This is a genomic window from Frigoribacterium sp. ME-P-080, assembly GCF_030209595.1.
Taxonomy (GTDB): Bacteria; Actinomycetota; Actinomycetes; order Actinomycetales; family Microbacteriaceae; genus Frigoribacterium.
In genome coordinates this window covers 170,260-217,623 of record NZ_JARVRR010000010.1, presented here as the reverse complement: position 1 = coordinate 217,623, position 47,364 = coordinate 170,260, and the positions used below count along the sequence as shown (strand labels likewise).

The 47,364-nt window shown below is 70.8% G+C and carries 45 protein-coding genes and 4 tRNA genes; 27 read left to right on the top strand and 22 right to left on the bottom strand.

What is annotated here, in order from left to right; genetic code table 11:
- Positions 1-169 precede the first annotated feature (169 nt).
- From QRN23_RS15195 to QRN23_RS15180, 4 genes are all read right to left on the bottom strand, one after another.
- A tRNA-His gene (locus QRN23_RS15195) sits at positions 170-242 on the bottom strand.
- Between the two features lie 59 nt (positions 243-301).
- Positions 302-922 carry an oligoribonuclease gene (gene orn, locus QRN23_RS15190; RefSeq protein WP_123571875.1) on the bottom strand — a complete coding sequence of 207 codons (621 nt, stop codon included), beginning with the start codon at positions 920-922 and terminating at the stop codon, positions 302-304.
- Between the two features lie 78 nt (positions 923-1,000).
- On the bottom strand, positions 1,001-2,269 hold the full coding sequence (locus tag QRN23_RS15185; RefSeq protein WP_123571874.1) for an MFS transporter: 1,269 nt from the start codon (positions 2,267-2,269) through the stop codon (positions 1,001-1,003).
- Complete coding sequence (locus tag QRN23_RS15180) at positions 2,266-2,739, bottom strand: MarR family winged helix-turn-helix transcriptional regulator (RefSeq protein ID WP_123571873.1); 474 nt, start codon at positions 2,737-2,739, stop codon at positions 2,266-2,268. The genes QRN23_RS15185 and QRN23_RS15180 overlap by 4 nt, the downstream gene beginning before the upstream one ends.
- 95 nt (positions 2,740-2,834) lie before the next feature.
- On the opposite strand from QRN23_RS15180, the gene QRN23_RS15175 reads away from it, so the two are divergent.
- From QRN23_RS15175 to QRN23_RS15155, 5 genes are all read left to right on the top strand, one after another.
- Positions 2,835-3,119, top strand: a complete 285-nt coding sequence (locus QRN23_RS15175) for an oligoribonuclease (RefSeq protein ID WP_148053715.1) — start codon at positions 2,835-2,837, stop codon at positions 3,117-3,119.
- An 84-nt stretch (positions 3,120-3,203) separates the two neighbouring features.
- Positions 3,204-3,464, top strand: a complete 261-nt coding sequence (locus tag QRN23_RS15170; RefSeq protein WP_123571871.1) for a thioredoxin family protein — start codon at positions 3,204-3,206, stop codon at positions 3,462-3,464.
- A 97-nt stretch (positions 3,465-3,561) separates the two neighbouring features.
- Entirely contained in the window at positions 3,562-4,860 is a 1,299-nt protein-coding gene (locus QRN23_RS15165; protein WP_285063991.1) for a bifunctional glycosyltransferase family 2/GtrA family protein, read from the top strand.
- Entirely contained in the window at positions 4,857-6,968 is a 2,112-nt protein-coding gene (locus QRN23_RS15160; RefSeq protein WP_285063990.1) for an ArnT family glycosyltransferase, read from the top strand. Before QRN23_RS15165 ends, QRN23_RS15160 begins: the two co-directional genes overlap by 4 nt.
- A gap of 176 nt (positions 6,969-7,144) precedes the next feature.
- Positions 7,145-7,220, top strand: a tRNA-Arg gene (locus tag QRN23_RS15155).
- Positions 7,221-7,360: 140 nt separating this feature from the next.
- On the opposite strand, the gene QRN23_RS15150 is transcribed toward QRN23_RS15155, so the two are convergent.
- From QRN23_RS15150 to QRN23_RS15140, 3 genes are all read right to left on the bottom strand, one after another.
- A complete protein-coding gene (locus QRN23_RS15150; protein ID WP_285063989.1) occupies positions 7,361-8,227 on the bottom strand; it encodes a hypothetical protein in 867 nt (288 codons plus the stop codon).
- A 101-nt stretch (positions 8,228-8,328) separates the two neighbouring features.
- Complete coding sequence (locus QRN23_RS15145; protein ID WP_285063987.1) at positions 8,329-8,625, bottom strand: hypothetical protein; 297 nt, start codon at positions 8,623-8,625, stop codon at positions 8,329-8,331.
- Positions 8,626-8,783: 158 nt separating this feature from the next.
- Complete coding sequence (locus QRN23_RS15140; protein WP_173152568.1) at positions 8,784-9,803, bottom strand: aldo/keto reductase; 1,020 nt, start codon at positions 9,801-9,803, stop codon at positions 8,784-8,786.
- Between the two features lie 47 nt (positions 9,804-9,850).
- Here QRN23_RS15140 and msrA point away from each other — a divergent pair, with 47 nt between their 5' ends.
- From msrA to QRN23_RS15110, 6 genes are all read left to right on the top strand, one after another.
- Positions 9,851-10,378, top strand: coding sequence for a peptide-methionine (S)-S-oxide reductase MsrA (gene msrA / locus QRN23_RS15135; RefSeq protein WP_056048428.1), 528 nt, complete (start codon positions 9,851-9,853; stop codon positions 10,376-10,378).
- A gap of 55 nt (positions 10,379-10,433) precedes the next feature.
- Positions 10,434-10,649 carry a hypothetical protein gene (locus QRN23_RS15130; protein WP_056048425.1) on the top strand — a complete coding sequence of 72 codons (216 nt, stop codon included), beginning with the start codon at positions 10,434-10,436 and terminating at the stop codon, positions 10,647-10,649.
- A gap of 132 nt (positions 10,650-10,781) precedes the next feature.
- Positions 10,782-11,384, top strand: a complete 603-nt coding sequence (locus QRN23_RS15125; RefSeq protein WP_123571869.1) for a single-stranded DNA-binding protein — start codon at positions 10,782-10,784, stop codon at positions 11,382-11,384.
- Between the two features lie 100 nt (positions 11,385-11,484).
- On the top strand, positions 11,485-11,946 hold the full coding sequence (locus QRN23_RS15120; protein WP_123571868.1) for a DUF6993 domain-containing protein: 462 nt from the start codon (positions 11,485-11,487) through the stop codon (positions 11,944-11,946).
- A 37-nt stretch (positions 11,947-11,983) separates the two neighbouring features.
- Positions 11,984-13,669: an energy-dependent translational throttle protein EttA gene (ettA, locus tag QRN23_RS15115; protein WP_056048420.1), complete on the top strand. Its 1,686-nt coding sequence runs from the start codon at positions 11,984-11,986 to the stop codon at positions 13,667-13,669.
- A gap of 16 nt (positions 13,670-13,685) precedes the next feature.
- On the top strand, positions 13,686-14,159 hold the full coding sequence (locus QRN23_RS15110) for an acyl-CoA thioesterase (protein WP_056048417.1): 474 nt from the start codon (positions 13,686-13,688) through the stop codon (positions 14,157-14,159).
- Between the two features lie 16 nt (positions 14,160-14,175).
- Here QRN23_RS15110 and QRN23_RS15105 read toward each other — a convergent pair whose 3' ends face one another.
- Complete coding sequence (locus tag QRN23_RS15105; RefSeq protein WP_236557022.1) at positions 14,176-15,045, bottom strand: acyl-CoA thioesterase; 870 nt, start codon at positions 15,043-15,045, stop codon at positions 14,176-14,178.
- A 21-nt stretch (positions 15,046-15,066) separates the two neighbouring features.
- Between QRN23_RS15105 and QRN23_RS15100 the strand changes: the two genes are divergently transcribed.
- Complete coding sequence (locus QRN23_RS15100; protein ID WP_056048412.1) at positions 15,067-15,738, top strand: DUF8185 domain-containing protein; 672 nt, start codon at positions 15,067-15,069, stop codon at positions 15,736-15,738.
- A gap of 51 nt (positions 15,739-15,789) precedes the next feature.
- Here the strand turns inward: QRN23_RS15100 and QRN23_RS15095 are convergent, their stop codons facing one another.
- From QRN23_RS15095 to pepN, 3 genes are all read right to left on the bottom strand, one after another.
- Positions 15,790-16,275, bottom strand: coding sequence for a globin (locus QRN23_RS15095; RefSeq protein WP_123571867.1), 486 nt, complete (start codon positions 16,273-16,275; stop codon positions 15,790-15,792).
- The gene (locus QRN23_RS15090; protein ID WP_056048409.1) at positions 16,272-17,273 is read right to left on the bottom strand and encodes a mechanosensitive ion channel family protein; all 1,002 of its coding nucleotides are present in this window, start codon (positions 17,271-17,273) and stop codon (positions 16,272-16,274) included. The genes QRN23_RS15095 and QRN23_RS15090 overlap by 4 nt, the downstream gene beginning before the upstream one ends.
- Positions 17,274-17,401: 128 nt before the next feature.
- A complete protein-coding gene (pepN, locus tag QRN23_RS15085) occupies positions 17,402-19,942 on the bottom strand; it encodes an aminopeptidase N (RefSeq protein ID WP_285063986.1) in 2,541 nt (846 codons plus the stop codon).
- A gap of 91 nt (positions 19,943-20,033) precedes the next feature.
- Here pepN and QRN23_RS15080 point away from each other — a divergent pair, with 91 nt between their 5' ends.
- The 5 genes from QRN23_RS15080 (at position 20,034) to QRN23_RS15060 (ending at position 24,381) form a co-directional block, all read left to right on the top strand.
- Entirely contained in the window at positions 20,034-20,660 is a 627-nt protein-coding gene (locus QRN23_RS15080; RefSeq protein WP_200412965.1) for a DsbA family protein, read from the top strand.
- 21 nt (positions 20,661-20,681) lie between these two features.
- Positions 20,682-21,167 (top strand): ribose-5-phosphate isomerase, encoded by a 486-nt coding sequence (locus QRN23_RS15075; RefSeq protein ID WP_043597130.1) that lies wholly within the window; start codon positions 20,682-20,684, stop codon positions 21,165-21,167.
- 106 nt (positions 21,168-21,273) lie between these two features.
- The gene (locus QRN23_RS15070) at positions 21,274-22,248 is read left to right on the top strand and encodes an Fpg/Nei family DNA glycosylase (RefSeq protein WP_173152533.1); all 975 of its coding nucleotides are present in this window, start codon (positions 21,274-21,276) and stop codon (positions 22,246-22,248) included.
- A gap of 4 nt (positions 22,249-22,252) precedes the next feature.
- Positions 22,253-22,876 (top strand): FMN-binding negative transcriptional regulator, encoded by a 624-nt coding sequence (locus QRN23_RS15065; protein ID WP_277959958.1) that lies wholly within the window; start codon positions 22,253-22,255, stop codon positions 22,874-22,876.
- Positions 22,873-24,381: an amidohydrolase gene (locus QRN23_RS15060; protein WP_285063984.1), complete on the top strand. Its 1,509-nt coding sequence runs from the start codon at positions 22,873-22,875 to the stop codon at positions 24,379-24,381. Before QRN23_RS15065 ends, QRN23_RS15060 begins: the two co-directional genes overlap by 4 nt.
- 77 nt (positions 24,382-24,458) lie before the next feature.
- Here QRN23_RS15060 and QRN23_RS15055 read toward each other — a convergent pair whose 3' ends face one another.
- Positions 24,459-24,947: a Dps family protein gene (locus QRN23_RS15055; protein WP_043597026.1), complete on the bottom strand. Its 489-nt coding sequence runs from the start codon at positions 24,945-24,947 to the stop codon at positions 24,459-24,461.
- A gap of 186 nt (positions 24,948-25,133) precedes the next feature.
- Between QRN23_RS15055 and QRN23_RS15050 the strand changes: the two genes are divergently transcribed.
- Positions 25,134-26,642: a sensor histidine kinase gene (locus QRN23_RS15050; RefSeq protein ID WP_285063983.1), complete on the top strand. Its 1,509-nt coding sequence runs from the start codon at positions 25,134-25,136 to the stop codon at positions 26,640-26,642.
- Positions 26,643-26,671: 29 nt separating this feature from the next.
- Positions 26,672-27,340, top strand: coding sequence for a response regulator transcription factor (locus QRN23_RS15045; protein WP_123571861.1), 669 nt, complete (start codon positions 26,672-26,674; stop codon positions 27,338-27,340).
- Between the two features lie 66 nt (positions 27,341-27,406).
- On the opposite strand, the gene QRN23_RS15040 is transcribed toward QRN23_RS15045, so the two are convergent.
- The gene (locus tag QRN23_RS15040) at positions 27,407-28,183 is read right to left on the bottom strand and encodes an SGNH/GDSL hydrolase family protein (RefSeq protein WP_158612933.1); all 777 of its coding nucleotides are present in this window, start codon (positions 28,181-28,183) and stop codon (positions 27,407-27,409) included.
- Between the two features lie 182 nt (positions 28,184-28,365).
- Positions 28,366-28,436: transfer RNA gene (locus QRN23_RS15035), tRNA-Gly, on the bottom strand.
- Positions 28,437-28,588: 152 nt separating this feature from the next.
- Here QRN23_RS15035 and QRN23_RS15030 point away from each other — a divergent pair.
- From QRN23_RS15030 to clpX, 5 genes are all read left to right on the top strand, one after another.
- Positions 28,589-28,661, top strand: a tRNA-Pro gene (locus tag QRN23_RS15030).
- Between the two features lie 62 nt (positions 28,662-28,723).
- Positions 28,724-30,049 carry a trigger factor gene (gene tig, locus QRN23_RS15025; RefSeq protein WP_056048379.1) on the top strand — a complete coding sequence of 442 codons (1,326 nt, stop codon included), beginning with the start codon at positions 28,724-28,726 and terminating at the stop codon, positions 30,047-30,049.
- A gap of 252 nt (positions 30,050-30,301) precedes the next feature.
- On the top strand, positions 30,302-30,889 hold the full coding sequence (locus QRN23_RS15020; RefSeq protein ID WP_043597035.1) for an ATP-dependent Clp protease proteolytic subunit: 588 nt from the start codon (positions 30,302-30,304) through the stop codon (positions 30,887-30,889).
- A 40-nt stretch (positions 30,890-30,929) separates the two neighbouring features.
- On the top strand, positions 30,930-31,595 hold the full coding sequence (locus QRN23_RS15015; RefSeq protein WP_056048376.1) for an ATP-dependent Clp protease proteolytic subunit: 666 nt from the start codon (positions 30,930-30,932) through the stop codon (positions 31,593-31,595).
- 208 nt (positions 31,596-31,803) lie between these two features.
- Complete coding sequence (gene clpX, locus QRN23_RS15010) at positions 31,804-33,084, top strand: ATP-dependent Clp protease ATP-binding subunit ClpX (protein WP_285063979.1); 1,281 nt, start codon at positions 31,804-31,806, stop codon at positions 33,082-33,084.
- Between the two features lie 47 nt (positions 33,085-33,131).
- On the opposite strand, the gene QRN23_RS15005 is transcribed toward clpX, so the two are convergent.
- Positions 33,132-35,159, bottom strand: a complete 2,028-nt coding sequence (locus QRN23_RS15005; RefSeq protein WP_285063978.1) for a M3 family metallopeptidase — start codon at positions 35,157-35,159, stop codon at positions 33,132-33,134.
- Positions 35,160-35,193: 34 nt separating this feature from the next.
- Here QRN23_RS15005 and QRN23_RS15000 point away from each other — a divergent pair, with 34 nt between their 5' ends.
- Positions 35,194-36,012 (top strand): methyltransferase domain-containing protein, encoded by an 819-nt coding sequence (locus tag QRN23_RS15000; protein ID WP_159826923.1) that lies wholly within the window; start codon positions 35,194-35,196, stop codon positions 36,010-36,012.
- Positions 36,013-36,096: 84 nt separating this feature from the next.
- Here QRN23_RS15000 and QRN23_RS14995 read toward each other — a convergent pair whose 3' ends face one another.
- Together QRN23_RS14995 and valS are read right to left on the bottom strand one after the other, a co-directional pair.
- Complete coding sequence (locus QRN23_RS14995; protein WP_285063977.1) at positions 36,097-36,354, bottom strand: hypothetical protein; 258 nt, start codon at positions 36,352-36,354, stop codon at positions 36,097-36,099.
- Entirely contained in the window at positions 36,354-38,972 is a 2,619-nt protein-coding gene (gene valS, locus QRN23_RS14990) for a valine--tRNA ligase (RefSeq protein WP_285063976.1), read from the bottom strand. The genes QRN23_RS14995 and valS overlap by 1 nt, the downstream gene beginning before the upstream one ends.
- A gap of 258 nt (positions 38,973-39,230) precedes the next feature.
- Here valS and proP point away from each other — a divergent pair, with 258 nt between their 5' ends.
- Positions 39,231-40,766 (top strand): glycine betaine/L-proline transporter ProP, encoded by a 1,536-nt coding sequence (proP, locus tag QRN23_RS14985; protein WP_285063974.1) that lies wholly within the window; start codon positions 39,231-39,233, stop codon positions 40,764-40,766.
- A 71-nt stretch (positions 40,767-40,837) separates the two neighbouring features.
- Here proP and QRN23_RS14980 read toward each other — a convergent pair whose 3' ends face one another.
- From QRN23_RS14980 to QRN23_RS14965, 4 genes are read right to left on the bottom strand one after another with little or no spacing between them, the layout of a single operon-like run.
- Entirely contained in the window at positions 40,838-42,568 is a 1,731-nt protein-coding gene (locus QRN23_RS14980) for a dipeptide ABC transporter ATP-binding protein (RefSeq protein ID WP_285063973.1), read from the bottom strand.
- On the bottom strand, positions 42,565-43,461 hold the full coding sequence (locus QRN23_RS14975) for an ABC transporter permease (RefSeq protein ID WP_502874823.1): 897 nt from the start codon (positions 43,459-43,461) through the stop codon (positions 42,565-42,567). The genes QRN23_RS14980 and QRN23_RS14975 overlap by 4 nt, the downstream gene beginning before the upstream one ends.
- A complete protein-coding gene (locus QRN23_RS14970; RefSeq protein WP_285063972.1) occupies positions 43,458-44,408 on the bottom strand; it encodes an ABC transporter permease in 951 nt (316 codons plus the stop codon). The genes QRN23_RS14975 and QRN23_RS14970 overlap by 4 nt, the downstream gene beginning before the upstream one ends.
- Before the next feature lie 4 nt (positions 44,409-44,412).
- Entirely contained in the window at positions 44,413-46,050 is a 1,638-nt protein-coding gene (locus QRN23_RS14965) for an ABC transporter substrate-binding protein (RefSeq protein WP_285063971.1), read from the bottom strand.
- A 116-nt stretch (positions 46,051-46,166) separates the two neighbouring features.
- Here QRN23_RS14965 and QRN23_RS14960 point away from each other — a divergent pair, with 116 nt between their 5' ends.
- Positions 46,167-46,799, top strand: a complete 633-nt coding sequence (locus QRN23_RS14960; RefSeq protein WP_285063970.1) for a TetR/AcrR family transcriptional regulator — start codon at positions 46,167-46,169, stop codon at positions 46,797-46,799.
- Here the strand turns inward: QRN23_RS14960 and QRN23_RS14955 are convergent.
- Entirely contained in the window at positions 46,796-47,305 is a 510-nt protein-coding gene (locus tag QRN23_RS14955; RefSeq protein ID WP_056048350.1) for a GtrA family protein, read from the bottom strand. The two genes, QRN23_RS14960 and QRN23_RS14955, sit on opposite strands and share 4 nt — an antisense overlap.
- Positions 47,306-47,364: the final 59 nt, after the last annotated feature.

Below are 47,364 nucleotides of genomic sequence, written 5' to 3'. Positions count from 1 at the left end.
GCGCTCGCGCATCCGAGACCAAAAGGCCCCAGAACCCAAAAAATCCCCTGCCCATCGGAGGGCAGGGGATTTCATTTGGGACGTCTCGGATGCGCTCGCGCATCCGAGACCAAAAGGCCCCAGAACCCAAAAAATCCCCTGCCCATAGGAGGGCAGGGGATTTCATTTGGGTGAGTAACGGGGCTTGAACCCGCGGCCTCCTAGACCACAACCAGGCGCTCTACCAGCTGAGCTATACCCACCATGTGTCGTTTCCGACGATGCTGTCGACTGCCGAGGCGATCGCAACGAGAAGACTCTACTACAGCCGGGGGGCCCATTCGTCCACGACGGCCTTCGAGATCGCCTGGACGTCCTCGGTGGTGGGACCCGGGTCGGCGACGAATCCGGCACGGCGGTAGTACTCGAGTTCGCGGATGGATTCGAGGATGTCGGCGAGGGCCCGGTGTCCGCCGTGTTTCTGCGGAGCGTTGAAGTACACGCGGGGGAACCAGCGGCGGGCCAGCTCCTTGATCGAGGACACGTCGACGCTGCGGTAGTGCAGGTGGCCGTCGACGCGCGGCATGTACTTGGCGAGGAACGCGCGGTCCGTGCCGATGGTGTTGCCGGCGAGGGGTGCGTGCTGCTCGGTGGGCACGTACTTCAGGATGTACTCGAGCACCTCGAACTCGGCCTCGGCGAGGCTGACGCCGTCCGGGATCTCGTCGATGAGGCCGGACGAGCGGTGCATCTCTGTGACGAAGTCGCCCATGTTGTCGAGGGCGGACTGGTCCGGCTTGATGACGATGGCGAAGCCGGGGTGTACGGGCTTCAGGTCGAAGTCGGTCACGACCACGGCCACCTCGACCAGTTCGTCGACCGAGAGGTCGAGCCCGGTCATCTCGCAGTCGATCCAGACCAGTCGGTCGTTGCTCGTAGCCATTCCGCGAGTCTAGTCCGGTGCCCTTCCGGCACCGCGCCTCCTGGACGGGGCCAGGGCAGGAGGCGCGGTGCGGTCCGGTCAGATCGCCTCGCCGGCTCCGATGGCCTCGGCTTCGACGCGAGCCGGTTCGGGGCCGTCGTCCACGCGGCGCAGGGCCCCGCGGGCGGCGACCACGACGACGAACGCCACGGCGACGCTCGCGGCGGCGAACACGTAGGCGGCACTCGGGTCGATGGTGTCGGCGAGCAGGGTCGCGACGGGCGGGGCCACGGCGCCGCCGAGGAAGCGCACGCCCGAGTAGGCGCTGGACGCGACCGAGCGGGGCAGGTCGGTCGCCTCCATGACGGACTCGGTCAGCACCGTGTTGAGCACGCCGAGCACCAGGCCGCCGACCACCACGCAGACCACGAGGGCGGCCGGCGTCCCGACGACGACCGCGGCGGCGACGAGGTCGAGCGCGAGCAGGGGGAGTGCGATGCGCAGCACGGTCGTCCGACGCAGGCGTGCGGTCAGCAGCGGGGCGACCCAGACCGAGGTGATCGCGAGGCCGACGCCCCAGCCGAAGAAGGTGAACCCGATGCCGAGAGCCCCGAAGCCCAACGGGTACGGCGTGTACGCGAGCAGGACGAAGAATCCGATGTTGTAGAACAGGGCGGTCGCCGCGAGGGCGCCGAGGGCCGGGCGGCCCAGGGCGCGGAACGGGGCCGACAGCGTCGTGGGCGTGGGTTTCTCCATGGCGCCGCCCTTGAGGAACAGCACGATCGCGATGAAGGCGATCGCCATCAGGGTGGTGACGCCGAAGAACGGGCCGCGCCAGCTGACCGAGCCGAGGAGGCCGCCGATCAGGGGGCCGATGGCGATGCCGAGTCCGAGGGCCGCCTCGTAGAGGATGATCGCCGAGGCCGTGCCGCCGGATGCCGCGCCCACGATCGTCGCGAGGGCGGTCGAGATGAACAGGGCGTTGCCGAGCCCCCAGCCGGCACGGAAGCCGATGATCGACCAGACGTCGCCACTGGTGGCGGCGAGCAGGGCGAAGAGCACGATCAGGGCGAGCCCGATCAGCAGGGTGCGCTTGGGGCCGAGTCGACTCGACACCCAGCTGGTGAAGAACATCGCCACGCCCGTGACGGCGAGGTAGCTCGTGAAGAGCAGTTCGGTCTGGGTCGGGCTGGCCTTCAGCGACTCGGCGATGGCGGGGAGGATCGGGTCGACGAGCCCGATGCCCATGAAGGCGACGACGCAGGCGAAGGCGATGGCCCACACGGCGGTCGGCTGCTTCAGGATGCTCGGCCCGGATTCGTGCGCGGTGCCGGAAGGCGAAGGGGAGCTCGAAGCGGAGGCGCTCACGCGAACACCGCCTCGGCGTCGGAGTGGACGTCGGCGCGGCCGGCGGCGCGGTGGCTGACCCGCGACGCCAGGAGGCGGGTGGCGTGCTCGAGCACGGCCCACTCGTCGTCGTCCAGGTCGGCGAAGAGGCCGCCGAGCGAGTCGGCGAGTTGCCCCCGCCACTCGACGAGCGCCGCCGTGCCCTTGTCGGTGATGGCGATGAGCCACGCCCGGGAGTCGTCGGTGTCGGCGATGCGCTTGACGAGCTCGTCCTCGGCGAGGCCCCGGAGGAGCTTGGTCATGGTGGGCTGCGACACGCGGCTGGCCCGGGCGAGGTCCCCGACGCGGAGCTCGCCGTCGGTCGTCAGGATCGAGAGCGTGCGCCACACGGCGGGTGAGGTGGTGCGGCCGGTCTCCTGCGCGGCGATGCGCGTCAGGCGATGGGTCGACGTCAGGAGGGATTCCAAGATGTCTGTCGGCTGGGGAGTCATCCCTTAAGTGTATAGCCAAGCTATATAGCTTGGCTATGCGGTGTCGCGGACCGAAGCTGGGCGCCGACTCCGTGCCTCCTGGTAGACCTGTGGACATGACAGACAGCAAGCCCACCGTGGCCGAGGGTTCCGAGTACGTCGTCTTCTTCGACGGCGGTCCGAGCGACGGCTCCACCGACACCCGCATCAGCACCGACGGCTCGTACGACGAGCAGATCACCGACTTCGTGTTGATCGACGGCATGGAGACCGGCATCGTCTACACCGCCACCGAGGCCAAGATGGTCGGCGAACAACTCCAGGTCCACTACTCGCTCGACGCGAAGGACAGCGACCCCGTCGTCGACCCGGAAGACCGAAACGACGACCGCGACAACTGACGTCGGCGGCCCCGGCCGCACCGACTCACCAGACCGCAGGAGGCGCGGGGGAAGTTTCCCCCGCGCTTCCTCGTTGTCCCCGGCATGATGCTCGAGCTCTACACGTCGGCCTTCTGCGGTCCCTGCCACGCGGCCAGGGCGGTCGTCGCCGAGGCGAATGGCCTCGTGCCCTCGCTCGTCGTCGACGAGGCCGACGTCGCCGCCCGGCCCGCCGACGCCGAACGGCGCGACGTCCGCAGCACGCCCACCATCGTGGTCACGCGGGACGACGGCGAGGTGGTCTTCCGCTCACCGGGCGTGCCGACGTTGGACCGCCTGCTCGGGGCCCTGGCCCTCGCGATCTGATCGCCGGACCCCCGTCATGGAAGGCCCATAGGATCTCCGCGGCGTCGCCATCGACTGATGCGAGGCCGCTGATGGCGTGGCGACCGATCGTGGTCCCATGCCTGACACCGACATCCTGCGTCTCGACATCGTGGTGCCCGTCTTCGACGAGGCCGCCACCCTCGAGACCAGCATCACGAGCCTCCATGACCATCTGACCCGCCACGTCACCGAGACCTGGCGCATCACCGTGGCCGACAACGCCAGCACCGACGGCACGCCGGCCCTCGCCGACGACCTCGCCCGACGCCTGCGGTGCGTGACCGCCGTCCACCTCGCCGAGAAGGGCCGAGGCCGTGCCCTCAAGCAGGTCTGGGCGGCCTCGCCCGCCGACGTGCTGGTCTACCTCGACGAAGACCTCTCCACCGACCTCTCTGCGCTCGGCCCGCTCGTCGCACCGTTGCTCTCCGGCCACTCCGACCTCGCGATCGGCACCCGGTTGAGCCGGTCGTCGCGGGTCGTGCGCGGCGGCACGCGGGAATTCGTCTCGCGCAGCTACAACTTCCTGCTGCGTCGCACGATGGGGGTCGGGTTCAGCGACGCCCAGTGCGGCTTCAAGGCGATCCGGCGCGAGGCCGCCGAGCGACTGCTGCCCCTCGTCGAGGACACCGGGTGGTTCTTCGACACCGAACTGCTGATCCTCGCCGAGCGCTCGGGCCTGCGCATCCACGAGGTGCCGGTCGACTGGGTCGACGACCCCGACAGCTCGGTCGACATCGTCTCCACGGCCGCCGCCGACCTCAAGGGGATGCTGCGCGTGGGCACGGGCATCGCCCGGGGCGCGATCCCGGTCCAGGCGGTGTACGACGCGATCGGGAGGCGTCCGTTCGAGCCGCCCGCGCCTCCGACGTTCTTCTCGCAGGTCGTGCGGTTCGGCGTCGTCGGGGTCGCCTCGACCGCCGCGTACGCGCTGCTCTACCTCGGCGCGCAGCAGGTGATGCCGGCCCAGGCGGCGAATTTCGTGTCGTTGCTCGTCACGGCCGTGGTCAACACGGCCGCCAACCGGCGGTTCACGTTCGGGGTACGGGGGGCGTCGGGCGTGGCGCGACACCAACTGCAAGGGCTGATGGTCTTCGTCCTCGCCTGGGCGCTGACCTCGGGGTCGCTCGTCGTGCTGCACGCCGCGGCTCCCGCGGCCGACGCGCAGGCCGAGCTGCTGGTCTTGACGGCCGCGAACCTCGTCGCGACCGTCCTGCGCTTCGTGCTCCTGCGCGTCTGGGTGTTCCGGTCGGAGGCGACGCACGTGACGCCGGGACCGGCCGACGAACGGGTCGGTGTCGCCGACCCCGTGTCCGACCTCGCCACCCGCGTCGCCGCCGGGGCCGGCGACGACGACGTCACGGTGGTCGGTCGATGAGCGCCGGGACGACGCCGGTGCCGCTGACCGATCGACGCTCGCCGTCCGGGTCGGCCGGCCCGCGCCTCCGTCCGCTCGCTCGTCGCCTGGTGCGCGGGCGTGAGGACGCGGCACGGTGGGAGCGACCGGCGTTCCTCGCGCTGCTGGTCGCCACGGGGGCTCTCTACCTGGTGAACCTGTCGGCGAACGGCTGGGCGAATTCGTTCTACTCGGCCGCGGTGCAGGCCGGTTCGCAGAACTGGGAGGCGTTCCTCTACGGCTCGTCCGACGCCGCGAACTCGATCACGGTCGACAAGCCGCCCGCGAGCCTGTGGGTCATGGCGTTGTCGGTCCGGGTGTTCGGACTGTCGTCGTTCAGCATCCTGCTGCCCGAGGCACTGATGGGCGTCGCGACCGTCGGACTCGTCTGGGCCACGGTGCGGCGGCACTTCTCGGGCGTCGCCGCGTTCGTCGCCGGTGGAGTCCTCGCGCTGACCCCGGTCGCCGCGTTGATGTTCCGCTTCAACAACCCCGACGCGCTGCTCGTGCTGCTGCTGACCCTCGCCACGTACCTGACGCTGCGCGGCGTCGAGACGGGCCGCGTCCGTTGGGTCGTCTGGGCGGGCGTGGCGATCGGCTTCGGCTTCCTGACCAAACAACTGCAGGCGTTCGTCATCCTGCCCGTACTGGCCGGGGTGTACCTCGTCGCGGCGCCCGTCCTGCTGCGCAAGCGGCTGCTGCACCTGCTGGCCGCGCTCGGTGCGGTCGTGGTGTCGGCCGGCTGGTGGGTCGCCCTCGTCGAGCTGGTGCCCGCGGGCATGCGGCCGTACGTCGGCGGCTCGCAGACCAACTCGTTCCTCGAGTTGACCTTCGGCTACAACGGCCTCGGACGGCTCACGGGTGACGAGACCGGCAGCGTGACGGGCGGGGGCGGCGGCACCGGTGCCGCCACGACAGGCATGTGGGGCGAGACCGGCATCACCCGGCTCTTCACGGGCGAGTTCGGGGGCCAGATCACCTGGTTGCTTCCCGCCGCCCTCGTGATCGGCGTCTCGGCACTCGTGCTGCTCGGCTGGCGACACCGGACCTCGGCCCGTCGGGCGACCCTGCTGCTGTTCGGGGGCTGGACGGTGCTGACCGCCCTCGTCTTCAGCTTCATGTCGGGCATCTTCCACGCGTACTACACGGTGGCGCTCGCCCCGGCCATCGCGGTCACCCTCGGGGCTGCGGCCGACGTGTTGTGGCGACGACGGGCCCGGTCGTGGGTGCGGATCGTGCTGGCGGCGTCGGCTCTGCTCACGGGCGTCTGGGCCTGGGTGCTGCTCGGACGGGCGGAGTCCTGGCAGCCGTGGCTCCGGTACGTCGTCGTCGCGCTCGCCGTCGTGGGCGCCGTGCTCGTGCTGCTGCCGCGACGGGGCCGGGCGCTCACGGCGGCGACCCTCGCCGTGCTGCTCACGGGCGGCCTGCTGGCTCCGGCGGCCTACTCGGTCGAGACCGTGTCGACGGCCCACACCGGTTCGATCGTCACGGCCGGGCCGACCGTGTCGGGTGGCACGGGCGGGTTCGGCGGTGGTGGCGCGGGCGGCGCCGGCGGCTTCGGCGGTCGCGGCGGGGCCGTTGGTGGCGGGCCCGGTGGCGCGGCTGGCGGAACGCCCCCGCAGCTGCCGGGCGGCACCGGCGGGGGAGCGGGTACCGGCACCGGCACCGGCGCGGGAACCGCAGGAGGCGCGGGTACGGCCACGCGCGGACACCCCGGTGGCGGGGGCGGAGCCGGCTCGCTGCTCGGCTCGGGCTCGGTCAGCGACGAGCTCGCTGCCGTGGTCGGCGCGGACGCGGACCGGTACACCTGGGTCGCCGCGGCCGTCGGGTCGAACAGCGCGGCGGGCTACCAGCTCGCGACCGACGACCCGGTCATGGCGGTCGGCGGGTTCAACGGCAGCGACCCGTCACCGACCCTGGCGCAGTTCGAGCAGTACGTCGCCGACGGGCAGATCCACTGGTTCGTCGGAGGGACCGTCGGGCAGTCGAACGGCGGCAGCTCGTCCTCGAGCGAGATCGCGGCCTGGGTCGAGGCGAACTTCTCCTCGACCGAGGTCGACGGGGTCACGCTGTACGACCTGAGCAGCTGACCGACCGGACGTCGCCACCGGTCCGCCCGGCCGCCCCGCACCTCCGGGGCGCGCGAGACACCGCGTTTCGTGCACCGCACCGCGACTAGTCGGGGCGCGGTGCACGAAACGCGGTGCGGAGCCTGGCTGGACCGCTACCGGGACGGAGGAGCGGGCACGGTATCGTGGTCGGGTTCGCCCCCGTAGCTCAGCGGATAGAGCAGGAGCCTTCTAATCTCTTGGTCGCAGGTTCGATTCCTGCCGGGGGCACCACGCAGCCGAGACCCTCGCGGTGCTTCTCATCTCTTGGTCGCAGGTTCGATTCCTGCCGGGGGCACCACGCGACACCACCCCCCCGCACGACGACGCGCCCCCGACCGAGGTCGGGGGCGCGTGGTCGTTCGTTCGCCGGGTCAGTCGTCCGCGCGTTCGGGTGTCGTCCGGCGTCGGACCTGGCTCGCACTGACCGGCTGCTCGAAACGCTCGTCGTCCATCGCATCGTCGCGGGTGTCGTCGTGGCTCGCGTCAGCCGGCGTGACCGCCGGTGCCTCGGGCGCGGACACCGGCGACGGTCCGGCCAGCGGGGCGTGAGCCATCGGTGCCCGGTAGGCCTCGTCGCCACCGCGAACCAGGGCATCGTCGAGGGCCGCCGGGCGGAGCGCTGCCGAGGGTGCGGCACCCGAGGGCGCGGAGGCCTCGGTGCGTCGCTGCTCGGTCGCCGCCGCAGCCCGCTGCTCGGCTTCCCAGGCCTTCTGCTTCGCGGCCGTGTCTCGGTCGACGTCGGCTTCTTCGTACTTCCAGCGGGCGAGATCGTCGCGGAACAGCTTCTTGGCCCGCCCGGGGCGGTTCTGCCACTCGACGAGGCGGTCGCGGAGTTCACCCAGCGTCTGCTCGGACTGGAAGCTGAAGGACGCCGAGTTGCGCTTGATCTCGGCCAGTTCGTGAGCCGCCCAGTCGGCGGCGAGGGTGCTGCCGGTCGCAGGCGACAGCCGCAGTCGGACGTCGGCCTCGTGGCCGAGGTGATCGGCGTAGGCGCGCTCCTCGACTCCGAGCGAGCTGTAGACGGCACCCTTGCGAGCTGCCGAGACGAGGGCCGCGACCGCCGCCGCTTTCGTCTCGTCCTCGTGCAACGACACGACCCGCCGCGTGCTCGCCCGGCCGATGAGGGCTGCGACGATGCCTGCCACGACGATGGCGACGAAGGGGATCACCGCATCGGTGACGACACGCCACCCGTTGTCCGAAGAGAGCCATTCGACGAGATCGTTCCACCACTGCATGGGGCGAACACTACAGCCGAGGTCGAAGGTTGCATGGCTGCGACATGCTGTCGAGCCCTCCGCCGGGATACCGTCACGGTGCTCCGGCGGAGGCGTCGGGATCAGGCGAACCGGAAGCAGTCGGTGGCGTCGTCGCGATTCCAGAACTCGCCGATCTCGACGAACCGACGCTGACGGGGCAGAAACCGCTTGGCGCGGTAGCGATCACCCTGCGGGTCGTCGAAGCGCTCGACGTAGCCCACGATCTCGCCACCGGGACGGGTCACCCGGGCGAGGTCGTCGTGCACCTGGACGAGCTGCAGGCCGCCGCGGGTCGAGCGCAGGGAGGGAAGGGGAACGCGCGCGTGAGCGTGCGGCGCAGGCGGGACGATCGCGTGGTCGAGGGTGCTGCTGGTCATGAGGTGCTCCTGAGGTCATCCGGCCGATGCTGTCGAGAACACCCCTGACGCTAGGGGTGACCACCGACATCGACGTCGGACACCTGGGACACCTCGGACACGTCGGACGCGTCGGGCGCCTGGAGGGCGCGGTGCCCCGTCGGCACCGCGCCGTCCGGTCAGCGGCCGGTGCCGTCGACCGCCAGCGGCTCGATCGCCGCGAGCTCGTCCTCGGTCAGCTCGGCACCGTCGAGCGCGTCGAGGCTGTCGTCCAGCTGGGCCACCGACGAGGCGCCGATGAGGGCGCTGGTCACGGCGGGTTGGCGCAGCACCCAGGTGAGCGAGAGCTGCGCGAGCGACTGGCCCCGCGCCTCCGCGATCTCGTTCAGGCCGCGGACGCGGGAGAGGTAGGTCTCGTCGAGGGCGTCCTCGGAGAACCACCGGCCCTCGGCAGCGCGCGAACCCGCGGGAGCACTGCCCGAGAGGTAGCGGTTCGTCAGGAGGCCCCCGGCCAGGGGCGAGAACACGATCGAACCGACGCCGCGGGTCAGGAGGGTGTCGAAGAGCCCTCGCTCGGGCCGGCGGTCGAACATGTTGTACCGCGGCTGGTGGATCAGCAGGGGCACGCCCTCGGCGGCCAGGGCGTCGATCGCGGCCTCGGTCTGCGCCGGGTCGTAGTTGGAGATGCCGGCGTAGAGCGCCTTGCCCTGCCGGACGGCCGTCGCGAGCGCCCCCATCGTCTCGTCGATCGGGGTCTCGGGGTCGGGGCGGTGCGAGTAGAAGATGTCGACGTGGTCCATGCCGAGCCGCCCGAGGCTGGCCTCGAGCGAGTTGAGCAGGTACTTGCGCGACCCCCCGTCGCCGTACGGCCCGGGGGTCATGTCGTAGCCCGCCTTCGACGAGACCACGATCTCGTCGCGGTAGGGGCGCAGGTTCGCCGCGGCGATGCGACCGAACTGCTCTTCGGCCGAGCCGTAGGGCGGGCCGTAGTTGTTCGCCAGGTCGAAGTGGGTGACCCCCCGGTCGAACGCGCGCAGCACGATGTCGCGCTGCGTCTCGAGGCCCCGGTCCGAGCCGAAGTTGTTCCAGAAGCCGAGGGAGATGCGGGGCAGCCGGAGTCCGCTGCGGCCGGTACGGACGTAGTCCAGTCGTGAGTACCGTGCGTCGTCGGCGACGTAGGGCGTGAAAGGTGATCTCATGCGGTCAGCCTAGGGCGGGCCCTCGGCTCGGGAGTAGGTTCACGGGCATGACGACGTTCGTTCTGGCCGGTGGGTGCTTCTGGTGCCTCGACGCGGTCTACCGCACCCTCGACGGCGTCACCGAGGTGGTCTCGGGTTACACCGGCGGAGACACCGAGCGGCCGAGCTACGACGACGTGTGCACGGGCCGCACGGGTCACGCCGAGGCCGTCGCGGTCGGCTTCGACCCCGAGAAGCTCCCCGCCGACGTCGTCCTCGACGTCTTCTTCACCCTGCACGACCCGCGGCAGCTGAACCGGCAGGGCGCCGACGTCGGCACCCAGTACCGCTCGGCGATGTTCGCCGCCGACCACGACCAGGAGGCGGTCTTCCAGGCGGCCCGTGACCGCGCCTCCGAGGCCTGGGGCGGCGGTGTCGTCACGACGATCGAGCCGCTGTCCACCTGGTACGACGCCGAGGAGCACCACCAGGACTTCTTCGCCAAGAACCCCGGCCAGGGCTACTGCACCGCCGTCGCGCTGCCGAAGGTCACCAAGATCCGCAAGTCGTACGCGAAGTACGTGCTCGCCTCGTAGACGGGTCACGCCGCCCGGTGTGACCGACCGAGAAAGAGGAAAGGGGCGCTCGACGATGAGTGACCAGAACACCTTGCACCGACAGACCTGGGTGGCCGTGGGCCCGGCAGGCGCGGTCGGGACCATCCTGCGGACCGACGGCGGCTTCACGGTGCGCCTGTCCGCGAAGGGAGCCGACGGCGGCGTCTACCCGAGCCTGGCCGTCGCCAAGAGCGCCCTGTTCGCGGCGTTGGGGCCCGGCGCCGACTACCCGGAGTTCCACGAACACTGAGGCCCGATCGTCCCCGGTCGTCCCCGGACGACCTGTCGTCGTGTCGTCCCCCGGGCGGCCCCCGCGCCTCCTTCTCCACAAGGAGGCGCGGGTGCCGTCCCGGGGGTCCCTCGCCCCCGCGAGACTCCCGTCATGACAGACACCATCACCCTCACAGGGATCATCGCGACCGACCCCCGGGCCCTCGTCACGCAGACCGGCCTCTCCATCACGAGTTTCCGACTCGCCTCGACGCAGCGACGGTACGACCGCGTCAAGGGCGAGTGGATCGACGGCGAGACCAACTGGTACACCGTGACGTGCTTCCGTCAGCTCGCCGACAACGTGCTGGCCAGCCTCCGCAAGGGGCAGCGGGTCGTGGTCACGGGGCGCGTCCGCATCCGCGCGTGGGAGTCGGGCGAGCGCAGCGGCATGACGGTGGAGGTGGACGCGGACGCGGTCGGTCACGACCTCGTCTGGGGCAGGTCGACCTTCGAACGGCGGGTGGCGTCCGCTTCGTCCGCCACGGCGGGCTCCTCCCCGGCCGCGGGCGGGGGCGATCCCACCGTCGCCTCCGACGAGAGCGGCTCGGCACCCGAGACGGAGGCGGACCACGGAACCGGTCACGGAGGCCCCCCGGACGGTGCAGCGACGGATGCGTCGTCGGACCCCGACCGGGTGGCGATCCCCGACGACGGCGCGGACTGGGGTGCTCCCACGGCCGTCGGCGCGGACGAGGTGGCGGCCCCGTTCTGACCACCCCGGTGACGCCCGTGTCACGGGCCCGTGGGTCGGCACGCCGTAGACTCCTCACGGCTCGCCGACCCGCGGCCGCCGCCAGCGACGAAGGGCCCCCGTGACCGGTTCGAGACCTCCACGCGGCCTGGCGCTCGCCGCGATCGTGCTGGCCGTGGCGATCCCCCTCGTGGGGTGCACCTCGTCGCCCGAGCCGTCACCGACGACGTCGTCCGTCGCCCCGTCGACGGACGCCCCGCCGTTCTCCTCCACGTCCACGACGGCCGAGGCGCTGGCCCACTTCGACGAGGTGAACGCCGCGACCGTCGCGGCGAACGCCCGCCCGGGTGGGCGCGCCGTCGTCGACGCGCTGGTGGCCGCAGGCTTCGACAAGTCGACGATGCAGGTCACCGCCGACACGACCTCGATCGGCCGCGACGCCGACAGCGTGCAGTTCTCGGTGCTCTGGGGTCAGGACTGCCTGATCGGGCAGGTCTCGGGCGCGGGCTACAGCAGCCAGACGGCGCCGGTCCTCGGCACGGGCGCCTGCCTCGTCGGGTCGACCCGAGCCATCGACTGGTGACGTCGGGGGCGGGGCCCCGCCCGATAGACTCGCTGTCATGGCCGAATACATTTACTCGATGGTGCGCGCCCGCAAGGCGGTCGGCGACAAGCTGATCCTCGACGACGTCACCATGTCGTTCATCCCGGGGGCGAAGATCGGTGTCGTGGGGCCGAACGGCGCCGGCAAGTCGACGATCCTCAAGATCATGGCGGGGCTCGACACCCCCAGCAACGGCGAGGCGAAGCTCAGCCCCGGCTACTCGGTCGGCATCCTGATGCAAGAGCCCGAACTCGACGAGACCAAGACCGTCCTCGAGAACGTGCAAGAGGGCGTGGGGCCGATCAAGCAGAAGCTCGACCGCTTCAACGAGGTCTCGGCCGCCATGGCCGAGCCCGACGCCGACTTCGACGCGTTGCTCGCCGAGATGGGCACCCTCCAAGAAGAGATCGACGCCGCCGACGCCTGGGACCTCGACTCCCAGCTCGAGCAGGCCATGTCGGCCCTGCGCACGCCTCCGGGCGATGCCGAGGTCGCGAACCTCTCCGGTGGTGAGAAGCGTCGCGTCGCGCTGTGCAAGCTGCTGCTGCAGAAGCCCGACCTGCTGCTCCTCGACGAGCCCACCAACCACCTCGACGCCGAGAGCGTGCTCTGGCTCGAGCAGCACCTCAGCAAGTACCCCGGCGCCGTGCTCGCCGTGACCCACGACCGGTACTTCCTCGACCACGTCGCCGAGTGGATCGCCGAGGTCGACCGCGGCCGCCTCTACCCCTACGAGGGCAACTACTCGACCTACCTCGAGAAGAAGGGCGAGCGCCTCCAGGTCCAGGGCAAGAAGGACGCCAAGCTCGCCAAGCGCCTCGCGTCCGAGCTCGAGTGGGTCCGGAGCAACGCCAAGGGCCGTCAGGCGAAGTCGAAGGCACGTCTGGCGCGCTACGAAGAGATGGCGAACGAGGCCGAGCGCACGCGCACCTTGGACTTCGAAGAGATCGTGATCCCCGTGGGCCCGCGTCTCGGCTCACAGGTCATCGACGCCAAGAAGCTCCACAAGTCGTTCGGCGAGCGTGTGCTCATCGACGACCTGTCGTTCACGCTGCCCCGCAACGGCATCGTCGGCGTCATCGGGCCGAACGGCGTCGGCAAGACCACCCTCTTCAAGACGGTCGTCGGGCTCGAGCCGCTCGACGGTGGCGAGCTCAAGGTCGGCGAGACGGTCGACATCTCGTACGTCGACCAGAGCCGTGGCGGCATCGACCCCAACAAGAACCTGTGGGAGGTCGTCTCCGAGGGGCACGACTACATCCAGGTCGGCAAGACCGAGATCCCGTCGCGGGCCTACGTGTCGCAGTTCGGCTTCAAGGGTCCCGACCAGCAGAAGAAGGCCGGCGTGCTGTCGGGTGGTGAGCGCAACCGCCTCAACCTGGCGCTGACGCTCAAGCAGGGCGGCAACCTCCTCCTGCTCGACGAGCCCACCAACGACCTCGACGTCGAGACGCTGGGCAGCCTCGAGAACGCGCTCCTCGAGTTCCCCGGCTGCGCCGTGGTCATCACACACGACCGGTGGTTCCTCGATCGGATCGCCACGCACATCCTCTCGTGGGAGGGCCTGAACGACGACGGCACGCCCAACTGGTACTGGTTCGAGGGCAACTTCGAGGCGTACGAAGAGAACAAGGTCGAGCGCCTCGGCGCCGACGCGGCGAAGCCGAGTTCGGCCACGTACCGCAAGCTCACGCGCGACTGACCGGCACCGCACCGTCATGACCCGCCTGCACGTGCCGACCCGAGTCCGCTGGAGCGATCTCGACGGGTACCGTCACGTGAACAACGCGTCGATGCTGCGCCTCCTCGAGGAGGCGCGCATCGACGCGTTCTGGTCTGCCGACGGGGCGATCGACGAACGGTCCTCGGCCGCCGTCCTCGACGGCAGTCCGAACGCCGCGACGATGACGCTCATCGCCCGGCAGGAGCTCGAGTACCTCGTCCCCATCCCGTACCTGCGGGCCCCGCTCGACGTGCAGATCTGGGTCGGGCGACTCGGCGGGGCGAGCCTCGAGGTCTGCTACGAGGTCTGGTCGCCCGAGGGCGTCGAGCCCCGGACGCTGTTCACGAAGGCCGCCACCACCATCGTGCTGGTCGACTCGGCGACGAATCAGCCCCGGCGCATCTCCGACGTCGAGCGCGACGCCTGGTCGCCGTTCGTCGAAGAACCCCTGGCCTTCCGCCGGCGCTGACCAGGAACGTGGCGGGTCAGCCTCGCGGCACCCGCACCATGCCCTCTTGTGCGACGCTCGCCACGAGAGTGCCCGCGCGGTCGTAGATGCGCCCGAGCGAGAGGCCACGTCCGCCCACCGCATTGGGGCTCTCTTGCACGTAGAGAAGCCATTCGTCGACGCGGGCGGGACGGTGCCACCACATGGCGTGGTCGAGGCTCGCGGCCTTGAGCCCGGGGGTGACGAACGCGACGCCGTGACGGCGGTAGATCGGTTCGAGGAGCGTGTAGTCGCTCGCGTACAGCAGGGCGGCGCGGTGCAGGTCGGCGTCGTCGGGCAGAGGGCCGGTGGCCTTGAGCCAGACGGCCTGGTGCGCGACGTGGTCGCCCTCGACGCTGAAGAAGACCGGCGACGGCACGTGGCGCATGTCGAACGGCCGCCGGGCCCACGACTGGGCGACGGGGTTGTCGACCGCGGACAGCAACTCGGCGTCGCTCGGGACGTCCTCGGGATCGGGCAGGCCGGAGGGCATGTCGACCTGGTGGTCGAGCCCCTCGTCGGGGGTCTGGAAGGACGCGATCATCGAGAAGATCGGCACGCCGTCCTGCGACGCCTGGGTGCGACGGGTCGCGAACGACCGGCCGTCGTGGATGCGGTCGACCGTGAACGTGATGGGGATGGTGAGGTCGCCGGGCCGCAGGAAGTACGAATGCAGCGAGTGGACGTCGCGTCCGCCGCCGACGGTGCGCTGGGCGGCGACGAGGGCCTGCGCGGCGACCTGGCCGCCGAACACGCGACCGAGCGGCTCGGGCTGTGACCCACCCGTGAAGACGTCCTGACCACCGACGTTGCCCGCCGGCGAGAGGTCGAGGGTGGACAGCAGGCTCTGCAGCGGATCGTCGGTCACGCGATGTAGTTTAGGGGGCCGATGAACGACGCATTCACCCTCCCCGACTCCCTGTCCCTCAGCGATCTCGCGACCTATCTCGGGCGTGCGGGCCGGGTGGAGGACGGCTCGGTCCGGCTCATCGCCGGCTCCGGTGTCCTGGCCGTCTACGTCGCCGTGTTCTACCCGATGGGTCTGCTCGACTCGAGCCCCACCGTGCTGGGGCTCCGCACCTTTCAACTCGACGACCGCCCCGAGTTCGACGCCGTGGTCCCGGTCCGGTCGCTGAAGGAGCGCCTCGTACGCCTGCAGAACGACGTCGTCGACCCGACCGCTGCGGTCACCGTGTCCGTGCCCGCCACGGTCAACACCGTGACCTGGGCAGCGATCTCGCCGCCGCGCGGGGGCTGGACGCGACTCGGCCCGATCGAGGCCGACCGCCTCCGATCGACCGCCGAGGCCGGAATCGCCCGCGTCGCCGAGGCGATCCCCACGGGCACCGGTGAGCAGATCGTGCACCGGGTGCGAGCCGACGTGTGGTCGGCCCCCGTCGAGGGTGCCGAGGGGGTTCCCGCCGGAGCCGGCTTCGGTGCTCTCAGCCTAGGATTCCTCGACGGCGAGGACGAGGTCGCGGTGTTCGAGACCGGCACGTGGACCCGCCTCACGACGCCCAAGGGCCACGTCCTCGTCAAGCGGCGCTCGTCCCTGCTCTGACGATCGGCCCGGCGGTGGGCGGTCCGAGGCGGGCGGCCCGGCGGTGGGCGGTCAGCGCTCGAACGTGTTGACCATGGCCTGCGCGGCGCGATCCAGGTAGCCCCAGAGCATCGCGTCGTCGAGGGGGGCGAGTTCGAGTTCGTCGACGGCCACCCGCATGTGCTGCAGCCAGTGGTCACGTGCCTCGGGCGTCACCCGGAACGGCATGTGCCGCATGCGCAGGCGGGGGTGCCCGCGCTCCTGGCTGTAGGTGGTGGGGCCGCCCCAGTACTGCTCGAGGAACCCCGTCAAGCGTTGGATCGCGCCCTCGAGATCCGCTTCCGGGTACATCGGCCAGAGCACCTCGTCGGTCCGGACGCCCTCGTAGAAGCGGCGGACCAACTTCTCGAAGGTCGGCCGCCCACCGATCTGCTCCCAGAAGTTGCCCTGGGCGGCGTCGTCACCGAGGCCCCGCCGGACGGTGACCGGCACGGCCGACGGCGGGGGAGTCACGGGCTGAGCGGTGGACGGGCGCGGCGTCAGCGGCAGGTCGGTCATTTGCGCTTGCTCCGCGGCACGTGGGGCGTCGGCGCCGTGCGGGGCGCCCGGGCGCCCTGGACCGAGGAGGCGCTGTCGAAGCCGGTGAGGACGACGCTCGTCAGCGAGGGCAGCACGATGTCCATGGCATCCAGGGTCTTCTTGAGACGGGACCGCAGCTCCCGGTCGACGTTGTCACGGTCGGCGGACCGTGTCTTGGCGACGATGCGGATGACCACGTGCTCCTCGGCGATCGACTGGATTCCCCAGACCTCGGGCTGGTCGATGATGGCGCGCCTCCACTTCGGGATCGCGGCGAGCTCGTTCGCGGTGTTCAACATGGCGTCCTGCACCTGGTCGACGTCGGCGGAGTACGGCACAGCGAGGTCGATGACCACGCGCGTCCAGCCTTGCGACATGTTGCCCACGCGCAGGATCTCGCCGTTGCGGACGAACCACAGCACGCCGTTCACGTCGCGGATCTGCGTGACGCGGATGCCGACGGCCTCGACGACGCCGGCCGCGGGCCCGACGTCGACGACGTCGCCCACCCCCAGCTGATCTTCGGCGACCATGAAGATGCCGTTGAGCATGTCCTTGACGATGTTCTGGGCGCCGAACGCGAGTCCGGCACCGACCACGCCCGCCGCGCTGACGATCGCGACGGCGTTGAAGTTCAGTTCGCCGAGGATCAACACGAGCGCGATGCCCGCGACGACGACCGTCACCACGTTGTTCAGCACGCTGCCGAGCGTGCGGGTGCGCTGGACGACCCGGACGGCCTGCAGCGGCGAGGCCATGAGGGCCTGCGTGTCGTCGACGTTCTGCTTCCGCTTGATTCCGTTCACGACCTGGTCGACGACCCGCCGGATGGTGAAGTGCAGGGCGACGCGCAACAGCACCGCGACGAGCAGGATCGCCACGATGCGGATGGGAACGCGCCACATCGTCCAGAAGGCGTCCCAGTCGAAGGCGATCGGGGCGGCGGGGTCGGTGGCGGCAGCGAGGAGGAGGTCCATATGAGCGACAAGTCAAGCACGCCACCGCAACCCCACCCGGGAGGGGCCTGGACGCCGGAACGGCGGGCCCTGTGAGAGGGCCCGCCGTCCGGGTCGGTCGTCGGGTCGTCGCGCGACCCGGGGCACGACTACTGCTGGTCGACCGCCTGCACCCGCAGGGCCCGCTCGACGCCCGCGACGCTCTCGCTCACGATGCGGCGCAGGGCCGGCGTCTCGGGGTTCGCCTCGAGCCACGCGTACGACGCGTCGACGAGGGCCTGGTCGGCGAGGCCGGCCGGGTACAGCCCCGAGACGAGGGTGTCGGCGATGTGGTAGCTGCGCGACTCCCAGATGCCGGTGAGGGACGAGAAGTAGCGCTCGACGAGCGGCTGCAGGATCGCCGGGTCGTTCGTGTGCTGGAACCCGAGGGTCGTCGCCCGGACGATGGCGTTGGGCTGCTCGGCGCTGTCGACGACCGACGCGAAGGCGGCGAGCTTGCCCTCGGTGGTCGCGATCGTCGCGCGGGCCCGCGCGGCGGCCTGGGCGCCGTTCGCCGTGTTGTCCTCGGCGAGGGCGGCGTCGATCTCGGCCTCACCGGCACCGCCGACGAGCACGAGGCCCTCGAGCAGCTGCCAGCGCAGGTCGGTGTCGACGGTGAGGCCCTTGAGAGCGAGCGATCCGTCGAGCAGGCCGGCCAGCGCCTCCCGGTGGGTCTCGGTCGACGCGATCGCGGCGAAGAAGGTGACGAACTGGAACTGGGCGTCCGACCCGGCCTCGGCACCCTGGGCGAGGGCCCAGAGGCCGTCGCCGACCTCGGTGATCGTGGAGGTGCGGCGCGCGGGGGCGACGTAGCTGCGGGCGGTCTGCAGCAGCTGTGAGAGCGTGGTGCGGATCGTCGTCGACTCGGTCTCGGTCGCGATGTTGTCGAGCACGAGACGCACGTAGTCCGAGGCCGAGGTCTCGGCGTCGCGCGTCGCGTCCCAGACCGAGCCCCAGACGAGGGCGCGGGCCAGCGGGTTCGAGATCTTCGAGAGGTGGGCGATGGCCGTGGCGAGCGACACCTCGTCGAGTCGGATCTTCGCGTAGGCGAGGTCGTCGTCGTTGATCAGCACGAGGTCGCCGCGGTTCAGGCCGACCAGCTCGGGGACCTCGGTACGGGTGCCGTCCACGTCGATCTCGACGCGGTCGGTGCGGACCAGGGCGTCGCCCTGCAGGGCGTAGAGGCCGATGGCGAGGCGGTGCGGGCGGATGGTGGGGTGGTCGGCGGCCGCCTCCTGGAGCACGGCGAACGAGGTGATCACGCCGTTCTCGTCGACCTCGAGCTCGGGACGCAACGTGTTGACGCCCGCGGTCTCGAGCCAGAGCTTCGACCAGCTGGTCAACTCGCGGCCCGAGGTGGCCTCGAGTTCGACGAGCAGGTCGCTCAGCTCGGTGTTCGAGTGGTGGTGCTTCTTGAAGTACGCGGCGACGCCGGCGTAGAAGGCGTCGATGCCCACCCAGGCGACGAGCTGCTTGAGCACCGACCCGCCCTTGGCGTAGGTGATGCCGTCGAAGTTGACCTGGACGTCCTCGAGGTCGTTGATCGTGGCGACGACGGGGTGCGTCGACGGCAGCTGGTCCTGGCGGTAGGCCCAGCTCTTCTCCATCGCCTGGAAGGTGGTCCAGGCCTCGGTCCACTCGGTCGCCTCGGCGGTCGAGATGGTCGAGGCCCACTCGGCGAACGACTCGTTCAGCCAGAGGTCGTTCCACCACTTCATCGTGACGAGGTCGCCGAACCACATGTGCGCGAGCTCGTGGAGGATCGTGACGACGCGGCGTTCCTTGATGGCGTCGGTCACCTTGCTGCGGAAGACGTAGGTCTCGACGAAGGTGACGGCACCCGCGTTCTCCATGGCACCGGCGTTGAACTCGGGCACGAAGAGCTGGTCGTACTTGTCGAAGGGGTACGCGTAGTCGAACTTCTCTTCGTAGTAGGCGAAGCCCTGACGGGTCTTCTCGAAGATGTAGTCGGCGTCGAGGTACTCGGTGAGGGATCGGCGCGTGAAGATGCCGAGCGGGATCGTGCGGCCGTCGGAACTGGTGAGGTCGCTGCGGACCACGTCGTACGGGCCGGCGATGATCGCCGTGACGTAGCTCGAGAGCACGGGCGTGGGCGAGAAGGTCCAGGTGCCGGTCTCACCGTCGACGACGGGTTCGGGCGTGGGCTGGTTGCTGACGACCTGCCAGCGTGTGGGTGCGGTGACCGTGAACTGGAACGTCGCCTTGAGGTCGGGCTGCTCGAAGACCGCGAAGACGCGGCGGCTGTCGGGCACCTCGAACTGCGAGTAGAGGTAGACCTCGCCGTCGACCGGGTCGACGAACCGGTGCAGGCCCTCGCCGGTGTTGGTGTACTCGGCATCGGCGACGACCTCGAGCACGTTCTCGGCGGCCAGCTCGGCCAGCTGGATGCGCACGCCGTCGGAGACCGCGTCGACGTCGAGCGCGGTGCCGTTGAGGGTCACCGAGTGCACGGTGCGGGTGAGCGCGTCGATGAAGGTCGACGCTCCGGGGGTGGCGGTGAAGCGCGCGGTGGTCGAGCTGCCGAACACCTCGTCGCCGCGGGTCAGGTCGAGGGCGATCTCGTACGACTGCACGTCGACGACGTTCTTGCGCTCTTGCGCCTCGACGCGGGTGAGGTTCTCTCCGGGCACGCTGGCTCCATCCGTCTGGGGGGTGAGGGGGGACTCGTGGTCCGCTGAGAGCCTAGACCGGCTGTACGACGCCGGGGTGTTGACTGAGGGCATGACCGACACCCCCGCTCCCGCGTCCCACACCGTCGTCGACTTCTGGTTCGACCCGTCGTGCCCCTGGGCCTGGATGACCAGCCGCTGGGTCGACGAGGTCGCGAAGCACCGTGACCTCGACGTCACCTTCCACGTGATGAGCCTCGCGGTCCTCAACGAGGACGCCGACGTCAGCGACGAGTACAAGGCGAACTTCGCCCGCATGCTGCGCTACACGCGGCTCGTCACGGCCGCAGGTGAACTCCACGGTCAGCAGATCGTCAAGCCGCTCTACGACGCCCTCGGCACCCGCATCCACCACGAGGGCGAGAAGGACGGCGACGTCGTCGTCGCCGGTGCCGTGGCCGAGGTCGGACTGCCCGCCGACTTCGCGCGGTACGCGGACGGCGACGAGTACGACGAGCAGATGCGTGCCAGCCACTTCGACGGCATCGGCCGGGTCGGCCAGGACGTCGGCACGCCCGTCATCTCGGTCGACGGCGTCGCCTTCTTCGGCCCCGTCATCTCTCCGGCGCCGAAGGGCGAGGAGGCGCTGCGGCTGTGGGACGGAGTCGTCGCCGTGGCCTCGTACCCCGGCTTCTTCGAGATCAAGCGCACGCGCACGGTCGGGCCGATCTTCGACTGAGCCGGTCGTAGGATCGTCTCCATGCGCATCCACGTGGCGACCGATCACGCCGGCCTCGACTTCAGCACGACCGTCATCCAGCACCTCACCGACGCGGGCCACGACGTGACCGACCACGGTCCGACGAGCTACGAGCCCCTCGACGACTACCCGTCGTTCTGCATCGCGGCGGCCCGCGCGACCGTGCGCGACCAGCGTGCCGGCCACGAGGCGCTGGGCGTCGTCTTCGGCGGCTCGGGCAACGGCGAGCAGATCGCCGCGAACAAGGTCGAGGGCGTCCGTGCCGCCCTGGTCTGGAACGACTCGACCGCCAAGCTCGCCCGCCAGCACAACGACGCGAACGTCATCGCGATCGGGGCGCGCCAGCACACCGAGGCCGAGGCCCTGGCGTTCATCGACGCCTTCGTCGCCGAGCCGTTCAGCCACGACGAACGCCACGTGCGCCGCATCGCGCAGGTCGGCGAGTACGAGACCACGGGCGCCATCGCCGGTCACCCGGTCGACTGACGACGTAACGTCGAGAGCGGCGGGACCCCGACCGGGGCCTCGCCGCTCCGTCGTCTCCGGCGTCACGCCCGAGACCGTTCCATCGACCACCGAGAGAGGTGTCGCCGTGCCCGAGGGCCATTCCGTCCACCGCATCGCCAACCAGTTCGAGCAGAGCTTCGTCGGCCACCGAGTCCGGGTGAGTTCGCCCCAGGGTCGGTTCGCCGACGGGGCGACGAGGCTCGACGGCGCCACGATGGTCGACTCCAAGGCCGTCGGCAAGCAGATGTTCCTCGAGTTCGACAACGGCCTGTGGCTGCACGTGCACCTCGGGCTCTATGGCGCGTGGGACTTCGCGGGCGCCATCGCCACGGGCCATTCGATGGCCGAGTCCCGGACTCGCCGGGCGGCCACCCGCAAGGCCGAGAACGCCCCCGACGACGACGGCGAGGACTCGATGGCCAGCATCGGGGCGCCACGCCGGTCTCGCGTGCGCATGGCCGAGCAGGAGAAGACCGAGGACGACATCGACTCGTTCCCGCCCGAGCCCGTCGGGCAGGTGCGCGTGCGGCTGCTGACCGACACCGCGGTCGGCGACCTCCGCGGCCCGACGAAGTGCGAGGTGCTCGACGCGGCCGGGGTCGACCTGGCGATCGCCAAGCTCGGTCCCGACCCCCTCGTCGACTCGCCGAAGAAGGGCGCCGACCGATTCGTGTCGATCGCGGGCAAGAAGCGCACCCCTATCGGCCTCTTGCTGATGGACCAGAGCGTGGTCAGCGGCATCGGCAACATCTACCGCGCCGAGTTGCTGTTCCGGGCCCGGCTCGACCCGCACACTCCCGGCAACCAGGTTCCCGAAGAGGTCCTGCGCGCCCTCTACAAAGACTGGACGAAGCTGCTCAAGAGCGGCGTGGAGCTCGGCCAGATGATGACCATGGACGGTCTCACCAAGTCCCAGCACGCCAAGGCCCTGCGCAGCCGGGCCGACCGGCACTGGGTCTACCATCGCGAGGGTCTGCCCTGCCGGGTCTGCGGGACGAACGTCGTGATGGAGATGGCCGCGGGTCGCAAGCTGTACTGGTGCCCGACCGACCAGACTTGACCGCATGCGGCACACCCCCACGTTCGTCCTGTCCGACGTCGACGAGGTCAAGAGGCTGATCCACGAGAACCCGTGGGCGACGATCGTGTCGCACACGGCGGCCGGTCTCGTCGCGTCGCACTACCCCGTCGTGCTCGAGCAGGACGACGCCGACCCGGGGGCCATCGTGCTCGTCAGCCACGTCGGTCGTCCGGACGAGCGCTCGCACGAACTGGGCGAGCACGAGGTCATGGTGATCGTCCAGGGCCCGCACGGCTACGTCTCACCCGGCTGGTACCCGGCCGAGCAGATCATCCCCACCTGGAACCACGTCACGGCGCACCTCTGGGGCACCCCCGAGATCCTCTCGGACGACGAGAACTTCCGCGTGCTGGGCGAGCTCGTCGACCACTTCGAGCGCGTCATGCCCGAGCCCTCGACCCTCACCCTCGACGACGAGGGCTCTCGCCGGGTCGCGAAGGGCACCGTCGGCATCCGGCTGCGCGTGACCCGGTTCGACGCCCGCGCCAAGCTGAGCCAGAACAAGGCACCCGAGGTGGTCGACCGCATCGTGGACGAGCTCGAGCACGGCGAGCAGTACGCGCAGCCGGCGCTCGCCGCCGAGATGCGTCGGGTGCGCGACCGATGACGGTCGACGCAGGCACCCGGGCCGAGGAGGCGCGGCGCACGCTCCTGACGGGCGCCCGCCTGGTCGGCGGCGGGCCCGCTCCCGTGGACGTCCTGCTCGAGGGTGGCCGGGTCGTCGCGCTCGCGTCCGGTCCCGCTCCCGACGGTGCCGAGGTGGTCGACCTCGACGGCCGCTGGCTCGCCCCGGGCCTCTGGGACTCCCACGTCCACATGGACCAGTGGGCGTTGGTGCGCCGACGACTCGACCTGTCGCGGGCACGGTCCGCCGCCGAGGCAGCCTCGATCGTGGGGGAGCGCCTGCGCGTCGAGCCGGTCGAGGCGGGCGGGACCCTCGTCGGCTACGGCTTCCAGGACGCCCTCTGGCCCGATGCCCCGAGCCGCGCGCTCCTCGACTCGGTGGCCGGTGACGTGCCGGTCGTCCTCGTGAGCAACGACCTGCACTCCGTCTGGCTCGACTCGTCCGCCCTGGCCCGTCACGGCCACGCCGACCACCCGACCGGCCTGCTGCGCGAGCAGCCGGCCTTCGACGTCAGCGCCGCGGTGAGCGTCGTACCGGACGACCAGCTCGACGGGTGGGTCGCCGAGGCCGTCGACGCGGCCGCCGCACGGGGGGTCGTCGGCGTCGTCGACCTCGAGATGACGCTGTCGCTCGACCGCTGGACACGTCGGGTGGCCGGAGGCACGCGGGGCCTCCGCATCCGTCCCGGGGTCTACCCCCGCGACCTCGACGCCGTCGTCGCCCGCGGGCTGCGCACCGGCGACGTGGTCCCGGGCACCGAGGGCCTCGTCACCATGGGGCCGTTCAAGATCATCACCGACGGCTCGCTCGGCACCCGCACCGCGTGGTGCCACGACCCGTACCCCGGGCTCGAGGGCGACCCGGCTGCTCGGGGGGTGCGCATCTACGAGACCGACGAACTCGTCGGGTGGCTGCGCCGCGCCTCCTCGGCGGGACTCGTCCCGGCCGTGCACGCGATCGGCGACGCCGCGAACGCCCAGGCGCTGGACGCCCTCGAGCTGGTCGGCTGCGGGGGCAGCATCGAGCACGCCCAACTGCTCGACCTGCACGACGTCGACCGGTTCGCGCGCCTCGGCATCGTGGCCAGCGTGCAGCCCGAACACGCCATGGACGACCGCGACGTCGTCGACCGGCTCTGGGTGGGCCGCTCCGAGCGTGCCTACGTCTTCGAGAGCCTCGTCGACGCCGGCGTCCGCCTGCAGCTCGGTTCGGATGCGCCGGTCGCCCCGCTCGATCCCTGGGTGGCGATGGCCGCGGCGATCTCGCGCTCGCGCGACGGACGCGAGGCGTGGCACCCCGAACAGCGACTGGTCGCCTCGGCGGCGCTCGCCGCCTCGACGGGCGGTCGAGCCACGGTCGAGGTCGGCTCCGTCGCCGATCTCGTGGTCACCGAGGTCGATCCGCTCGCCGCGTCGGACGACCAGCTGCGCCGGATGCCCGTCGTCGGCACGGTCCTGGCGGGTCGGTGGACGCACCGCACGCTCTGACGAGGCGGCGTCGACCCGACACGGCGAAGGCCGCCACCCCGTGCGGGGTGGCGGCCTTCGTCCGTCTGGCGGAGAGGTCAGCCGGCGACGTGCGCGGCGAGGAACCAGCGGTCCTTCTCGAGGCCCCGCGAGATCTCGATCGCGACGTCCTGGCTCGAGGCGTCGAGCTCGCCGAGCTCGTCGATGGCCTCGCGGACGGCGACGAGAGAGGCGTCGATCTGGGCGACCAGCTCGGCGATGGTGACGTCGATCTGGTTGAAGCCGGGGGAGGTCGGGGGGATGACCGTCTTGGCCGCGACGGTCTCGATGCGACCGTCGACCGGCAGGCCGAGGGCGACGACGCGCTCGGCGGCGAGGTCGGCCCACTCGCGGGCGTGGTCGACGACCACGTCGATGAGTTCGTGGACGGCGACGAACGCGATGCCGCGCACGTGCCAGTGGGCCTGCTTGCCGTTGACCGACAGGGCCGTCATGTCGGTGACGATCTGGCTGAGGAACTGGGCGACGCCGGCGGCGACGTCGGGGTCGACGGAACCCTGGGGGACGGTGCGGGTGATGTCGGTCATGACGTGGTCCTTTCCTAGACGATGGAGGCAACGCTAGACGTCTGGGAGAATTCCGCAAGCAAGCTGAGGCTCGGCTCACCTAGGCCAGCCTCACCTCACCACGGGTCGTGAGGGGGGATAACCCCACCGGCGGTCCGGGCGCTGGCACCATGGGGTGGACGCCCCGTTCGGACCAGGCTCGAAGGCATGATCCAGGAGACCACCATCACCGCCGCCAACCCCTACCTCTCGCCCCCGCCCCGCCCCGGCGGCTACCGACGACGCTGGCGCGAACTGCCCCGTGAACTCGGCTACGTCGCCCTGTCGGCGGTGCTCGTCGTCATCGTGACGGTGGCCGCCTCGTTGTTCCTGCACACGGTCAGCGGGTCGAGCGACTCGTTGTTCACCCTCGTCTTCCTCGCGATCGTCGTCTTCGGCGCGCTGTGGATCGCCCGGTGGTTCGGCACCTTCGAGGTGCTCCGCCTGGGCTGGGCCAGCGACCGTCCGATCCGACCCGTCGACTGGACTCCCAACACCGCATGGGGTCGGTCCACGAACCGCTTCGTGCGGGCGGTCTCCGTCTTCGCCAACCCGCACTACTGGCTGTACCTGCTCTACGGCGTCGTGGTCTTCCCGATCGTCGCGGGCTTCACGACCTTCGTCCTCGTCAGCTTGCTGGCCGGCCCGGTGCTCGCCGTCCTGGGGGTCGTGCTCGTCTTCCGGGCGTTGCCGCCGTTCGACACCTTCAACTGGGCGTCCGCGATCGGCAACGGCGGAGGCGCGGTGCTCGTCGTCCTCGCCCTCGCGCTCTTCGCGGGCGTCGTGCTCGTCTATCCCTACGTCGTGCACGGGTTCGTGGTCATGCACCAGGCGATCGCCGCCGTCATGCTCGGGGGGTTCCGCAGCGAGCAACTCGAGGTCGAGCTCGCCGATCGCGAGATCTCGCGCACGGCGGCCCTGTCGGCCGAGGGCACGGCCCTCCGCCGGCTCGAGCGCGACATCCACGACGGACCGCAACAGCGTCTGGTGCGTCTGCAGATGGACCTCGCCGCGGCGTCCCGCGCCGTCGACACCGACCCCGAGAAGAGCAAGACCCTCATCGAGGAGGCGCGGGTCCAGTCCCGCGAGGCCCTCGAGGAGCTGCGTGCCCTGTCCCGCGGTTTCGCGCCTCCGTTGTTGATGGACCGGGGCCTCGTGGCGGCGCTCGAGTCGCTCGTCGACCGCTCGGTGGTGCCCACCACGATGCTCGACCGGGTGCCCGCGCACGTCGTGATCCCGAGCGACATCGAGCGCAACGCGTACTTCATCGCGTCCGAACTGGTGACGAACACGGGCAAGCACGCCGGGGCGGCCAGCGCCGACCTCGTGCTGCGCACGAGGCAGGCTCCCGACGGCATCGGCACCCTGCTCGAACTCGTCGTGACCGACGACGGGCGCGGCGGCGCCGGCCTGCGCGACGGCCACGGTCTCGCCGGGGTGCAGGAGCGCCTGGTGGGCCTCGGCGGCTTCCTCGACATCAGCAGCCCGCAGGGCGGGCCGACCATCGTCACGGTGAGCATCCCGATGACGATCGAGGTGCCGAGCAACCCGACGCTGCCGCTGCCGACCGAGCCGCTGCCGCCGTTCTCGTCGACGGCCGTGACCGAGCCGCTGTCCGACGCCGTGCTGCCCGACGGGCCGCTCGACCCGCCGGCCGGGCCGCCCGCGCGACCGTAGTCCGTGGGCCGCGCCCGTAGTCTGGACGCGTGAGTCTCGAGAGCCCCTCCCGTCAGCCCCTCCGTGTCGTCGTCGCCGACGACTCGGTGCTGCTGCGGGAGGGGCTCGTCCGACTCCTCGACGAGATCGGGGTCGACGTCGTCGGGGCGTACGGCGACGCCGACTCGTTGCTGGCCGACCTGGACGAGGTCCGTCCCGACATCGCCGTGCTCGACGTCCGCATGCCGCCGACCCACACCGACGAGGGCGTCCGGGCCGCGATCGAGGCGCGACGCCGTCGGCCCGACCTCGGCATCCTGCTGCTGTCGCAGTACGTCGAGGTGGCCTACGCCCGCGACCTGCTCGAAGCGGGCTCGGGCGGCGTCGGCTACCTGCTCAAGGACCGCATCGCCTCGTTCGACGAGTTCCGTGACGCGCTCGGGCGGGTGTCCGACGGCGGCACGGTCCTCGACCCGCAGGTCGTCTCGCAGTTGCTGGGCCGTCGCAGCGATCCGCTCGCCGCGCTTACGCCGCGGGAGCGGGAGGTCCTGACGCTGATGGCCGAGGGTCGCACGAACGCCGCCATCGCGGCCGAACTGGTCATCGGAACGGGCGCGGTGGAGAAGAACGTCACCTCGATCTTCCAGAAGCTCCTGCTGGAGGACAGCGGCACCGACCACCGCCGGGTGCTCGCCGTGCTGGCCTTCCTGCAGCACTGAGTCGACGCGTCCCCCGCGTCGGCATCGCGCCCCTGACCGGGCGGCTGAGGTCGAGGACGGGCGTCGTCAGCTGGTCGTGCCCGGAGGGGTGTCGGCCGGGTCGGCGGGGGAGTCCGCCTGGGGGGCGACGACCCGGGAGCCGGCGACGTCGAGGACGACGTCGCGCAAGGCGTGGCCGACGGCTTCGTACCCGGCCGTCGTGGGGTGGATGCCGTCGACGGTCGTGCCGGCGGCGAAGACGTCGCCCGCCCGCGCGAACCCCCAGGGGTCGGTGAAGGTCCACCCCTTGTCGGCGACGTAGCGTTCGAGCTGTGCCTCGTACCGGGCCGCGGCCCGGGGGGCACGGTCGTAGGGCGGGATCGCGGCCACGACGACGTGCTCCGGCCGGATCGTGTCGACGATGGCGTCGTACGACGAGGCGGACTCGGCGAAGCTCGTGCCGAGGCGCACGTCGTTCGTGCCCGACATCAGGACCAGGACGTCGACGTCGGCGACGGGCCGCACCGCGGCGGCCTGTTCCTGCACGGTCGAGCCGCCCTTCGCGTAGCCGCCGACGTAGTCGACGCCGTCGCCCTGGGCGTAGGTCATCCAGGTGTCGGCGGTGAGCCCCTCGCTCAGCAGGCGACCTCCGCCGGCCGTGAGCGAGTCGCCGACGATCGCGACCCGCACCCCGCCCGAGGTGGGTGCCACGGCCACGCCGGGCCCGGCCGCGGCCTGCGCGATCGCGCCGGACCCGGACCCGGAGGCGCTGGTCGCCTCGGTCGGTGGGGCGGCGCACCCGGCCGCCAGGGTGGCCACGACCGCACCGACCAGCGCGACCCGTGCGAACGTCGCGCGTCTCATGTGGCCATCTTGGGTCACGTCGCGCCGGGAAAAATCATCCGCCAGCACGACTTCCCCCCGAGCTGGCCGAGAGACCCCTGAAGAGCGCCTGCGCCGACGCCGACGCCTGCATGCAGGGCGCGGAGAAGATGTCATTCGAGGCGCCCCCGGCGCCAGACGCCGGAGGCGTCAAATAAACACAGAGGGGATGACGGGAATCGAACCCGCGTGATCAGTTTGGAAGACTGAGGCTCTACCATTGAGCTACATCCCCGTGAGCGGCCTGGCCGCACGGGTGAGACCAGCATAAGGCATCCGACGAGGTCGCTCAGTCACGGCCCCTCGGTGTCGGCTAGACTCGACGCGGCCTTCACGTACCCGACCTCAACGGGGATCACGCGTGCCGGCCGGTTCCAGGCTGATACACGGGGCGTAGCGTAGTGGCTAGCGCGTCCGTTTTGGGGGCGGAAGATCGCAGGTTCGAGTCCTGTCGCCCCGACGATCGTCTACCTGCTGTCTCGGATGTGAGTTCAGCGCCACCAACACAGGAGAAGCCCCACATTGGTCCAGACCACGGTTGAGAAGCTCAGCCCCACGCGCGTCAAGCTCAACATCGTCGTCACCCCCGACGAGCTCAAGCCCAGCGTCACGCACGCCTACGGTCACATCGCCGAGTCGGTCAACATCCCCGGGTTCCGCAAGGGCAAGGTGCCGCCGCCCATCATCGACCAGCGCGTCGGTCGTGAAGAGGTGTTGAACCACGCCGTCAGCGAGAGCCTCGACAAGTTCTACCGCGAGGCCGTGACCGAGACCGAGATCCGCGTCCTCGGCCGTCCCGAGGCCGACGTGGTCGAGTGGCCGAACGTCAAGGACTTCTCTGGCGACCTGAAGATCGCCGTCGAGGTCGACGTGCGTCCCGACTTCGACCTGCCCGAGTACGACGGCCTCGAGCTGACGGTCGACACGGTCGACATCACCGACGACGAGATCGCCGAAGAGCTGACTAACCTGCGTACCCGTTTCGGCACGCTGGTCACCGTCGACCGCCCCGCCACCACGGGTGACTTCGCGCAGATCGACCTGACGGCCACCATCGGCGACGACGTCGTCGACACCGCCAAGGGCATCTCGTACGAGCTCGGCTCGGGCGAGCTGATCGAGGGCATCGACGAGGCCCTCGAGTCCCTCACCGCCGGTGAGAGCACCACCTTCGAGTCGAAGCTGCTCGGCGGGGACCGCGAGGGCGAGACCGCCCTCATCGCCGTCGACGTCACGGCCGTCAAGGAGCGCGAGCTGCCCGAGGCCGACGACGACTTCGCCCAGATCGCCAGCCAGTTCGACACGATCGACGAGCTCAAGGGCGACCTGAAAGAGCAGCTCGCCAAGTCGAAGACCTTCGGTCAGGGTGCCCAGGCACGCGACCAGGTCGTCGAGAAGCTGCTCGAGGCCGTCGAGATCCCCGTCCCCGAGAAGCTCGTCGAGGACGAGGTGCACCGTCACCTCGAGCAGGAGAACCGCCTCGAGGACGACGAGCACCGCGCCGAGGTGAAGGAGAGCAGCGAGAAGGCCTTCCGCAACCAGATCCTCCTCGACGCCATCGCCGAGAAAGAGGCCGTCAAGGTCGAGCAGGACGAACTGACGCAGTACCTCATCCAGGGTGCGGCGCAGTACGGCATGGAGCCCGGCGAGTTCATCAAGGTCCTCGACCAGAACGGCCAGATCCCCGCCATGGTCGGCGAGGTCGCCCGCAGCAAGGCCCTCGCGGTCGTGCTCAGCAAGGCCAAGGTCGTCGACGGCAAGGGCGACTCGGTCGACCTGTCCGCCTTCACGGCGACCGCCGGCGTCGGCGGCGACGACGACGACCACGCGGGTCACGACCACGCGTAAGCGAGAGCGGCGGGTCGGCTGACCCGTCACGTCCGAGAGGGCCGGGTGCGAGTGCGCACCCGGCCCTCCGTCGTTCCCGGCCCTCCGTCGTTCCCGGCCCTCCGTCGTTCCCGGCACCGCGCCTCCCGGGCTCGTAGACGGGCCCCCGACGAGGCCGGGGAGGCGCGGTATCTGCCGTGGGCGAACAGCCCGGAACCCGTGCGTTGGCTCCGATAGATTCGACGACAAGCGACAACGAATGGGAGCTCCACCATGGCCGACGTGACACTGCCCAACAGTGTTTTTGACCGACTGCTCAAAGACCGGATCATCTGGCTCGGCTCTGAGGTCCGCGACGAGAACGCCAACGAGATCGCCGCGAAACTGCTGCTGCTCGCTGCGGAAGACAGCGAGAAGGACATCTACCTCTACATCAACTCGCCCGGCGGGTCGATCACGGCGGGCATGGCGATCTACGACGCCATGGAGTTCGTTCCGAACGACATCGTCACCGTCGGCATCGGCATGGCCGCCTCGATGGGCCAGCTGCTCCTGACGGCCGGCACCAAGGGCAAGCGCTACATCACGCCGAACGCGCGTGTCCTGCTGCACCAGCCGCACGGCGGGTTCGGCGGCACCTCGTCGGACATCCAGACGCAGGCGCAGCTCATCCTCTCGATGAAGCGTCGACTGGCCGAGATCACGGCCGCACAGACGGGCAAGACCGTCGAGCAGATCAACGAAGACGGCGACCGCGACCGCTGGTTCACCGCCGAGGAGGCCCTCGAGTACGGCTTCGTCGACCACATCCGCGGCTCGGCCACCGACGTCGTCGGCGGCGCCGGCACCGACCAGGCCTAGGCCCTCCGCCCCTTCGTCAGAACGAGAAAGAGAAGAACTCATGGAACTCCCGATGATGGGTGGCGCGGGTCGAGTGCAGACCCCCAGCTCCCGGTACATCCTGCCCAGCTTCGAAGAGCGCACGGCCTACGGTTACAAGCGTCAGGACCCGTACGCGAAGCTGTTCGAAGACCGCATCGTCTTCCTCGGCGTGCAGGTCGACGACGCCTCGGCCGACGACATCATGGCCCAGCTGCTCGTGCTCGAGAGCATGGACCCCGACCGCGACATCACGCTGTACATCAACTCGCCCGGTGGCTCGTTCACGGCCATGACGGCCATCTACGACACGATGCAGTACATCCGTCCCGAGATCCAGACGGTGTGCCTCGGTCAGGCCGCCTCGGCCGCGGCCGTCCTGCTCGCCGCGGGTCAGCCCGGCAAGCGTCTCGCCCTGCCCAACGCCCGCGTGCTGATCCACCAGCCCGCGACCGGTGGCAGCAGCGGCGGCCAGGCCTCGGACATCGAGATCCAGGCCGCCGAGGTGCTCCGCATGCGCACCTGGCTCGAAGAGACCCTGTCGAAGCACTCGAACAAGACGCCCGAGCAGGTGAACCGCGACATCGAGCGCGACAACATCCTCGGAGCGCAGGAGGCCCTCGACTATGGTCTCGTCGACCAGGTCCTGGGTTCGCGCAAGAACCAGCCGGCGGCGCTCACGCGCTGACCACGGCACGACGACGACGGCCCCGGGCGCCCGCCCGGGGCCGTCGTCGTGTCGACGGGCGGACGGACGCCCCGGCGTCCGTCCGCCACCACCGCGGATGTGCTCGAACCCCCCGGGTCGGTCCGTGAGTGTCGGCGGATCGGGTTAGGCTCGTCCCACACGACGACCGGTCCCGGTCGATGACCTCAGCCAATCAGGGAGGCCGAGCATGGCGCGCATAGGTGAGAGTGCCGATCTGCTCAAATGCTCGTTCTGCGGCAAGAGCCAGAAGCAGGTCCAGCAGCTGATCGCCGGTCCCGGCGTCTACATCTGCGACGAATGCGTCGAGCTCTGCAACGAGATCATCGAAGAGCGCCTCGCCGAGGCCGGCGACGAACCCGCGAGCGAGTTCGACCTGCCCAAGCCCCGCGAGATCTACTCGTTCCTCGAAGAGTACGTGATCGGTCAGGACGCGGCGAAGCGTGCGCTGTCCGTGGCCGTCTACAACCATTACAAGCGGATCCGTGCCGCCTCCACCCTCACGGCCGCCGAGTCGCTGGCCGACGAGGTCGAGATCTCGAAGTCGAACATCCTCTTGATCGGCCCGACCGGCTGCGGCAAGACCTACCTGGCCCAGACCCTAGCCAAGCGACTCAACGTGCCGTTCGCCGTCGCCGACGCCACGGCCCTGACCGAGGCGGGTTACGTCGGCGAAGACGTCGAGAACATCCTGCTGAAGCTGATCCAGGCTGCGGACTACGACGTCAAGCGGGCCGAGACCGGCATCATCTACATCGACGAGATCGACAAGATCGCCCGCAAGGCCGAGAACCCGTCCATCACGCGAGACGTCTCGGGCGAGGGCGTGCAACAGGCACTCCTCAAGATCCTCGAGGGCACCGTGGCCTCGGTGCCGCCGCAGGGTGGCCGCAAGCACCCCCACCAAGAATTCATCCAGGTCGACACGACCAACGTGCTGTTCATCGTCGCCGGGGCGTTCGCCGGACTCGAGGACATCATCTCGAACCGCGCCGGCAAGCGCGGCATCGGCTTCGGCGCCCCGCTGCACAGCAAAGAGGACGAGGCGGCCCTCTTCAGCGAGGTCCTGCCCGAAGACCTGCACAAGTTCGGTCTGATCCCCGAGTTCATCGGCCGTCTGCCCGTGGTGACCACGGTGACGCAGCTCGACCAGACGGCCTTGATGCAGATCCTCACCGAGCCCAAGAACGCCCTCGTGCGGCAGTACCAGCGCATGTTCGAGATCGACGGGGTCGAGCTCGAGTTCGATCGCGGCGCCCTCGAGGCGATCGCCGACCTGGCCGTCCTGCGCCAGACCGGTGCCCGTGGTCTCCGCGCCATCCTCGAAGAGGTCCTCGGGCCGATCATGTTCGACGTCCCGTCCGACGACACCGTCGGGCGCGTCGTCATCACGCGGGCGTCGGTGCTCGAGAACGCCGCGCCCACGATCGTGCCGCGCCTCGTCGAGCAGCGCACCGAGAAGTCCGCCTAGCAGCGACGTCAGAACGCCCCGGCCGGTTCGGCCGGGGCGTTCTCGTGTCAGGCGAGGCCGCGCCGCGCGAGCAGCGGCTCGACGCGGGCGTCCCGCCCACGGAAGTCGCGGTAGGCCTCGAGGGGGTCCTTCGCGCCGCCGACGCCCAGCAGGCGTGCGCGGAACCGGTCGCCGTTGTCGCGGGTCAGCCCGCCGTTCTGCTCGAACCACTCGACCGTGTCGGCGTCGAGCACCTCGCTCCAGATGTACGAGTAGTAGCCGGCGTCGTAGCCCCCCGAGAAGGTGTGCGCGAAGTACGTGCTCGAGTAGCGGGTGGGGACCGACGCGAGGTCGAGGCCGACCGCGGCCAGCGCCTCCTGCTCGAACGCCTCGACGTCGGTGACCGCCGCGGCCTCGGCCGACGAGAGGGCGTGCCAGGCCTGGTCGAGCAGGGCCGCCGCGAGGTACTCGCTCGTCTCGAAACCCTGGTTGAAGCCCTGGGAGGCGAGGAGGGCGTCCACCAGTCGTTGCGGCAGCCGGTCGCCGGTCTCGTGGTGAACGGCGTAGTTCGCGAGCACCTCCGGCCAGAGCATCCACATCTCGTTCACCTGGCTGGGGAACTCGACGAAGTCGCGGAAGACGTTGGTGCCCGAGAAGCTCGGGTAGGTCACCCGGGCGACGAGACCGTGCAGGGCATGCCCGAACTCGTGGAAGAACGTGGTCACCTCGTCGAGCGTGAGGAGGGTCGGCTGGTCGGCCGGCGGCTTCGGGACGTTGAGGTTGTTCACCACGACGGTGGGCAGCCCGGTGAGCGACGACTGCGAGACGAGCGGGTTCATCCAGGCGCCGCCGCGCTTGCTGTCGCGCGTGTAGAGGTCGAGGACGTAGAGGCCGACGTCGCCGCCGTCGGCGTCGGTCACCTCGAAGACCCGCGCGTCGGGGTGGTAGCCCGTCAGGTCGGCGCGTTCGGCGAACCGCAGGCCGTAGAGCAGCCCCGCGGCGAAGAAGACGCCGTCCTGCAGCACGCGCTCGGCCTCGAAGTACGGGCGCATCGCGGCCGTGTCGACGTCGTGCTCCTCGGCGCGCACCCGTTCGGTGTAGAAGGCCCAGTCCGAGGCCCGGATCGTCCGGCCGGCGACGCGCTCGAGTTCGGCCTGCTCGGCGCGGGCGTTCCGGGCGGCAGGAGGCGCCAGTCGCCCGAGCAGGTCGGCCACCGCCCCGGGGGTGCCCGCGGTCTCGCCCGCCGTGACGTAGGCGGCGTGCGACGCGAAGCCGAGCAGTTCGGCCCGCTCGGCGCGCAGCCGGGCGATCTCGAGGACGAGTTCGCGGTTGTCGTGGTCGCCTCCGCGCCGTCCACGCGAGAGCGACGCCTGCATGATCCGATCGCGGAGTCCCTCGTCGGTCAGGCTCGCCAGGTAGGGGTGCCCGCTGAAGAGGACGAGCGTGATGACGTAGCGGCCCTCGAGCCCTCGCTCTCGGGCCGCCTCGGCGGCGGCCGCGATCGCCCCGGCGTCGAGTCCGTCGAGTTCGGCGACGTCGTCGACCACGACGGCGAGGTCGTTCGTGTCGGCCAGCAGGTTCTTCTCGAACCTCGTGGACAGGGTGGAGAGCCGGCCGTTGAGGTCGCGGAGGCGGACCTTGTCGTCGTCGGCGAGGGCGGCTCCCGAGCGGGTGGCCTCGGCGACGAGCCGCTCGACGAGGTAGCGCTGCTCGGCGGTCAGGTCGAGGGCGTCGCGGCGCTCGTGCACGCTGCGGAGACGGGCGAAGAGCCGCGGGTCGAGTCGGATCGCGTCGGCGTGCGCCGCGAGCCGCGGGGCGAGTTCGAGTTCGAGGGCGTCGGTGGCTTCGGTCGAGTCCGACGAGGTCTTGTTGAAGAAGACGTGCTGGACACGGGTGAGGATGGCGCCGCTGCGTTCGAGGGCGGCGACCGTGTTCTCGAAGGTCGGCTCGGCCGGGTCGGTCGCGATCGCCTCGACCTCGGCCAGCTGTTCGGCGAACCCGGCGTCGAACGCGGGGCCGTAGTCGTCGTCGGTGATGCTCGCGAACGGCGGCAGGGAGTACGGCAGCGTGCTGGGGGAGAGGAACGGGTTCGTCATCAGCCCACACTAGGAGGCGCGCTAGGGTCGCCGCATGAGCGAACGCCCCGAGACGCCTGCCCGGTACACCCATGGCCACCACGAGAGCGTGCTGCGCAGCCACGCGTGGCGGACGGTCGAGAACTCGGCCGCGTACCTCGAGCCGCACCTCGTGCCCGGGGTCAGCGTCCTCGACGTCGGGTCGGGGCCGGGGACCATCACCGTCGACATCGCCGGCCGCGTCGCGCCCGGTCGCGTGATCGGCATCGACGCCGCCGCCGGCATCGTCGAGCAGGCGACGTCGCTCGCGGTCGGGGCGGGGCTCCACAACGTCCACTTCGAGACCGCCGACCTGTTCGCCCTGCCGTTCGACGACGACGCCTTCGACGTGGTGCACGCGCACCAGGTCCTGCAGCACGTCGGCGACCCGGTCGCCGCCCTGCGCGAGATGCGCCGGGTGGCGCGGCCCGGGGGAGTCGTCGCCGTCCGCGACGTCGACTACCACGGCTGCGTCTGGGCACCCGAGAACCCGGGTCTCGACCGGTGGATGGACGTCTACCAGACCGTGCACCGGGGCAACGGCGGAGAACCCGACGCCGGGAGGCGCCTCAAGGGGTGGGCGCTCGAGGCGGGCTTCGTCGACGTGGCGAGCAGCGCCTCCGTGTGGTGCTTCGCGTCCGACGAGGACCGCACGTGGTGGGGCGACAGCTGGGCGGCCCGCGCGACGGAGTCGGCGTTCTACGCCGACGCGATCGAGAAGGACGCCGCGACGCACGACGAACTGCACGCGATCGCCGACGCCTGGCGCTCGTGGCGTGACGCCCCCGACGGCTGGTTGATCATGCCGCACGGCGAGCTGCTCGCCCGCGCCTGACGGCTCACGACCTCCCCGGTGGAGGCGACGTGCCGCTCACCTCGAGAGGTGAGCGGCACGTCGTGGCTCCGAGGACGGGCCGGTTCAGTCGTCGTCGCCCTCGGCGTCGACGGGCTCGTGGATGCGGGCCTCGCCGGTGACGGCGTCGACCCGGATGACCGTGCCGTCGTCGAGTTCGACGACGGGGCGACGCTCGAGCCAGGTCAGCGTCCAGCGCCACGACGTGGCGTCGACGCCCTGGTCGGAGAGTTCACGCTCGACCTGGGCGACCGCCCCGAGGACCGCGGCGGGCAGCTCGGCCGGAGCCGCGCCTTCGACGCTCCACCGCGTGCCGAGCTGCATCAGGCACCCGCCGTCGGGGCCGGAGCGGCAGCAGCGCCGGCGTCGGTCGGCACCTCGGCGAACACGATGTCGCCGACCGCCAGTTCGTCACCCTCGGCGAAGGACAGCTCGGCGATCTTGCCGACCGCAGCGAGGTCTCCCGCCGCGAGCTTCACGAGGTCGAGCTGGGCCGAGGGGCCCGTGATGACGGCCGAGGCCACCGGGGTCTTCTGCGAGGCCTTGGCGTCCGACTTCGCCCGCCGGACGAAGATCAGTGCCTGCCCGACGAGCCCGACGAGGCCGGACGAGGTCTCGCCCTCGGAGAGTCCGAGCTCGTCGACCGTCGGCCACGCGGCCCGGTGCACCGAGTCGTCGTGCGTCCAGGACCAGACCTCTTCGGTCGCGAACGGCAGGTAGGGCGCGAGCAGACGCAGCAGGCCCTCGAGCACCGTGCGCAGCGCGAGCACGGCCGAGGCCTGTTCGGCCGGCGTGGTGGCGCCGTAGGCGCGCTCCTTCACGAGTTCGAGGTAGTCGTCGCAGAACGTCCAGAAGAACTTCTCGGTCGTCTCGAGCGCCCGGGCGTGGTCGTAGCCCTCGAGCGCCTCGGTCGCGGTCTCGATCACGGCGGCGAAGGATGCGAGGAGGTCGCGGTCGAGCGGCTGGGTGATCTCGAACTCACCCGACGGCAGCTCGAACGAGTACACGAACTTGGCGGCGTTGAGCACCTTGATCGCCAGACGGCGACCGATCTTGATCTGCTTGGGGTTCTGGGGGTCGAACGCCGCGTCGGTGCCCAGGCGGCTCGACGCCGCCCAGTAGCGCACCGAGTCCGAGCCGTGGTCGTCGAGCATGGCGGCCGGGGTCACCACGTTGCCCTTCGACTTCGACATCTTCTTGCGGTCGGGGTCGACGATGAAGCCCGAGATCGACGCGTTCTTCCACGGCACGGTGCCCGACTCGAGCTGCGACCGCAGCATCGTCGAGAAGAGCCAGGTGCGGATGATGTCCTGCCCCTGGGGGCGCACGTCGTACGGGAACACGAGGTCGAACAGCTCGGGGTCGCGCTCCCATCCGCCGGCCAGCTGCGGGGTGAGCGACGAGGTCGCCCAGGTGTCCATGACGTCGACCTCGCCGACGAATCCGCCGGGCACGCCCCGCTGCGACTCGTCGTAGCCGGGGGCGGCCTGGGACGCCGGGTCGATGGGGAGCTGCGCCTCGGTGGGAACGATCACCTGGTCGAAGACGGGGTTGCCGTCGCCGTCGAGCGGGTACCAGACCGGGATGGGCACGCCGAAGAAGCGCTGGCGCGAGATCAGCCAGTCGCCGTTGAGGCCGTTGACCCAGTTGTCGTAGCGGACGCGCATGAAGTCGGGGTGGAAGGCCACCTCACCGCCGCGCTCGAGGAGCGAACCCTTGAGCTGCTCGTCTCGGGCGCCGTTGACGATGTACCACTGACGCGTCGACACGATCTCGAGCGGCTTGTCGCCCTTCTCGAAGAACTTGACCGGGTGCGAGATCTTGCGGATCTCGCCCACGAGCTCACCCGACGCGGTCAACTGCTCGACCACGGACTGCTTGGCGCTGAAGACCGTCTTGCCGGCCAGCTGCGCATAGGAGGCGCGCCCCGCCTCGGACGTGATGGCCTCGGGGGCCTCGCTGACGAAGCGGCCGTCGAAGCCGATCACGGCACGGTTCGGCAGCTGCAGCTCGCGCCACCAGACCACGTCGTTGGTGTCGCCGAAGGTGCAGACCATGGCGATGCCCGAGCCCTTGTCGGGCTGTGCGAGGTGGTGGGCCACCACCGGCACCTCGACGTCGAACAACGGCGACCGGACGGTCGTGCCGAACAGCGCCTGGTAGCGCTCGTCGTCGGGGTGCGCGACGAGGGCCACGCAGGCCGGCAGCAGCTCGGGCCGCGTGGTGTCGATCAGCACGTCGCCCTGACCGTCGGTGCGGTGGAACGCGAGCTTGTGGTAGGCCCCGGGCATCTCTTTGTCCTCGAGCTCGGCCTGCGCCACGGCCGTGCGGAACGTGACGTCCCAGAGCGTGGGGGCGTCGGCCTGGTAGGCCTCGCCGCGGGCCAGGTTGCGGAGGAACGCCTTCTGGGCGATGGCCTGCGAGTCGTCGTCGATGGTGCGGTAGCTCTGGGTCCAGTCGACCGAGAGGCCGAGCTTCCGCCAGACGTCCTCGAACTGCTTCTCGTCCTCGACGGTGAGCCGCTCGCACAGCTCGATGAAGTTGCGGCGCGAGATCGGCACCTGGTCGGCGGCCTTCGACGACTTGTTGTCACCCCCCTCGAAGGGCGGGGTGAAGTCGGCGTCGTAGGACAGCGACGGGTCGCAGCGCACACCGTAGAAGTTCTGCACGCGACGCTCGGTGGGCAGTCCGTTGTCGTCCCATCCCATCGGGTAGAACACGCGCTTGCCGCGCATGCGCTCGAACCGGGCCTTGACGTCGGTGTGCGTGTAGCTGAACACGTGACCGATGTGCAGGCTGCCCGACGCCGTCGGCGGCGGGGTGTCGACCGAGAACACGGAGGCGCGGGTCGCGTCGGTGCGGTCGAAGCGGTAGGTGCCGCCGGCCTCCCAGACCTGACCCCAACGGGCCTCGAGTCCTTCGAGGGCGGGCTTCTCGGGCATCGCTGACGGCATGGTCTTCTCCGGTTCTGTGGACGGCACCGTGTCGGTGGGGAGGTGCCTGGTTGTGGGACTCCGACCAGTGTACGCACCCCCGCGAGGGCTCTTCGTGGACCGCCACCGCGCCTCCTGCGCGCTGCGGTGGCTGCACGCCTGCACGCCCTGCACTGGTACTGACATGGCGGTTCTGTTAGGCTCGACGGGTTTTTTGCCGACGCTGGGGTCGACTGCCACCGCCCGACGACCTGGAGGCCTCACCCGATGTCAGCCAAGAAGAACGACAGCAAGAAGCCCGCCCGCCGCAGCCTGACCACCGACGACGTCACCGTCGTCGAAGAGGGTCTGCTCAAGCGCGCGGTCAGCGCCGCAGCCCTCGGAAACGCCATGGAGTGGTTCGACTTCGGCGTCTACGCCTACATCACGACGACGATCGCCCAGGTGTTCTTCCCGCCGGGCAACGACGCGCTCAACATCCTGTTCACCTTCGGCACGTTCACCGCCGCGTTCATCGTGCGCCCGATCGGCGGCGCCTTCTTCGGCCCGCTCGGCGACCGCATCGGACGCCAGAAGGTGCTCGCGCTCACGATGATCCTGATGGCGGCGGGGACGCTCGCCATCGGCCTCATCCCGTCGTACGCGACCATCGGCCTCTGGGCGCCCGTCCTGCTGCTGTTGGCGCGCCTCCTGCAGGGCTTCTCGACCGGCGGTGAGTACGGAGGCGCGGCCACGTTCATCGCCGAGTACTCGCCCGACAAGCGCCGCGGCTTCATGGGCTCGTGGCTCGAGTTCGGCACGCTCGCCGGCTACGTGCTCGGTGCCTCGCTGGTCACCGGCCTGCAGCTCGGCATGAGCGAGGAGGCGCTGCTCGCCTGGGGCTGGCGCATCCCGTTCCTGATCGCCGGACCGCTCGGCCTGATCGGGCTCTACCTGCGCCTCAAGCTCGAAGAGACGCCGGCCTTCCAGAAGCAGCAAGAAGAAGCCGCCGGTCGCGAGCACGTCAAGGTGCCCCTCGTGAAGCTCTTCGCCGAGAACTGGCGGGCGTTGATCGTCTGCATCGGTCTGGTGCTCGTCTTCAACGTGACCGACTACATGCTGCTGTCGTACATGCCGACCTACCTCACCAACACGCTGGGCCGCAGTGCGACCACGGGGCTGTTGCTCGTCATCGTCGTGATGGTGCTGATGATGATCGTCATCACGTTCAGCGGACGCCTGAGCGACCGGTTCGGCCGTCGACCGGTCCTGTTCGCCGGCTGCATCGGATTCTTGGTGCTGTCGTGGCCGGCGCTCAAGCTCGTGCAGTCCGAGAGCACGCCGCTCGTCTTCGTCGGCCTGCTGGTGCTCGGCCTGGTGCTCGTCACGTTCACGTCGACCATGCCGTCGACGCTGCCCGCGCTGTTCCCGACGATCATCCGCTACGGCGCACTGGCCATCGCGTTCAACGTGTCCGTCTCGCTCTTCGGCGGCACCACGCCCCTGGCCACCGAGGCGCTGGTCGTCTGGGCCGAGGGCGAGGGCTTCTCCTGGGCCCACGACATCCCCGCCTTCTACCTCATGGCCGCGGCCGTGATCGGCCTCGTCGCCGTGTGGTTCACGAAGGAGACCGCCAACGAGCCGCTGCTCGGCTCGGGCCCCTCGGTCGCGACCGACGACGAGGCGCGCGAGCTGGTCGAGGCCTACGCCGACGAGTCGAGCGAGGTCGCGAAGTCGGACTGGGCGCTCGAGTGGGCGCAGTCCGGCCTCATCGACGTGGTCGACCCGAAGGCCGCCGAGGCCGACGCCGCCCGCCGCGGCTGAGGCGGCTGCCCGCCCCGGCGGGCCGGGCCGCGTCCGCCCCGGGGTAGGGCCCGGCTAGGGGCAGGGGCCGGCTAGGGGCGGGCGGCGAGCAGGGCGCGGGTGTGGGCGTGCTGCGGCGCGGAGAACACGTCGGCCGTGCGGCCCTGCTCGACGACCCGGCCCTCGTGCATCACGGCCACGCGATCGGACATGTGCTCGACGACGTCCAGGTCGTGCGAGATGAAGACGTAGGCGAGCCCGTCCTGTCGCTGCAGTTCGTCGAGGAGGTCGAGCACCTGGGCCTGGACCGAGACGTCGAGGGCCGAGACCGGCTCGTCGCAGACGATCACGCGGGGCCTCGGGGCCAGCGCGCGCGCGATCGCCACCCGCTGCCGCTGTCCGCCCGACAGGGTGTCGGGCCGCCGCGTCACCGTGTCGGCGTCGAGTCCGACCCGTGCCAGCAGGGCGACGACGTCGGGCTCGACGGGACCGAGGCGCGTGCTGCGGCCCGACGTCAGCGCGTCGGCCAGCAGACGGCCGACCGTGAACCGGGGGTCGAACGAGCTCGAGGGGTCCTGGTAGACGGCGCCGAGGTCGCCGCGGCGGGGACGACGGTCGCGCTCGCGGGCCGGGGCCCAGGACGTGCCGAGCAGGTCGACCGTCCCGGCGTCGGGGTCGTCGAGGCCGAGCAGCAGGCGGGCCGTCGTCGTCTTGCCCGAGCCCGACGCGCCGACGAGGCCGAGCGTCTCGCCGGCCCCGAGCGAGAGCGAGACGTCGTCCACGGCGACCCGGTCGGGCCCCCGGCGCCCCGGGAAGACCCGGCGCAGGCCCGTCGCCAGGAGGACGGGGCCGGACGGGGGAGTCGTCGCCGCGACCGGCGTCGACGGGCCGGGAGCGCCTCCTGGGCCGGGCGCGTCGGAGGTGACCGGCGTCGTCGACGCGGGCGCGCCTCCTGCGTCCGCGCCGTCGGAGGTCGTGGGGGCGGAGAGGCGGCGACCCCGCGGGGCCCCTCCCGGCAGGGCGGCGATGAGCATGCGCGTGTAGTCGGCCTGCGGCGAGTCGAGCACGGTCGCCGTGTCACCCTGCTCGACGACGTGCCCGTCGCGCATCACGACCACGCGGTCGGCCAGGCGCCGGACGACCCCGAGGTCGTGACTGATCGCGAGGACGGCCGTGCCCGTGTCGCGCAGGGCGGCGAGTCGGTCGACGACGAGACGCTGCACCTCGGCGTCGAGGGCGGTGGTGGGCTCGTCGGCGACGATCACGCCGGGTCGCAGGGCGAGGGCCGCGGCGATGAGCGCCCGCTGCCGCAGTCCGCCCGACAGCTCGCCCGACCGCAGCCCCCGGCGCACGTCGGGGTCGGGCATGCCGACCTCGGTGAGGGCCTCCCGCACGCGGGCTCGGCGGGCGGCCGGCGAGAGTCGCGTGTGCAGTCGTAGCGCGTCGTCGATCTCGCGGCCGACCGGGCGCAGGGGGTCGAGCGAGACCAGGGCGTCCTGCAGCACGAGTCCGATGCGCGGTCCCCGCAGCCGACGCCAGCCCCGTTCGGACAGGGTGAGCAGGTCGTCGTCACCGAGCCGCAGGGCGTCGGCCGTCACGGTGCCACCGGTCAGCCCGAGCAGGGCCCGCGCGGTCACGCTCTTGCCCGAGCCGGACTCGCCGACCAGGGCCACGCATTCGCCGCGACCCATCGAGAACGACACGTCGTCGACGGCCGTCACCCCACCGAAGGTGACATGCAGGCGGTCGACGACCAGGTCGTCCGAGGAGGCGCGGTGCCGGTCGCGGGGAGCGGCGCCGGTCGCCAGCGGGTCCGTGGTCATCGTCGTCCTCCTCGTCCGCGTCGTGCGAGACCTCGGCCCAGCACGGTGGCCGACGCGGCCGTCACCACGACGGCGAGCCCCGGGAAGACGGTCATCCACCAGGCGACCGCGAGGTACGTGCGCCCGGCCGAGAGCATCGCGCCCCACTCGGGTGCCGGGGGTGGCGACCCCAGCCCGAGGTAGCTCAGCGACGAGGCCCAGACCACGGCCTGACCGAGGCCCAGCGTGGCGAGCACGACCACGGGGGCGAGGGCGTTCGGCAGCACGTGACGCACGAGGACGAGCCCGGGGCGACGGCCGAGCACGGTCGCGGCCTCGACCATCGGCGACCGGCGGACGGCCGCCACCTGGCTGCGGACGATCCGCGCGTACCCCGGCGCGGTCGCGAGGCCGACGGCGATCGTCGCCGGCACGGCCCCCGGCCCGGTGAAGGCGATGACGACGAGCGCCAGCAAGAGGCCGGGCAGGGCGAAGAGCACCTCGAGGACGCGGCTCACGCCGGCGTCGGTCGCGCGGCCGACGAGGCCGCGACCGCCGAGGCCCGCCAGGACGCCGAGGACCACGCCGAGTCCCGTCCCGATCATCGTGGCGACGAGGCCGATCGTCAGCGAGGCACCGGCTCCGTGGACGACGCGGGTCCACACGCCTCGCCCCGACTCGTCGGTGCCGAACGGGTGCGCGAGCGACGGACCGGCGAACGCGTCGGTCGGCGACACGGCGAGCGGGTCGGCGGGGGCCAACAGGCCCGGTGCGACCGCCATCACGACCAGCAGCGAGAGCAGTGCGGCCGCCGCGAGTTCGGTCGGGCCGAGCGGCAGGCGCCGCCGGGTGGTGCGGGACGAGGAGGCGCGGGCCGGGTCGGCACCCCGGGGCAGGTCGGGCAGCGCCGTCATGCCGCGCGTCCTCTCGGGTCGACCGCGCGTTCGGCCAGGTCGCCGAGCGCGACCACGACGACGTAGGCGAGCGCGGAGACCAGGGCGACGCCGGTCACGAGCGGGATGTCGCGCAGCGTGACCGCGCCGAGCAGGGTGCGACCGAGACCCGGGCGGGCGAAGACCGACTCGACCACGACCGCGCCGCTGAGCAACGAGCCGAAGGCCCAGCCCGACAGGGCGAGCCCGGGCAGCGCCGCGTGTCGGAGCAGGTGGCGGACGAAGAGTCCCGACGGGCCCTCGCCCCGGGCACGTGCCGAGAGGGCGAACGGGGTGGCCGCCGCGTCGAGCAGCGAGTCGCGGGTGACCTGCCCGAGGAACCCGGCGACGGGGATCGCCAGGGTGACGACCGGCAGGACGAGTCCCGCGGGGGTTCCCGTGCTCACCGGGGGCAGCAGCCCGAGCCGGGTGCTGAAGACGAGGATGAGCAGACTCGCCAGCCAGAAGTGCGGCACGGCCGAGGCGACGACCTCGAGACCCGACGACACCGCGGAGGCGATCCGGCCGCCGAGGGTCGCCCACCAGGCCGTCACGATCGCGATCGACCAGGCCACCACCAGGGCGAGGAGCGCGAGACCGATCGTGCCCGGCAACTGGTCGAGCAGCAACCGGCCGACGTCGGTCCGCAGCGAGTACGACGTCCCGAGGTCGCCCGTGGCGAGCCGTCCGAGCTGCGCGAGGTACTGCACGAACAACGGCTGGTCCAGGCCGTATTGCCGACGGACGGAGTCGAGGGCCTCGGCCGAGGCCTGCGACCCCGGACCGCCGAGGATCGCCTCGGCCGGGTCGCCCGGGACGAGCCGGATGGCGAAGAAGATCAGCGTCGCGACGGCCCAGAGCACGAAGAGCGCGCCGAGCAGGCGGCCGACGAGCCACCGACCCGCCCGTCGCCACCGCCCCGGACGCACTCGATCAGCTCGTCTTGTAGGCGTCGTACATCGTCGGTGCCTGGACCGTCGGCAGGGCCCGGACGCCCTGGACGGCCGAGCGCACCAGGTAGTGGTTCTGCTGGTCGTACAGCGGCAGGACGTGCCATCCCTCGAGGATGGTCTGCTGGGCCTGCTGGTAGAGGTCGGCGCGCTCGTCGGCGTCGCTCGTCCGGGAGGCGCGGGTCAACAGGTCGTCGAGGGCCGGGTCGCTCGTCTGCGAGAGGTTGGCGAAGTAGCCGCTCGGGGCGGGGGTGATGCCGTCGCTGTCGTAGAGGATGCGCAGCACGTCGGGGCCGACCTTCGTGTAGGGCGCGCTCACCAGGTCGTACTCGTTCGCCGCGAGGGCGCCGTACCAGCTCGAGAGGTCGAGGGGTTCGAGGGTGACGTCGAAGCCCAGGTCTTTCGCGCCGGCCTGGACCTGCTCGAACAGCGACTGCTCGGCGGGGATCGACTGGTTCGTGCTCACGGGGAAGGTCGCGGCGAGTCGCACGCCGTCCTTCGTGCGGTACCCGTCCGCGTCGCGGGTGGTCCACCCCGCCTCGTCGAGCAGGTCGTTCGCCGCGTCGGTGTCGACGTCGAAGAGCGACTCGTCGGAGAACGCCAGGGGCTCGACGCTCGACAGCGGACTGTACGACCGCTTCGCCGTGCCGAAGAACAGCGAGTCGATGCCCGAGTCGACGTCGACACCGCGGATGAACGCCTCGCGGACGCTCGCGTCGTCGAAGGGCGCCTTGCCGGCGTTGAGCTCGATGCGGTTGGAGGCGCCGGGGCGCGGGGCGTCGATCTCGTCGAGCGAGTCGTCCTTCGCCGCGGCGACGAGGGTGTCGGGCTGGGCGTTGTCGATCACGTCGACCTGGCCGGCCTGCAGCGCGGCGTAGCGGGACGCCGAGTCGGGGATGAAGCGCCAGACGACCTCGTCGAGGTGGGCGGGCCCCTGGTGCCCGGCATCGGCCGGCGGCGAGCTGTAGTCGTCGTTGCGGGTGAGCACGACCTGTTGCTGCTTGGTCCACGACTCGACCGCGAACGGGCCGGTGCCGACCGGTGACTCGCAGTTGACCTCCTGGCTCCGGGTCAGGGCCTCGGGTGACTCCATCGCGAGCCAGGGCTGTGAGAGGGACTCGAGCAGGGCGCTGTCGGGCTCGCTCAGGTCGAAGCGTGCCGTGCGCGCGTCGACCGCCTCGACGCCGGTGACCTTCCCGAGGGCGAGGTACCCGGTCGACGACAGCGTCGCGGGGTCCTGCAGATGGGCGACGTTGGCCGCCACGGCGGTGGCGTCGAAGGGGGTGCCGTCGGTGAACGAGACGCCGTCCTTGAGCGTGAAGGTCCAGCTGAGGCCGTCGGAGCCCTCTTGCCACGAGTCGGCCAGCCACGGGACGATGTCGCCGTTGGCGTCCTTCGAGACGAGCGACTCGAGGTACTGCGTCGTCACGAGTGCCTGCGGGTAGTTGCCGCCGACGTGGGGGTCGAGGCAGGTCGGCTCGGCGTCGCCCGAGGCGTAGGTCAGCGTCCCCCCGGCGACCGGGGTGGACGAGGTGTCGGGGTCGCCCCCGCTCGTGCAGCCGGCGAGCACGAGGCTCGCGACGGCGGTGGCGGCGATCAGGACGGGCAGGCGGCTGCGCATGGGGCTCCGGGGGAGTGACGGGACGTCGGGTGGGATCCGACGACGCCGAGACGAGGAGGCATTCGTGGACCGGGTGCAACAAGTGCGCCGTCGAGTCTAGCGGCATGATGGTGGCCATGTCAGATGGACCAGACGCCACCCGCCCTCGGCGGCCGGTCGGCCGACCTCGCCGCTCGTCCGCCGAGATGCTGGCGGACGCCGCGGCCGAGTTGTTCCTCGAGAACGGCTACGCCGGGACGACCGTCGACGACATCGCCCGTCGGGCCGGCGTCAGCCGTGGCACGTTCTTCAACTACTTCGAGGCCAAGTCCGACCTCTTCTGGCTCGACCTCGACCAGAGCCTCGCCGATCTCGGCGACCTCCTGCGCGCCTCCTCCGAGCTGTCGCCGGTCCGCGCGGTCGAGGCCGCACTCGTCGCGCTCGCCGAGGCCCACGACCCCGAGCGCGTGCCCTGGGCCCTGACCCAGTCCGAGGCGATGGCCCTCGGCGACGACCTCGTCGCCTCGGCCGCGGTCCGGTTCGTGCGTCAGCAGGGGGCGGTCGCATCGTACGTGGCCGAGCGGTCGGGGCGGGATCGGTCGGATCTCGCGGCACAGGTGATCGGTTCGACGTTGATCGCGGCGGCGGCGGCCGCCATCGCGAACTGGGCGCGTGCCGGGGTGTCGCGCGGCCCCCTCGGGCCGGTGGTCGCGGCGGCCGTGGGCCCCGTCTCGGACGGACTCGACGCCCGGGAGGCGCGCTCGGCCTAGACCGTCGGCGTCGGTGACGTCGACGGGGACGTGGGCGAGAGGACGTCCACGAGCTCGGCGCGCTTCGGGAAGACCCACTTGTTCATCGCCCAGTACCGGAACACCATGGCGAGCATGGTGCCGATGATCGGCCCGCTGACGAAGTCGGCGATCTCTTGCGTGGTGCGCGAGACGTTAGGCACCTCGAGGCCGAATCCGTAGCGCGAGAGGTAGAGCGGCGCGGAGTTGAGGCCGACCCCGATGACGCTGACGATGACGAAGAGCAACATCTCGTGGGCGGTGTGACGCTCGCCCCGGTCGTCGAACGACCACTTCTTGTTCATCCAGTACGAGAAGACCGTCGCGACGATGATGCCCAGCGCGAGGGCGGTGACGGGGTGCTGAGGGATGACGAACAGCTTGAGCCCGTAGTTGATCACCATGGTGATCACGAAGCCGATGCCCCCGACGACGAGGAACCTCGCCGCGGAAGGGTGCTCTCTGATGAGCTTGATGACTGCTTGCACTGCATCACGGTAGCCGAGGGCGCGATGAAGCGGCTGAAAGCGACCACGGGATGCGTCAC

Excerpts from the sequence above, each read along its gene's own strand:
- orn (WP_123571875.1), bottom strand. The coding sequence starts at position 922 with ATGGCTACGAGCAACGACCGACTGGTCTGGATCGACTGCGAGATGACC.
- QRN23_RS15180 (WP_123571873.1), bottom strand. The coding sequence starts at position 2,739 with ATGACTCCCCAGCCGACAGACATCTTGGAATCCCTCCTGACGTCGACC.
- QRN23_RS15175 (WP_148053715.1), top strand. The coding sequence starts at position 2,835 with ATGACAGACAGCAAGCCCACCGTGGCCGAGGGTTCCGAGTACGTCGTC.
- QRN23_RS15170 (WP_123571871.1), top strand. The coding sequence starts at position 3,204 with ATGATGCTCGAGCTCTACACGTCGGCCTTCTGCGGTCCCTGCCACGCG.
- QRN23_RS15165 (WP_285063991.1), top strand. The coding sequence starts at position 3,562 with ATGCCTGACACCGACATCCTGCGTCTCGACATCGTGGTGCCCGTCTTC.
- QRN23_RS15160 (WP_285063990.1), top strand. The coding sequence starts at position 4,857 with ATGAGCGCCGGGACGACGCCGGTGCCGCTGACCGATCGACGCTCGCCG.
- QRN23_RS15150 (WP_285063989.1), bottom strand. The coding sequence starts at position 8,227 with ATGCAGTGGTGGAACGATCTCGTCGAATGGCTCTCTTCGGACAACGGG.
- QRN23_RS15145 (WP_285063987.1), bottom strand. The coding sequence starts at position 8,625 with ATGACCAGCAGCACCCTCGACCACGCGATCGTCCCGCCTGCGCCGCAC.
- QRN23_RS15140 (WP_173152568.1), bottom strand. The coding sequence starts at position 9,803 with ATGAGATCACCTTTCACGCCCTACGTCGCCGACGACGCACGGTACTCA.
- msrA (WP_056048428.1), top strand. The coding sequence starts at position 9,851 with ATGACGACGTTCGTTCTGGCCGGTGGGTGCTTCTGGTGCCTCGACGCG.
- QRN23_RS15130 (WP_056048425.1), top strand. The coding sequence starts at position 10,434 with ATGAGTGACCAGAACACCTTGCACCGACAGACCTGGGTGGCCGTGGGC.
- QRN23_RS15125 (WP_123571869.1), top strand. The coding sequence starts at position 10,782 with ATGACAGACACCATCACCCTCACAGGGATCATCGCGACCGACCCCCGG.
- ettA (WP_056048420.1), top strand. The coding sequence starts at position 11,984 with ATGGCCGAATACATTTACTCGATGGTGCGCGCCCGCAAGGCGGTCGGC.
- QRN23_RS15110 (WP_056048417.1), top strand. The coding sequence starts at position 13,686 with ATGACCCGCCTGCACGTGCCGACCCGAGTCCGCTGGAGCGATCTCGAC.
- QRN23_RS15100 (WP_056048412.1), top strand. The coding sequence starts at position 15,067 with ATGAACGACGCATTCACCCTCCCCGACTCCCTGTCCCTCAGCGATCTC.
- QRN23_RS15095 (WP_123571867.1), bottom strand. The coding sequence starts at position 16,275 with ATGACCGACCTGCCGCTGACGCCGCGCCCGTCCACCGCTCAGCCCGTG.
- QRN23_RS15090 (WP_056048409.1), bottom strand. The coding sequence starts at position 17,273 with ATGGACCTCCTCCTCGCTGCCGCCACCGACCCCGCCGCCCCGATCGCC.
- QRN23_RS15080 (WP_200412965.1), top strand. The coding sequence starts at position 20,034 with ATGACCGACACCCCCGCTCCCGCGTCCCACACCGTCGTCGACTTCTGG.
- QRN23_RS15075 (WP_043597130.1), top strand. The coding sequence starts at position 20,682 with ATGCGCATCCACGTGGCGACCGATCACGCCGGCCTCGACTTCAGCACG.
- QRN23_RS15065 (WP_277959958.1), top strand. The coding sequence starts at position 22,253 with ATGCGGCACACCCCCACGTTCGTCCTGTCCGACGTCGACGAGGTCAAG.
- QRN23_RS15060 (WP_285063984.1), top strand. The coding sequence starts at position 22,873 with ATGACGGTCGACGCAGGCACCCGGGCCGAGGAGGCGCGGCGCACGCTC.
- QRN23_RS15055 (WP_043597026.1), bottom strand. The coding sequence starts at position 24,947 with ATGACCGACATCACCCGCACCGTCCCCCAGGGTTCCGTCGACCCCGAC.
- QRN23_RS15050 (WP_285063983.1), top strand. The coding sequence starts at position 25,134 with ATGATCCAGGAGACCACCATCACCGCCGCCAACCCCTACCTCTCGCCC.
- QRN23_RS15040 (WP_158612933.1), bottom strand. The coding sequence starts at position 28,183 with ATGAGACGCGCGACGTTCGCACGGGTCGCGCTGGTCGGTGCGGTCGTG.
- QRN23_RS15020 (WP_043597035.1), top strand. The coding sequence starts at position 30,302 with ATGGCCGACGTGACACTGCCCAACAGTGTTTTTGACCGACTGCTCAAA.
- QRN23_RS15015 (WP_056048376.1), top strand. The coding sequence starts at position 30,930 with ATGGAACTCCCGATGATGGGTGGCGCGGGTCGAGTGCAGACCCCCAGC.
- clpX (WP_285063979.1), top strand. The coding sequence starts at position 31,804 with ATGGCGCGCATAGGTGAGAGTGCCGATCTGCTCAAATGCTCGTTCTGC.
- QRN23_RS15005 (WP_285063978.1), bottom strand. The coding sequence starts at position 35,159 with ATGACGAACCCGTTCCTCTCCCCCAGCACGCTGCCGTACTCCCTGCCG.
- QRN23_RS15000 (WP_159826923.1), top strand. The coding sequence starts at position 35,194 with ATGAGCGAACGCCCCGAGACGCCTGCCCGGTACACCCATGGCCACCAC.
- QRN23_RS14995 (WP_285063977.1), bottom strand. The coding sequence starts at position 36,354 with ATGCAGCTCGGCACGCGGTGGAGCGTCGAAGGCGCGGCTCCGGCCGAG.
- valS (WP_285063976.1), bottom strand. The coding sequence starts at position 38,972 with ATGCCCGAGAAGCCCGCCCTCGAAGGACTCGAGGCCCGTTGGGGTCAG.
- proP (WP_285063974.1), top strand. The coding sequence starts at position 39,231 with ATGTCAGCCAAGAAGAACGACAGCAAGAAGCCCGCCCGCCGCAGCCTG.
- QRN23_RS14980 (WP_285063973.1), bottom strand. The coding sequence starts at position 42,568 with ATGACCACGGACCCGCTGGCGACCGGCGCCGCTCCCCGCGACCGGCAC.
- QRN23_RS14975 (WP_502874823.1), bottom strand. The coding sequence starts at position 43,461 with ATGACGGCGCTGCCCGACCTGCCCCGGGGTGCCGACCCGGCCCGCGCC.
- QRN23_RS14965 (WP_285063971.1), bottom strand. The coding sequence starts at position 46,050 with ATGCGCAGCCGCCTGCCCGTCCTGATCGCCGCCACCGCCGTCGCGAGC.
- QRN23_RS14960 (WP_285063970.1), top strand. The coding sequence starts at position 46,167 with ATGTCAGATGGACCAGACGCCACCCGCCCTCGGCGGCCGGTCGGCCGA.